The sequence below is a fragment of the Zoogloea sp. genome, from assembly GCF_023150065.1.
Classification (GTDB): Bacteria; Pseudomonadota; Gammaproteobacteria; order Burkholderiales; family Rhodocyclaceae; genus Zoogloea.
Map to the genome: position 1 here is coordinate 598464 of NZ_JAKLLN010000001.1, position 57364 is coordinate 655827.

A 57364-nucleotide genomic window follows, 5' to 3' on the forward strand; every position below is an offset into this window, starting at 1 on the left:
CGCGCAGCTGCGCCAGCACGGGGGCCGTGTCGGGGCGCACCCCGCGCCACAGCAGGAAGCTCTCGGCGGCCTGCTCCACCAGCATGCCCAGGCCGTCGCAGAGGCGGGCCGCGCCTTGCTCCCGGGCGGCACGCATGAAGGGGGTGTCACCCTTGCCGTACATCATGTCGTAGGCCAGGCTGCCCGGCGCGTAGAGGCCGTCGGGGAGGTCGGGGGCGGCGTCGGAAAGGCTGGCGCTGGTGGCGTTGATGACCACGTCGAAATGCTGCCCGGCGAGCCCGGCAAAGCCGCAGCCCAGGGGCTTGAAGGGGCCGCTACGGGCAAACTCGTCGGCCAGCTCGGCGGCCTTGCTGGCGGTGCGGTTGGCGATCACCAGGCTGGCCGGGGCGGCCTCCAGGAGCGGCAGCACGGTGCCCCGGGCCGCGCCGCCGGCGCCGAGGAGGAGGACCCGCCGGCCGGCGACGGGGCAGCCGTGGTTGACGGTGATGTCCCGCAGGATGCCGGCCCCGTCGGTGTTGTCACCAAGGATGCCGTCCGCGCCGAAGGCCAGGGTGTTCACGGCGCCGGCGGCCTGGGCTCGCGGGGTGTGGCGGTCGGCCAGTTCAAAGGCCTCGAGCTTGAAGGGTACGGTCACGTTGAGCCCGCGGCCACCCTCGGCGCGGAAGGCCGCCACGGTGGCGGCAAAGGCGTCGATGGGGCCGAGCAGGGCGTCGTAGACCAGCGTCTGGCCGGTCTGGGCGGCGAACAGGCTGTGGATGCGGGGCGACTTGCTGTGGGCGATCGGGTTGCCGATGACGGCGTAGCGGTCCATGGTGTGCTCGCTGGAGGGTTACTCGGAGTTTTCCGTCTTGACCATGTCGGCGTTGGTGAACTTCCACGTCCGGGTGATCACGATCTCGTCGGTGTCCTTGCGGATGTTTTCCGGGAAGGCCGGGAAGGGGGAGGCCAGCTGGACGATGCGGACGGCCGCGTCATCGAGGATCTTGTTGCCGGAAGAGCGCTGGATCTCCACGTGGCGCACGGCGCCGTTGGCGCCGATGCTGATGGACAGCAGCAGGCTGCCATACATCTTGCCGCGGGCTGCGGGCGGGTAGTTGAGGGTGCCGACGCGCTCGATCTTCTGGCGCCAGTCTTCCACGTACTGGGCAAAACGGTATTCGCCGGCGCGGGCGCCGATGAACTTCTTGCGCGGCCGGGCGGCGTAATCCACCAGGTCCTTGTCGATCTGGGCCTCGATGCGGGCCACGGCGGCCGAGCTGTCGAGAAGGTCGTAACCCGAGACGGGGCTGGGGCTTTCCGTGGGGCTGACCTGCTGGGCGTCCACCTGCGTCGGTTTGCCCTTGGCGCCGGTCATCACCTGCATCTGCGGGGCCTGCTGCTGCTCACTGCGGCGCTGGGCTTCGACCAGCCCGTCGCCGACCCGGGAGCTCTCCTGGGGGGGCAGGGGCGTGGCCATGCGGCCGGATTTGTCGCCGGTTCCGCCTGCATCCAGGTTGCTCTGGGCCAGTACGTCCACCTTGTCGGGGCGTTGGGCGTGGCGGGAGTTGACCAGCACCACCTGCAGTCCCTTGTCCTGGCGGCTGAGCTTGTCCAGGTCCGGCAGCACGAAATGGATGGACAGGAGGATGGCGTGGAGGGTCAGGGACAGGCCCACCCCCCATTCCAGGGCGTAACGTGCCGTGCTGCCCGCGAAGACCGGCATGGGGGCAGGCTGCGGGGTGGCAGTGGCGGCGGGGGTGTTGCGCCGGTCGGGGAGGCGGCGGAGAGCCTGCAGCATCAGGGGTCAGGCGGGTTGGGCCGGGGGCGTGTCGGTGGTGGAGGCTGGCGCGGGGGCTGCCACTTCATCGTTGGCCGCAGCGAGGTCTGCGGGTATCTCTTCCTCATCCACTTCGATGGGCTCACCGCTGGATGCCGCCAGGGTTTCAAGATAGGTGGCGCGCACGTCCACGTCGATCAGGTCGGTGCTGTCGATGGCCAGGCGGACCCGGGTGCCCGGAGGCAGGGTGGGCATGGACGGCACCTTGAAGACCAGCGGAATTTCCTCCAGACGCACCAGACTCTCCCGCAGTACGCGGGCGTTCATGGCCGGGTGGCCGGCCTGGCGCAGCCAGCGCAGGCACCAGTAGCGCTCCATGCCGCGCTGGAATTCGGCGTAGGCGGCGTAGGTGAGCTCGAAGTCGCGCATGGCGGCGATCAGGTCGGGGGACTTGGGCGGGAACACCGGCGCACTGCCCTGCAGCCAGGCGATGAGCTGCCACTGGTTCACCAGGTCCACGTAACGGCGCAGGGGTGAGCTGGACCAGGCGTAACAGTCAACGCCCAGCCCTTCATGGGGGGCGGCAGCCGTGGTCATGCGCACCTTGCCGCCGGTCTGGGCCCGGTACAGGGCCGGGATGCCGGCCTCGGCCAGGGCTTTGCCCCAGGTGCTGTTGGCGGCAATCATCAGCTCGGCAACCAGCTTGTCGAGGGGCGAGCCGCGGGGGCGTCGGCCGATCTCGATGCGGCCGGGGCCATCGGCGGTGGTGTCGGCCCAGTCCACGCTGAAGTTGTAATCCACCAGGTTCTGGTTGGCGGCGGGCTTGCCCCGGCCGGCCTCCAGGACGGTGGCGAGCTCCCACAGCAGGGTCAGCTCGGCCTTCCAGGGGAAGTCCGGCCCGCCTTCGGTGAGGGTGGTGTCGTTGAACACCGGCTCGATGTCGTGGTGGCGCAGGTTGGCCACCACCGGCACGCGCTCGATGCAGGAGTGGTTGCCGGTGACGATGAGATCGCGGCTCACCTCCAGGTACAGGGACAAGGCCGGGCAGTCGCGGCCCTCACCCAGGGTGAAGCGCCCGACGATGCTGTCCGGCAGCATGGTGATCTTGTTGCCCGGCATATACACCGTGGACAGGCGCTGGCGGGCGATGCCGTCGAGGCCGGATTCCCGGCCGAAGCCGAGGCCGGGCGCCGCGATGTGGATGCCGATGCGCCAGCCGGCGTCGGTGGGCGTTACGGAGAAGGCGTCATCGATCTCGGTGGTGGCCGCGTCGTCGATGGAGAAGGCGCGCACTGCGGCCACGGGCAGATCGCCGGGCTCGACCGGGTCGTCCACCGCGGGGAAATCGGTGCCGGTGGGGAAGTACTCGAACAGGAAGCGATCAAAGTGCAGCTCGTGGGATGACGCCAGGGCGCCACAGTCGAGCAGCAGGCGGGCCGGTGACTGGCCGTTCTCTGCGCAGGCGGCTTCCAGGGCTTTGGTTTCGAGGCGGTTGCGGTCGGGCTTGTAGAGCAGTTGCCGCACCAGGGGCTTGAGCTCCTCGGGCAGGCGGTGGGCGAGGAGCTCGTCACGCATGCGTTCCACGGCGGCAGCCTGGAGACGCTTCTTCTCGAGGCCGGCCAGGGCGGCCTGAAGGATCTCGGCGGGCGCCTTGCGGAACCGGCCGCGACCCTTGCGGTGGAAGTAGATCGGGGCGGCGTGGAGGCGCAGCAGGATGGCCGTGGATTCCACCGGGGTGGGGACGTGGCCGAAGTATTCCTTGGCGAAGTCGGTGAACACGAACTCGTCGTCACCACAGACCTCCCACAGGAACTCGGTATCGAAGCCTTCGGCCTCCGCTTCCGCACGCTCCAGCAGCTCGCCCGCAGACGGCTGGGCGAAGCGCATCAGTACGTCCTTGCTCTTCAGTTTGAGGCGCTTGCCGTAGGGTGTTTCCACCTGCAGGGAGGCGTCGTTGTCGGTCAGGATGGTGCCGGTCTTGAAGGCACCATCCTCTTCGAAGAGCAGATTCATGGGACGGTCGGGCTGGAAAACACCCGATTATAGCCAAGCCGGCCCCCGCCCCGGACGAAAGCGCGGTTTTCCCCGGCTCAGGACTCCGAAACGGGGGCAAAACCCCGGATCAGATCCAGCAGCACGTCCTCGTCGTAGGGCTTGCCCAGGTAGTGGTTGACGCCGATCTCTTCGGCGTAGCGCTTGTGCTTTTCGGCCGTACGCGAGGTGATCATGATGATCGGCACGACCTTCAGCTTCACATCGGCGCGGATGTTGCGCGTCAGGTCGAAGCCGTCCATGCGCGGCATTTCGATGTCGGCGATGATCACGTCGGGGCGGATGGTGAGCAGCTGCTCAAGGGCGTCCACGCCGTCCTTGGCGGTGATCACCCGGTAGCCTTCCCGTTCGAGCAGGCGGCCGGTGATCTTGCGGACGGTGAGGGAGTCATCCACCACCATTACCGTGGGCTGGCTGGGGGCCGTGACCGCCGCTTGCAGGATGGTGCCATCGTCGGCACCCGCCGGGCTGCGGGCCGCCAGGGCGACCGGGTTGAGGATCAGCACGATCTCTCCGTCGCCGAGCACCGTGGCGCCGGAGTAGCCGACCATGCGGGCGTACTGGGGTCCGGCGTTCTTGACCACGACTTCCTGGTTGCCGCGCAGGGCATCCACGTGGAGGGCCACGGTCTCGCTGCCGGCACGCAGCAGGAGCACCCAGTTGAAGCGTTCGATCTGCGGCCGGGATTCGAAATCACCGAGCAGGCGGGGCAGGTAGCGGTAGCCGAAGTGTTCGCCGAGCCAGTCGGTGCCCTGCTCGTCCCGCAGTTTTTCGAGGGCGCCGGCCTTGAGCTCGAGCACCTGGGCCACCATCGACGAGGGAATGGCGAAGGTGCGATTGCCGGAACGCACCAGCAGCGCCTGGGTGACGGCGAGGGTGAGGGGCAGGTGGATGCGGAAGCAGGTGCCCTGGCCGGGCGTGGTCTCGACGCTGATGCGCCCGCCCACGGCGGCCGTCTCGCTCTTCACCACGTCCATGCCCACGCCCCGGCCGGCCAGGCTGGACAGGCTGGCGGTGGTGAAGCCGGGAACGAAGATCAGGTTGGTGAGGCGCTTGTCGTCGGCGTCTTCGTCGAGGGCCAGCAGGCCGGTTTCGATGGCCTGGGCACGGATGCGCTGGAAGTCCAGGCCCGCGCCGTCGTCCCGGAACTCCATGACGACTTCATTGCCCTCGTGGGAGACCCGCAGGTTGATCTGGCCGATCTCGGGCTTGCCCGCGGCGCGGCGTTGCTCCGGCGATTCGATGCCGTGGGCCACGGCATTGCGCACCAGATGGCCGAGGGGGCCCGTCATGGCGTCGAGCACGCTGCGGTCGATTTCAATCTGCCCGCCGATGATGTCCAGGTTGGCCCGGCGGCCGAGCTCCTTGGCGGTCTGGCGCACCAGGCGGTAGAGCCGCTCGGCCAGGCTGTCGAAGGGCACCATGCGCACGTGCATCAGCGACTGCTGCAGCTCCCGCGCCATGCGGGACTGGGCGTGCAGGGCGACTTCGGCGCCATCGAGGTTGCGCAGCAGGTTTTGCTGCACGGTGGTCACGTCGCCCACGCTCTCCGCCATCATCCGGGTGAGTTCCTGGAGGCGGGTGTAGCGGTCCATTTCCAGGGGGTCGAACTCGGTGTGCTGGGTCTCGACCTGGGAGAGTCGTGACTGCATCTGGGTATCGGCCTGGATTTCCACTTCGCGCAGCTGGTTGCGCAGGCGGATGACGTTTTCGGTGAGGTCAAGGAGGGAGCGGCGCAGGGTGCGCAGTTCACCTTCGATACGGGTGCGAGCGATGCTGATTTCGCCGGCCTCGTTGACGAACTGGTCGATGCGGCTGGCTTCCACACGCAGCTGCACCCGGGTGCCCGGGGTGCTTGCGTCACCCGGCTGCGCTGGCGTGATGTCCTCGACGACGGCAGCTGCTTCCCCGCTGGTCATGGCGGCGGGCGTCGGCTGCTGCAGGGTTTCCAGGGCCTGGCGGGCCTGGTCGAGGGAGGCTTCGAGGTCGTCGATGATGCCCTGGTCACCGGGCTCCTGGCTGCGTGCCCGTTCGAGCCGGGTCTCCAGCTCGTGCAGGCTCTGCCCGAGGCTCATGGCGCCCACCATCCGGGCGCTGCCCTTCAGGGTGTGGAGGAGGCGGGCGACACTGCTGGCGTGGCCGGGGTCGGACGGTTCTTCGCGCCAGCTGCGCAGGGCGGTGTCGAGGTTGTCGAGGAGTTCGCTGCCTTCGTCGAGGAAGATCGGCAGCAGTTCGGGGTCGAGCTCGTCACGCAGGGGCGCGCTGACCACCGCCGGTGCTTCGGGGGCGCGCGGAGCGGCCTCGCGGCTGCCTGCGGGGGTGAGGAGTGCTTCGGGCGCGGCGGCCGGATGCAGGGCGATGACCTCGGCCAGGTGGGACACGAGGATGTCGTCGAGCGCTCCGGCAAGCTCGGGCAGGGGCTCGGGCAGCTGGCGGCTGGCCAACTGGATGAGCATGCTCTCCAGGGCCGTGGCGGCGGCGTTGAGCGTTGCCGCCTGCGGGGCGGTGGGTGCCCGGTCGTGGTCGGTGAGGCGCTGCTGGGCCAGTTCTAGGGCCTTGGCGAGCTGCTGGGGGGCAGTGAAGCGGGCGGTGCCGGAAATGCCTGCCAGGGTGTGGGCGGCACGGATGGCGCCGCCGGTGGGGATCAGGCTGGGATTGACCGAAAGCCGGGCCAGCTCGTGTCGCAGGGTGGCCACATGCTGCCGGGCCTCTGCAAGGTAGAGGTCGAAAAGCGGGCGGGACAGGGTGACGTGGCCCAGACGGACCTCGTCCGGATCGGTGTCGGCTTCCTGATCGGCCTCCTCGTCGTCCGGCAGGTCGGCGAGATCCAGCACATCGGTATTGTCATCCGGTGTCTCGTCTCCGGCGGGGCTTTCCCAGGTCTCGGGCGTGGAGTTGGCGCCGGCTTTGCTGATCTCCGGGATGACATCAGGCGCGAAGGGGGCGTCCTGCAGTACCGGTAGGTCGGCAGGCGCCGGCTGTTCGACCGGCTCGGCAAGTTCGATGGACTCCAGGGCCTCGAATGCCTCGAGAACTTCAGGCGTTTCGAGGGCTTCAGGCGCCTCAGGGGCATCGGGGGTGTCGATGAATCCGGGTAGTTCCGCCAATTCCGGCATCCCGGTATCGATCGGAGCCCCGGCTTCTTCAAAGAAGCCCTCCGCGTCGATGGCCTTGTCCAGCGTATCGGCAAGGCTCTCCTCGGTGAGGGGGGCGTCTTCCTCGACGATCTCCAGGGCCTCGATGGGCAGGAGGAAGTCCTCGTCGTCTGCGGCAGGCGATGTGGCGTCGACGGGGCGCTCGGGCAGAGAGGGCGGCTGAACGGGGGGCTCGTCTGCCTCGATGGGGAGCTCGAAGCTCAGATCGAAGGGGGGGCTCGCCAGGTCTTCCTGCAGGAGGAGTTCGTCGATGCTGGTTGCAGCGGATCCGGGGGGGGCGTCCTTGGCTGCGGGGGCCGTATCGGAGCCTGCCGGATCGACGAAGGACAGCTCGGGGAAGTTCAGATCGAAGGATTCCTCGGGTGCGTCCTCGACCATGGCCCTGGGCAGGTTCAGGGTGGTGGCTGCCAGGTCGTACTCGTTGAGCAGGAGCGTGGCCTCGAGGTCGAGCTCCTGGGGCTCGTCGATCAACGGGACGGCAAGGAGGCTGCTTTCGGTCGGCTGGTAGTCGTCAAACTCCGGGGCTTCGATGGTCAGAGCCGTGTCGAGCGGAGCCGGTGCCTCGGGTGTCAGCGGGATCTCGGATGCGGAGTCCTGCGCCGCCGGGACGGATGCTGTGGGCGGGACAGCCGGGCGTTCCGCGTCGCCGTCGCCACGCAGGCGGGCCGATTCTGCGATCAGGGCACTGACGTCACGTTGGGTGCCGGCGCCGGACTGGAGCTGCTCGATCCAGCCCGAAAACTCGGCCAGGGCTTGCCCGATCAGGTTGACGAGTTCTGGTGTGACGGCCTGTTCGATGCGGAGCCAGTGATTCAGGGTCTGCTCGATGCTCCAGGCCGCTTCGCCGAAGTCCTTGAGGCCGACCATCCGGCCACTGCCCTTGAGGGTGTGGAAACTCCGCCGGATGGTGGTGAGGACTTCGGTGTCGTCGGGTGTTTCGTCGAGGAGCACGAGATTGCGGGCGATGGTTGCCCGCACGTCGACCGCTTCCTCGATGAAGATGTCCAGCAGTTCGGCGTCGATCTCGGCGGCGCTGGCGTCGAGCAGGCGGGTGGCTTCGGCGGACAGGGCCGGGGCTTCCGGGGAGCTGGCCAGGGGGACGGCTTCGGCGAACAGTTCGCCGGCATCGAGCATGGTGAGGGCCTGGCGGGCCTGCTTTTCGAGCTCGGTGTTGGCGGTGAGGGAGGCGTCCTGGCGCAGATTCTCGAGATTGAGCTGGAGCTCGGTGCGCAGGCCAAAATCGTCGGGGTTGTCCTTGAGGGCGGCGGCCAGGGCGGCAGCGTCGCGCTTCTGCTGGTCGAGCTCGGTTTCGATGCTGGCGCCGGCGGGGGTCTCGGCAGGTTGGTCCGGGCGCAGGATGCGGTCGAGGTCGGCGGGGCCGTGCTGCAGGGCTTCGATGTAAACGCCGAGGGCCGACAGGCGGTGGGCGATTTCCTCGAAGGCGGGGGTGTCGGCTTCGCTGCCGGCGGTGGTCAGGGCCCCGATGCGGCCGGCCGCGTCCTGCAGCAGGCGTACGGCGCCGTCCTCGTTCATGACCGACAGGGCGCCCTCGATCTGCTTGAGGGGCGCGCGCACGGCATTCAGGATGTCGGTCTGGGTCGGTGCCCGGAAGAAACTGTCGAGGCTCTGCTCGACCTCACCGAGGCTGGCGAGGATCTCGTGGGCGAGTTGGCGATTGATCTGCCAGTCGTCGGATTCGGGCTTGGTGATGGCCAGCGGCGGCAGGTGCTCACCCCGTTGGTGCGCCTTCAGGCGATCGATCAGGGCCTCGATCTGCGGACTGTTGTCCGGTGTGCCCTGCCCGTGGGTGTCGAGCTGGGTATCCACCAGCAGCATCAGCGTCGCCACGTCCATGGACATGGTGTCATTGAACTGCAGCGGATCCTGGCGCAGCCACAGGGCGAGGTCTGTGAGGGAGTCGACGAGCTCGGCGATCCCCGGGTGATTGAGCGCGCGGGCCTGGGCAGCCAGCGGGGCCACGGACTCCTGGAAGCGCGGCAGGCCGATGGCGCCGCCCTTGGAAAATTGGGTCCAGGCGTCACGGGCGTCGGAAAAGCCCTCGCGCAGCTTGCGCAGCAGCGGGGCCTGGGGCGTGTCGCTGATCTGACGCTTGCCGGCCGGGATGAGCCGCTCGAGGGCGTAGGCCTCGCGTACCGCAGTGATGGTCGGTGACTGGGCCGAGCTGCTGGCCACGTGATAGAGCACGTCGCGCATCAGGCGCTCGGCGACCATGCTGGAGCCTTCCATGACCCGGCGCATCTGGGCGTCGATGCGTCCGCACAGCCGCTTGGTGGCGGGGTCGGCGGGGGCTTCGAGCTGCCCCAGTGCATCGAAGAAGGCGGTGGCGGCAAACCAGAAGGCGCGGGAGGTGGGCACGCCTTGCAGGCTCTCGATGCCCGATACGGCTTCACGCATCTCCTGCGGGCCGGCCGGGTCCAGGCCGTTGCGGAACCACTTGAGCAGCCCCCGTTCGAAACGCCCCCGCAGGGCGCGCAGGCGCTTCGGGTCTTCGCTGGTGTCGGCGGGGCCTGAAAAGACCGGGCGCTGGGACAGATCGGGGTAGAAGAGCTCGCCGGGGGTGGGGGCTTCCTGTCCCCGGGCCGCAGCGAGTTCGACGTAGAGGTCGAACAGCCGAAGGGCCTGGTCGGGCTGGCCACGGGTGAGTTCGTCCAGGTAGTTGCCGATGGCGGCGATACAGCGGGAGGCGAGGCGCGCAACTTCCGGGGTGTAGGACACCTGTCCGGCGGCCAGCTCGCCAAGGAGGCGGTCAACGTGCTCCGAGAATTGGGTCAGCCCGTCCAGGCCGACGATGGACAGGGCGCCGTGGGCCTGGTGCAGGTGGGTCTGGGCAAACTTGATCCGGCCCAGGCGGTCGGGGGCACTGCCGGCTTCGGCAAGTGCCGTCTCCGACCGTTCCAGGGCCAGGTCGATCTCGCCTTTGACCCAGGTCAGCGGACCGAGGTCGAGTTCGTGTGCGGAGCTCATCGATGGGTCTTGGTCGGTTTCCGTTCCGTGAGGGATGCGGCGTGGCTCAGACCTTGAAGCCGGAGACCGAGCCCTTCAGTTCGACAGCCAGGTCGGCCAGCTCGCCAATCGAGACGGCCGTCTGCTGGGTGCCGGTGGTGGTGCGGTCGGTGATGGCGAGAATGTTCTTCATCTTCTCGGCCACCTGGGTTGCGGCCTTGGCCTGGACTTCGGTACTGACCGAGATGCGTTCGATGAGCTCGGCGGTCTCTGCCGACACCCGTTCGATCTCGGCGAGTTCCTGGCCGGCGGTTTCGGACAGGTGGGCGCCGTCCACCACGTCGCGGGTGGCGTTTTCCATGGCCGCCACGGCGTCGCCGGTGTCGGTCTGAATGGTCTTCACGATGGCGCCGATCTGCTTGGTGGCCTCGGCCGAGCGTTCGGCCAGGCGCTGCACTTCTTCGGCCACCACCGAGAAGCCCCGGCCGGCCTCACCGGCCGAGGCGGCCTGGATGGCGGCGTTGAGGGCCAGCACGTTGGTCTGCTCGGTAATGTCGGAGATCAGCTCCACGATCTCGCCGATCTCCTGGGACGATTCGCCGAGACGCTTGATGCGCTTGGAGGTTTCCTGGATCTTTTCGCGGATGTCGTTCATGCCCTTGATGGTGTCTTCCACGGCGGCGGCACCCTTCTGGGCGGCTTCCAGGGAACGGCGGGCCACCTGGGCGGACTGCAGGGCGTCTTCGGAGGCGGCGCTCATGGAACTGGCCATGCTCTGGGCCGTCTCGCCGGCGAGGCGCAGCTCCTGGGCCTGGCGCTCGGTGGCGGCGATCAGTTCGTCGGAGGTCTGCTGGGCGGACTCGGTCGCGGAGGTCACGCGGATGGCTGCGTCGTTGATGCGGCGCACCAGCACGGAGAGCTCTTCGATGGTGTAGTTCACCGAGTCGGCGATGGCGCCGGTGATGTCTTCGGTGACGGTGGCGCGCACGGTCAGGTCACCGTCGGCCAGGTCGCCCATTTCGTTCATCAGGCGCAGGATGGCCTGCTGGGTGTTGTTGCGCTCGAACTCGGCGGCTTCCTTGAGGCGTTCGGCCGCAAGGCGGCGGCGGGCGATGTCGTCGTTGTAGGTCTTGGCCATCAGCACCAGACAGACCACGGTGGCCAGGGCGCACAGCACGATGGCCAGGCTGACCCAGGTGAAGAAGCCGGTGTAGGCGCGGGTGTAGCCTTCGGCCAGGGCGGAGGTCTTTTCGAGCAGGGGGCCGGAGTTCTGGAAGATCTGGCTGCCGGCCTGCTTGGCCTGCACCAGGCGCTGGATGCTGCCCAGGATTGCGGTGACGGAGGCGAGGTTGTCCTTGCCGACGTTCTCCAGTTCGGCCAGCTTGCCCTTGGCATCGCTGCCATCGGAGGTCATCTTCTGGAGCTGTTCGATCAGGTCGCGGAAGGTGTTGGTGTCCTTGCCGAGCAGGAAGGCGACTTCCGGGTCGATGGCGTTGGCCACCAGCAGTGCGTTGGCGTTCTTGGCGATGCGCTGGGTCAGCATCACCACCTGGTTGGCCACGGCGATCTCGCGGGCCGAAGCGCCCCCCTGCAGCTTCAGGGCGGCGACCTGCTCGGACAGCTCGAGCAGCTGTGGATTCTTGGTGTTGATGGTGCTCACGGCCTTGCCGAGACTGGCCAGGTTCTTTTCCTGCTCGATCAGGTTGGCGGCGTCCTTGTCGGTCTTCTGCCACAGCTCGGTGACCACGGCGAGTTCGTCTGCGACGGCGCTGCTGCCACCGGGAACGGCGGTGCCGTCCACGTCACCGCCATTGGTGACTGCGCCCAGCAGCGTATTGAACTGCTCGCGGCTGCCCTTGAGCTCGTTGAAGGCGGCGGCGTCGCCCTGCAGGGCCAGCTGGCTGGCCTTGGCGAGCTGCTGGGAGAGGGTGCGCATCTGCCCGGCAGCCGTGACGTAGGCCGTGCCGAAGCTGCTCACACGGATCTGGTAGAGCACGAAGCCGATGGTCAGGGCGGCGAAGATCAGGAAGGGGATGCGAAGTATGCGCAACTGATCCGCGGCACTCTTGCCGGCCAGGAAGGGCAGGGGAGCTGTGGTCTGAGCCACCTCGCCGGATTCAAGGATCGTGTCCACGTTGGTGGATGCTGGTTTGCTGCCGTCGCGCGACAGACCCGGTAACTTGAATGCCATGTTGTTCCTCTTCAGCGGGCGGGGCCCGCTGCTCCTCCCGAATGGATTTTCATGATCATGATTGTTGTGCTGCGTCCAGAAAACGCGAGTTGTTCAGCAGATCGGCCACCTTCAGGCGCGTCCAGGCGGTACCCCGGGCATCCCGGAGCTGGTCACCGATCCAGGGTTGGTCTGCGTCGGGGGACGAGGGCAGGAGCTCGAAATCCTCGAGGGAGCGCAGACCCAGGGCGCGGGTCACGAGCAGGGCACAGTTGAGGTTGTGGCGTACGCCGACCAGCAGTAGGCGGGCGTGCCCGGCCGGCGCAATGGCCTGGTCGCCGTGGAAGGCGGCAAAATCGACCACGCCGAAAAGGTTGCCACGCACACTGGCAAGGCCGCGGAACCAGTGCTCGCTGAGGGGGACGGGGGCCAGCGGAGGAACCGCCAGGATTTCGCCCGCCTCGGTCAGGTCGACCAGCCAGTGACGCTTGCCGGCTTGCACGCCCAGGAAGGCTGAGGCGCGGGTGTCCCGAGCTTCAGCGAGGCGCCGGGCCAGCCCGGCCTGGAATTCGTGGAGACTGATCCGCTTTGCCATGCTCTTCCGCCCTAGCTGAACGCCCGGATCTTCTCGAGCAGCACGGCGTGATCAAGGGGCTTGACCATGTAGTCGAAGGCGCCCTGGCGCATGCCCCAGATCTTGTCGGTCTCGAGCCCCTTGCTGGTGCAGATGATGACCGGGATGTTGCGCGTGACCTCGTCGCGGACGATGGTGCGGGTGGCCTGGTAGCCGTTGGTGCCGGGCATGACCACGTCCATCAGGATCAGGTCGGGCTGCTCCGTCTTGCTCTTGACCACGGCTTCGTCGCCGCTCTCGGCGGTGACGACCTGGTAGCCGCTCTTCACCAGCATTTCCGAGAGGGCGAGGCGTTCGGTCGGGGAGTCGTCGACGACGAGGATTTTCTTGATCGGCATGGAGACGCGTCTCTGGGAGGTCAGTCGTTGGCGGCGGCCTGGCGCGGGGCGCCGGTGTGGCAGGCCACGGAGCGCAGCAGGCTTTCCTTCGTGAAGGGCTTGGTGAGGTATTCGTCCGAACCGGCAAGGCGGCCACGCGCCCGGTCGAACAGGCCGTCCTTGGAGGACAGCATGATGACGGGAGTGGACTTGAGTCGGGCGTTCTTCTTGATCAACGCACAGGTCTGATAGCCGTCGAGGCGCGGCATCATGATGTCGACAAAGATCAGGTCGGGAGCGTGGTCGGCGATCTTGGAGAGGGCGTCGAAGCCGTCCTCCGCCAGCACCACCTGGCATCCGGCCTGGGCGAGAAAGATCTCGGCACTGCGGCGGATGGTGTTGCTGTCATCGATGACCATGACCTTGATTCCGCTGAGATTCACCTTGGTCCTCCGGGGTCCGTGCCGATGTCGTTGCGGACGTGCATTGTTGTGGTGCCTGGGCTGCGGTGTCGACGGCCGGCCTTCAGATCGCGACCATTTCGAAGTCGTCCTTGCGCGCGCCGCATTCGGGGCAGGTCCAGTTGGGGGGGATGTCCTCCCAGCGGGTGCCCGGGGCGATGCCCTCTTCAGGGGAGCCGGTTTCTTCGTCGTAGATATAACCGCAGATCAGACACATCCAGGTCCGGTATTGGGGATTTGCCATGGGGGTGCGTTGCGATGATTTCGGCTAGAATCTTCTGGATCGTGAATGGTAGCGCAGTCGCAGTTAAATTTGTGCGTCCTCGGCTTTCCTAATGACTATAAACCGCAACGATCCCAACCCCCCGCTGGTTCTTGTTTTCGCCGCAGCCGACCCCACTGGTGGCGCCGGCATCCAGGCCGACATTATGACGTTGGCAGGCATGGGTTGCCATGCCCTTACCGTCATCACCGCGCTCACCGTCCAGGATACGGCCGGCGTCGAGGACGTCCTGCCGATCGATGCCGATTTTGTCGCCGAGCAGGCCCGCGCCGTCCTCGAAGACATGCCGGTCCAGGCCTTCAAGCTCGGTGTGCTGGGCAGTGCCGACAACATCGCGGCGATCGCCGAGATCATCGCCGACTATCCGCACATCCCGGTCATCGTCGACCCGGTGGTGGCGTCGGGTCGCGGTGACGAGCTGGCCTCGGATGCGATGCTCGACCTGCTCTGCGAGCTCATCGTGCCCCAGGCGACGGTGATCACCCCGAACACCATGGAGGCCCGCCGGCTGGCCGCCTGCCGTGCGGGGGTACGGGACGATCCCGAAGGCCGCACCCAGTCGGACTGCGCGGCCGTGCTGATGGAAATGGGCTGCGAGTACGTGCTCATCACCGGCTCCCACGCCCAGACACCGCAGGTGGTCAACACCCTGTACGGTAGCGGCGGAGTGGTGCGCGCGGATACCTGGGAGCGCCTCGGCGGCAGCTACCACGGCTCCGGATGCACGCTGGCCTCGGCGGTGGCGGCGGCGCTGGCCCACGGCCTCGACATGCCCCAGGCGGTCTACGAGGCCCAGGATTTCACCTGGCACGCCCTTGCTCACGCCTTCCGGCCCGGAATGGGCCAGCATATTCCCAACCGCTTCTTCTGGGCCCGCCCGCCAACCGAAACGGACACCGACTCATGAAGCTGCGTGGTTTGTATATCGTGACGCCGGACCAGGCTGACACTGAGGCGCTGCTGGCCGCGGTGGCCCGGGTGCTGCCGGCCCGTCCGGCCATCGTCCAGTATCGCAGCAAGCTGACCGATGCCGGCCTGCGCCGCCGGCAGGCTGCCGGGTTGCTGGCCCTGTGCCGGGAGTCCGGTATCCCCCTGGTGATCAACGACGACCTGGCCCTGGCCCTGGAGATCGACGCCGACGGTGCCCACCTGGGCCGGGATGATGGGGATCTGGCCGCCGCCCGGCAGGCCCTGGGCACCGCCCGCATCCTCGGCGCGAGCTGCTACGGGGAGTGGTGGCGGGCCGCCGCCGCCGCCGCTGCGGGGGTGGATTACCTGGCCTTCGGGGCCATGTTCCCCTCGTCCACCAAGCCCCTGGCGCCCCCCGCCCCCCTTGAAATGCTGACCCGCGCCAAGGCCGAGTTCGGTTTGCCGGTGGCGGCCATCGGCGGCATCACCCTCGACAACGCCCCGTTGCTGATTGCTGCGGGTGCCGATCTGCCTGCCGTGATCAGTGACGTGTTTTCAGCGCCCGACCCGGCTGCCCGTGCGGCAGCCTATGTCGGGCTGTTCGATTGACCTCTCAGGAAGCTCCCGCATGACCAGTCGCAACGAAGAACTCTTTGCCCGCGCCCAGCGCACCATCCCCGGCGGCGTCAATTCGCCGGTCCGGGCCTTCCGCTCGGTGGGCGGCACGCCGCGCTTCCTCAAGAAGGCCCTGGGCGCCCGGGTGTGGGATGCGGATGGCAAGGAATATCTGGACTACGTGGGCTCCTGGGGGCCGGCGATCCTCGGCCATGCCGACCCGGTGGTGGTCGAGGCGGTGCGTGAGGCGGCCCTGGAGGGCTTGTCGTTTGGTGCCCCCACCGAGCGCGAGATCGACATGGCCGAGCGCCTGTGCGAGCTGCTGCCCAGCCTGGAAATGGTGCGCCTGGTGTCCAGCGGCACCGAGGCCACCATGAGCGCCATCCGCCTGGCCCGGGGTTTCACCGGCCGTGACGCCATCGTCAAGTTCGAGGGTTGCTACCACGGCCACGCAGACAGCCTGCTGGTCAAGGCCGGCTCCGGCCTGCTCACCTTCGGCAATCCTTCGTCGGCCGGGGTGCCGGAAGATTTCGCCAAGCACACCGTGGTGCTGGACTACAACAACCCGGCTCAGCTCGAGGAAACCTTCAAGGCCCGGGGGGCCGAGATTGCCTGCGTGATCATCGAACCCGTCGCCGGCAACATGAACTTGGTCAAGCCGTCGGCCGAGTTCATGCACCTGCTGCGCCGCCTGTGTACCGAGCATGGCGCCGTGCTGATCTTTGATGAGGTGATGACCGGCTTCCGGGTGGGGCCGCGGGGTGTGCAGGGTCTGTTCGGCATCACCCCCGACCTGACCACCCTGGGCAAGGTGATCGGCGGCGGCATGCCCGTCGGGGCCTTTGGTGGCCGCCGTGACATCATGCAGAAGATCGCCCCCCTCGGCGGCGTCTATCAGGCCGGCACCCTGTCCGGCAGCCCGGTGGCGGTGGCGGCAGGGCTGGCCAGCCTCAACCAGATCGCCCGTCCGGGCTTTTATGAAGTGCTCACCGCCCGTACCGAACGCCTCGTGACGGGCCTCAATGCTGCCGCAGCGAAGCACGGCGTGCGCTTTGTGGCGGATTCGGTGGGGGGCATGTTCGGGCTCTACTTTGCGGCCGGTGTGCCCGCCAGCTACGCCGACGTGATGGCCTCCGACAAGGACAGCTTCAACCGCTTCTTCCACGCCATGCTGGACGCCGGGCATTACTTTGCTCCGTCGGCCTTCGAAGCTGGCTTCGTCTCGGCGGCCCACTCCGAGGCCGACATCGACTCCACCATCGCTGCGGCGGATGCCTGGTTCGCTGCCAACCGGGGCTGATGCAAGGGGGCGGCGGCGGGCCTACATCAGGAAGATCGTCGCCAGCCCCAGAAAGATGAAGAAGCCCCCCGAGTCGGTGACGGCGGTGATGATCACGCTGGAGCCGACCGCCGGGTCCTGCCCCAGGCGGTTGCGGATCATGGGGGCCATGACCCCCACGAAAGCCGCCACCAGCAGGTTGAGGGTCATGGCGGCGGTCATCACCGCGCCGAGCTTGCCGCTGCCGTAGAGTATCCACGACAGCACCCCGAGCAGGCCGCCCCAGACGATGCCGTTGATCAGGGCCACGCCCATCTCCTTTTTCAGGAGGCGGCTGAGGGCGTCGTCCTGGACCTGGCCCATGGCGATGCCGCGCACGATCATGGTGATGGTCTGGTTGCCCGAGTTGCCGCCGATGCCGGCCACGATGGGCATCAGTGCCGCCAGGGCGACCAGCTTTTCGATGGAGCCTTCAAAGGCGCCGATCACCCGGCTGGCGATGAAGGCAGTGACCAGATTGACGGCCAGCCAGGCCCAGCGGTTCTTCACCGAGTCCCACACCGGGGCGAAGATGTCTTCCCCTTCCCGCAGACCGGCCTGATTGAGCAGCTCGTTCTCGGTTTCCTCGCGGATGAAGTCCACCACCGTGGCCACCGTCACCCGGCCGACCAGCTTGCGGTGATAGTCCACCACCGGCGCCGACACCAGGTCGTAGCGCTCGAAGGCCTGGGCGGCGGTTTCGGCTTCGTCCGAGGGCTCGAGGGTCAGGGTGTCGGTGAGCATGATCTCGCTCACCTCGGTTTCCGGGTCGTTGATGAGCAGCCGGTCGATGGGCAGCACGCCGCGCAGGTGCTCGTCCCGATCCACCACGAAGAGCTGGTCAGTGTGGTCGGGGAGGTCGTCGAAGCGGCGCAGGTAGCGCAGCACCACCTCCAGGGTCACGTCCTCGCGCACGGTGACCATCTCGAAATCCATCAGGGCGCCGACGGAGTCTTCGGGGTAGGACATGGCGGCGCGCAGCTGCTCGCGCTCTTCCGGGTCCAGACCCTGGTAAACCGCCTCCATCACCTCCCGGGGCAGGTCGGGGGCCAGGTCGGCGAGCTCGTCGGCGTCGAGCTGCTCGGCCGCGGCCCGCAGCGACGCCGGGTCCATGGACTCGATGAGGGATTCCCGCACCGCGTCGGAGACTTCCAGCAGGATCTCGCCGTCCCGCTCGGCCTTGACCAGATCCCAGACGAACAGGCGTGCGTCGAGGGGCAGGGCTTCGAGGATGTGGGCAACGTCGGCCGAGTGCAGGCTCTCGAGCTTGTGGGTCAGCTCGTGGATGTGCTGCTTGTGTACCAGGCTTTCCACCAGGTCGTGCTTGGGCATGTCCTGGCGATGGACGAGATCTTCCACCAGCTTGTGGCGGGCGAGCAGGTGCTGCACCTCGCGCAGGTGAATGTCGAGGTCGTCGTGTTGCTGGAGATCGTCGGCTTCGGCCATGGTGCTGGTCCCGTGGGCGGCGGGGCGCCGGGCGGCGCGCAGGCTGCGGATTCTACGGCGTTTGCTGCGCCGCGGCGACGGGCATTTTCACGCTGGGGCAGCGAGCCGGGTTCAGGGCCAGGCGCGGGCGCCGAACATCATGCGTTTGGCCACGAAATGGCGGGCGGGCGGCAGCAGGTCGAGGGCGAAGAGGCCCGCCCCGCGGGCATGCCGCAGCGGTGCGGCGGCCGTGCTGAAAAGACGCACCAGGCCGTCGGTGAAGCGGATCGTGCCCTGGCGGTCGAGGCGGCGCTCGCGGGCGTAGGCGGCCAGGTTGCCGGCCGCGCCGGGGTCGCCGCCGGCCCGCAGCAGGATCTGGGCGCAGGCCCATACGTCGCGCAGGGCCAGGTTGTAGCCCTGGCCGGCGACGGGGTGCAGGGTCTGGGCGGCGTTGCCCAGCCATACCGTGCGCTGGCCTGTCGGGTCGGGCCGGTAGCGCAGCAGCAGGGGGTAGCGGGCGCGGGGCCCCACGCTGGCGAAGCGCAGGCGGGTGCCGAAGTGGGCCTGCAGGCGGGCCAGGTAGGCGTCGTCGTCGAGGGCCATCAGGGCGTCGGCCTCGGCCGGGGCGGCGGTGTGGACGATGGCGCAGTCGTTTCCGCAGGGCAGTACGGCCAGGGGGCCCTGGGGGGTGAAGCGCTCCCAGGCGCGGTTGCCATGGCCTTCGGCCGGGGTGACGACGGAGATCACGGCGTGCTGGTCGTAGTCCCGCTCCACCAGGGCGCTGTCGTCGGCCCCCTGGATGCTGCCCTCGGCACAGGCGGCCAGGCGGGCCGACAGGGGCGGGGCGTCGGCAAGGCTGATGATCACGTCGTCGGTGCCGGCGGCCAGGCCGGTGACGGTGGCCTTGTCCACGATCGGAATGCCGGCGGCGGCCAGGGCGTCATCCAGGGCTGCTGCCAGATCACCGGCGCCGGCCACGTAGCCGAGGGCCGGCTGGCCGTATTCGGAAGCCTGCAGCACGGTGCGGCCGAGGCCGCCCTGATGCGATACATGGATGCTCTCGATGGGTGTGGCCGGCAGCTGCGACCAGATGCCCAGGCGCTCCAGGGTCAGGCGGGTGCCGTGGGACAGGGCCAGGATGCGCGGGTCGTGGCGCGCTGCGCCGCGGGGGCGGGCGTCCACCAGTACCAGGTCGAGGCCGGCGTCCTTGAGGGCGAGGGCGAGGGTCATGCCCACCGGGCCGGCGCCGATGATGGCGAGATCGTGGCGTTTCATGCGCTTGGGTTCCGGGCTGGGGGTCAGGCCGCCGCGGCCATCAGGGCTTCGATGTCGGCGACGCTCTTGGGGGTGTCGATGGTGAGGATGTCGCAGCCCGTGTCGGTGACCAGGGCATCGTCCTCGATGCGGATGCCGATGTTCCAGAAGGCCTCGGGCACGCCGTCGGCGGGGCGGATGTAACAGCCGGGTTCGACGGTGAGCACGTTGCCCGGCACCAGCGGCCGCCATTCGCCGGCGAGCTTGTATTCGCCCGCGTCATGCACGTCGAGGCCCAGCCAGTGGCCGGTGCGGTGCATGTAGAACTGGCGGTAGCTGCCGGATTCGAGCACGCCGTCGAGGCTGCCCTGCAGCAGCCCCAGGTCGATGAAGCCCTGGGCCAGCACCCGGGTGGCAGCGTCGTGGGGTTCGTTCCAGCCGGCGCCGGGGCGGGTGGCGGCAATGGCCGCGGCCTGGGCCGCCAGCACCAGTTCGTAGGCGGCTTTCTGGGGGCCGCTGAAGCGGCCGTTCACCGGGAAGGTCCGGGTGATGTCGGAGGCGTAGCCGTCGAGCTCGCAACCGGCGTCGATGAGCAGCAGGTCACCGTCCTTGAGCAGGCCGTCGTTTTCTACGTAATGCAGCACGCAGGCGTTGGCGCCGCCGGCCACGATGGAGCCGTAGGCCGGGGCCTGGCTGCCGTGGCGGCGGAATTCGTGGATCAGCTCGGCCTCGATCTCGTATTCGTGGGCACCGGGGCGGGTGGCCTGCATGGCGCGGCGGTGGGCGCCGCCAGAGATGCGGGCGGCCTGGCGCATGGTGGCCAACTCGCTGGCATCCTTGATCAGGCGCATCTCGTCGATCAGGCTGCGCACGTCGCGGATCTGGGCCGGGGCCACGCAGCCGGTGCGGGCCTGGGCGCGTACCCGGTTGAGGGCGTCGGTGACGCGGGTGTCCCAGGTCGGCTCGTAGCCCATGGAGTGGAAGATGGCGGGCTGGTTGGCCAGCAGGATGCCCAGCTGGGTGTCCAGCTCGGTGATGGGGTGGGCCTCGTCGAAGCCGAAGGTTTCCCGGGCGGCCTCGGGGCCGAAGCGGTAGCCGTCCCAGATCTCCCGTTCCATGTCCTTGCTGCGGCAGAACAGCAGGCTGCGCGGGGTGTCGCCAGCCACTAGCACCAGCACCGCCTCGGGCTCACGGAAGCCGCTGAGGTAGTAGAAGTAGCTGTCGAAGCGGTAGCCGTAGTGGGTGTCGCGGTTGCGTAGTTGCTCCGGCGCGGTGGGGATGATGGCGACGCCGCCGCCTGCGGCCTGCATGGTGGCGAGCAAGCGGGTGCGGCGGGCCTGGAAGGGGGCGATGTCGAGGGGCATGGAGGTGTCCGGTGGCTGTATGGGGGATGGACCGCAGCGGTGCTGGAATGTTGCCCGATCAGGGGGCGCGCAGGCTTGCGTCGAGTTCGTGCAGGCGCTCGGGGGTGCCCACGTCCACCCAGCGGCCGAACAGACGGGCGCCGGTGACCCGGTTGCGGGCCATGGCGGCGCGCAGCAGGGGCGCGAGCTTGGCCGGGGCATCGGGGGAAACGCCGGCAAACAGGGCGGGGTGGTAGGCGCCCAGGCCCGAGAAGGTCAGGCGCTCCCCTTCGTCTTCGCGGACCTGGCCGTCGGGTGTCAGGCCGAAGTCACCGTCCGGGTTGTGGGCCGGGTTGGGCACCAGCAGCAGGTGGGCGCAGCGCACCGGGTTGAGCTCGTCGGCGGCGCGGCGCAGGCCGGCGAAGTCGGCGTCGCAGAAGACGTCGCCATTGACCACCAGGAAGGGTGCGTCGCCCAGCAGGGGCAGGGCGCGGGCGATGCCGCCGGCGGTCTCGAGGGCGCTGCCTTCGGGGGAGTAACGGATGCGCACGCCGAAGCGGGCGCCGTCTCCCAGCGCGTCCTCGATCATCCGGCCCAGGTGGGCGTGGTTGATGACCAGATCGACGATGCCCGCCGCGGCCAGGCGCTCGATGTGCCACACGATCAGCGGCTTGCCGCCGGCCTCCAGCAGGGGCTTGGGGCAGGTGTCGGTGAGGGGGCGCATGCGTTCGCCGCGGCCGGCGGCAAGGATCATCGCTTTCATGGTCGCGGGCTCAGAAGGAGTAGCCGACTTCGGTGATGGTCGGGTCGGTCTGCTCGAGGATGCGCAGCAGCGGCCGCAATTCACCATAGCGCTCGCAGGCCTTGCGCAGGTAGTGCAGCACCAGCGGCATGTCCTTCAGGTAGCCGTCCTTGCCGTCCCGGTGGTAGAGGCGGGCAAAGATGCCCAGCACCTTGATGTGGCGCTGCACGCCCATCCACTCGTAGTCCCGGTGGAACTCGGCGAAGTCCTCGCGTACCGGCAGGCCGAGGGCCCGGGCGGTCTCCCAGTAGCGGGCCAGCAGGTCGAGGGTGAAGTCTTCTTCCCAGTGGATGTATGCGTCCTTCAGCAGGGAGGCCAGGTCGTAGGTCATCGGGCCGTAGACCGCGTCCTGGAAATCGAGCACGCCCGGGTTGGGGGCGGACACCATCAGGTTGCGGCTGTGGTAGTCGCGATGCACATAGACCTTGGGCTCGGCCAGGTTCACGTCGACGATGCGGTCGAAGACCTCGTAGAGCTGGGTGGTCTGCTTGTCGGTGAGGGTCACGCCCTTGTGGCGGCTCACGTACCACACCGGGAACAGCTCCAGCTCGCGCATCAGCAGCTCGCGATCGTACTCGGGCAGCACGCCGGGCTGGCTCCCCGCCTGGATGCTCATCAGCGCGCCAAGGGCTTCGGCGTAGAGGTTGTGGGCGTTGTCCTTGGTCAGGGCATCCAGATAGGTGCTGCTGCCAAGGTCGGAGAGCAGCAGGAAGCCCTGCTCCAGGTTCTGCCGGATGATTTTCGGAACATGCACGCCGGTGGCGCCGAAGAGTTCGGCCACCTTGACGTAGGGGCGGCAGTCTTCGTGGCTCGGGGGCGCGTCCATGACGATCAGGGAAACCGGATCGTCAGCAAATGTAAGCCGGAAGTAGCGCCGGAAGCTGGCGTCGGCGCTGGCCGGGGCGAGTTCGAAGGGGCGGCCGGGAAATTCGGCGGCGATCCAGGACTGGAGTTGTTGGCGTCGTTCCACGGGAGTCTGAGATGCGTTCGTGTAAAATCGCGCAGTTTATCAAACCATGCGGTCGGCTCGCCGGCTGGTTCCTGCCCCGGGATGAAACCTCACACCCAGTTGCGCTTCCTGTCGATTGCCCTGTTCGCCCTGTGGGGGCGCGCCGGCGCGGAAGATCTCCCGCCCTTCGTGGTGTCTCCGGCCCTGCTCGGCAAGCCGGCGGCAGCCCGCCCGGCCCCCCGCGCCGTCAGTGCGCCATCGGCGGCCCCCGCCGCGGCCCGCCCCGCACCGGCGCCGGCCAGGTCGGCTCCCGCCGCGGCTCCGGGGCGCAAGTCCGCCGCTGCGCCGGCCCCCTTGACCAGCCCCGGCTCCACCCGCATCAGCGCCGACCGGGTGACTGGCCACCAGGATGTCGACGCCGTGGCCGAAGGCAGCGCCACGCTGCTGCGTGATGCCACCCGGGTCGATGCCGACCGTCTGCAGTATTTCGAGCTCACCGACGAAGTGGAGGCCACCGGCAATGTGCGGGTGCTCCGCGGGACGGACGAGATGACCGGCCCCCACGCCCGCATCAAGGTGCAGGAGCAGACCGGCGTCTTCGATTCGCCCAGCTATTCCATCAGCCGGCCGGCGCGCGGGCCGCGCCCGGGGCAGGCCCCGCTGCTCCCCGGCCAGGCCCTGCCGGCCAGCCAGCAGCCCATCAGCGGCCACGGCTCGGCCGACTCCCTGGTGCTGGAGGGCGAAAACCAGTTCCGTTTCTCCAACGCCTCCTGGACCAGCTGCAAGCCCGCCCGGCCCGACTGGTACCTGCAGGCCAAGGAGCTCGACCTCGACTATGACTCCGAGGTCGGCGAGGCACGCCATGGCACGCTGTGGTTCAAGGGCCTGCCCGTGGCCTACCTGCCGTGGGCCGACTTCCCCCTCGGCGAGAGCCGCAAGTCCGGTCTGCTGTCGCCCACTTTCGGCACCTCCAACAAGGTCGGTTTCGACCTGACGCTGCCTTACTACTTCAACCTCGCGCCCAACTACGACGACACCCTGACCACCCGCCTGATGGGGCGTCGGGGCCTGCAGTTCCGCAACGAGGCGCGCTACATCAACCCCAACTTCCGCGGCATCACCTACCTGGAATACATGCCCCAGGATCAGGTGGAGGGGCGCAGCCGCTACGTGGGCTCGGTGCGTCACGACCACAATTTCGGTGGCGGCTGGACCAGCAACCTCAACGTCAACGGTGTTTCCGATCCGCGCTACTTCATCGACCTGAGCACGCGCCTGGCCCTGACCTCCCAGGTCAACCTGCTGCGCCAGGGGTCGGTGACCTATGCCGGCGGGGGCTGGTGGTCTGCCACCGGCCTGCTGCAGGGCTTCCAGACCCTGGACGATCCCAAGACCGGTGCCGCGCCGGTGAGCATTCCGTACAAGCGCCTGCCCCAGCTGACGCTCACCGCCAATCGCCCCGAGCTGCCCGGTGGCACCACCTTCCAGCTGGCCAGCGAGTTCGTTGCCTTCAGCCATCCGACCCAGGATGAAGGGCGCCGCCTGACCTTCTACCCCCAGCTGTCCCTGCCCCTGCAGACGGCCGCCTTCCACTTCACGCCGAAGATCGGCGTGCACACCACCCGCTACGAGCTGGATCGCCGCGTCAGCACCGGCGACAACTCCACCACCCGCACCCTGCCCATCCTGTCCGTGGATAGCGGCGTGACCTTCGAGCGGGAGGCCAGCTTCGGCGGGCGGGATTTCGTGCAGACCCTCGAGCCGCGCGTCTATTACCTCTACGTCCCCTACCGGGACCAGTCGAACATCCCCAACTTCGACACCGGCTTCTACGACTTCAACTTCGCGCAGATCTTCGCCGAGAACGTCTACACCGGTGGCGACCGCATCTCCAACGCCAACCAGATCACCACGGCCGTGCAGAGCCGCCTGATCGACCCGACCACCGGTGCCGAGACCGTGCGTGCCGCCCTGGGCCAGCGCTACTACCTGGTGGACCAGCGCGTCACCCTCAACAAGGACACCCCGGCCCGCACCGGCAAGCAGGCCGACCTGCTGGCTGCCTTCGGCATCAATCTGGCGCCCAAGACCACCCTCGACACCGCCTGGCAGTACAACCCCCGGGACAACTGGACCGAACGCTTCAACTTCGGCTTCCGCTTCCAGCCCGGCTACGCCCGCACCGTGGGAGTGAGCTGGCGCTACCGGCGCAACTACTCCACCGACCCGGCCAATCCCAACGGTTTCCGGGACATCGACCTGACCGGGCAATGGCCCCTGTGGGGCAACTGGTATGGTGTGGGCCGCTACAACCGCAACCTGCGTGACCACCGCCTGACCCAGGGCATCGCCGGGGTCGAGTACAACGCCGGCTGCTGGGTGTTCCGCGGCGTGGTGCAGCATCTGACCACTAGTGCCACCGACGTGACCCGCGCCTTCTTCTTCCAGCTCGAATTCAATGGCGCCGGCAGTCTCGGCTCCAGCCCGCTCAACGTCCTGCGCCGCAGCGTGCCGGGCTACAACCGCATCAACGATGGCTCCAACCCCTTCTCCAGCGACGACGACTTCTGAAAGCGCCCTCCGACCCATGAAACTCATCGTCTCCCTGCTTGCCGCCAGCCTGTTCGCCAGTACCACCTTCGCCGCCAATGGGCCGGTCGAAGTGGATCGCATCGTGGCGGTCGTGAACAGCGAAGTCATCACCCTTGCCGACCTGCGCATGCGCGTCGCCCAGGTGACCCGCCAGCTCAGCCGTCAGGGCACGCCCCTGCCCGCTGCCGACGTGCTCGAGAAGCAGGTGCTGGAGCGCCAGATCATCGAGCGCCTGCAACTGCAGCTGGCCGCCGAAACCTCCCTGCGCATCGACGACGTGACCCTCGACCGGGCCGTCGGGCGCATTGCCGACAGCAATCGCCTGTCCATGACCGAGTTTCGCAAGGCCCTCGAGAAGGACGGCCTCTCCTGGGAGCGCTTCCGCGAGGAAGTGCGCAACGAGATGCTTCTCACCCGGGTGCGCGAGCGTGAGGTGGAATCCCGCATCGTGGTATCGGATGCCGAGGTCAGCAACTTCCTGGCCCACCCGGAGAACACCGCGGGGCAGGAGGAATACAACCTCTCCCACATCCTCTTCCGGGCGCCGGAGGGGGCAACCCCCGAACAGCTGGCCCGCCTGCGCGCCAAGGCTGAAGACGTGGCGGCCCGCATCGGGCGCGGCGAACCCTTCGACAAGCTGGCCGCCAGCTACTCCGACGCCCCCGACGCCCTGACCGGCGGCAACCTGGGCTGGCGCAGCGCCGAGCGTCTGCCGGGCCTGTTTGCCGAAGCCGTCGCCAGCCTCAAGCCGGGTGAGACCACCGCCATCCTGCGCAGCGCCGCCGGTTTCCACATCGTCCGCGTGATCGACCGCAAGGGCGGCAGCCAGGCCGGGGTGCCGGCCCAGGTCCAGCAGACCCGTGCCCGCCACATCCTGATCAAGACCAGCGAAGTGCTCACCGACGCAGATGCCCGTCGCCGCCTCACCGACCTGCGCGAGCGGGTCGTCCAGGGGGGCGCCAGCTTTGCCGATCTGGCCCGCATCCACTCCGCCGACCTGTCCGCCTCGAAGGGCGGCGATCTGGGCTGGATCTACCCGGGCGATACCGTGCCCGAGTTCGAACAGGCCATGGACGCCCTCAAGCCCGGCGAGCTCAGCCAGCCCATCCAGTCGCCCTTTGGCTGGCACCTGATCCAGGTCGAAGACCGCCGCGTCCAGGATGTCTCCGACGAGCGCAAGCGCGGCGCCGCCCGCAATGCCCTGCGTGAGCGCAAGTCCGACGAGGCCTACCAGGACTGGCTGCGCCAGCTGCGTGACCGGGCCTACGTGGAATACCGCACCGAAGACCGCTGATCCGGCTGCCGGCGCAGTGGAACGCCTTCCACCGCGCCGGCCCCCGCAGCCGTCCTGTCCCTCTCCTGCCGTTCCCTTCCTGCATTTCCCCCGCCATGTCCTCCCCGCTTCCCGTCCTCGCCATTACCAGCGGTGAGCCCGCCGGCATCGGCCCCGATCTGTGCGCGGCCCTGCCGCGCTTCGAATGCCCTGCGCGCCTGGTCGTCCTGGGTGACCGCAACATGATCGCCGCCCGCATCCACGCGGTCGAACCCTCCGTCGACATCCTCGACTACGCCGCCGGCAACACGCCCCGGCCCGGCAGCCTCGAGGTCCTCCACCTGCCCCTGGCCCGCCCCGTCACACCCGGGCTGCTGGATGCGGCCAATGCCCGCTACGTGCTCGACGTGCTCGACCGGGCCATCGCCGGCTGCAAGTCCGGGGAGTTCGCCGGCATGGTCACCGCGCCGGTGCACAAGGGCATCATCTGTGATGCGGGCGTACCGTTTTCGGGGCATACCGAGTACCTGGCCGAAGCCACCGCCACGCCCCTGGTGGTGATGATGCTGGTGGGCGGGGGCATGCGCGTGGCCCTGGCCACCACCCACCTGCCCCTCAAGGATGTCTCGGCGGCCATCACCCGCCCCTTGCTCACGGACACCCTGCGCATCCTGCACACCGACCTGCGCACCCGCTTCGGCCTTGCCGCGCCGCGCATCCTGGTGGCGGGCCTCAACCCCCACGCGGGGGAGGGCGGCCACATGGGGCGGGAGGAGATTGAGGTGATCACCCCGGTGCTGGAAGCCTTGCGCACCGAGGGCATGGACCTGCGCGGCCCGCTGCCGGCCGACACCCTGTTCGTGCCGCATACCCTGGGCCAGGGCGATGCGGTGCTGGCCATGTTCCACGACCAAGGCCTGCCGGTGCTGAAGCACGCCAGCTTCGGGGGCGGCGTCAATGTCACCCTGGGGCTGCCCATCATCCGCACCTCCGTGGATCACGGCACCGCCCTCGATCTGGCCGGTACCGGCCGGGCCGATCCGGGCAGCCTGTTCGCCGCCGTCGAGCTGGCCATCGGGATGGCGCGGGCATGAACGGACGTCGTCGCCTGCTGCTCGGCAGCGCCGCGGCCCTCGGGCTCTCCGCCTGCGCCGATCTGATCCACAAGCCCGAGCCGGTGGCGCCCCGCGCTGCCCGCAAGCCGCGGGTGGCCCTGGCCCTGGGCGGCGGCGCGGCCCGGGGCTTTGCCCACATCGGCGTCATCAAGGTGCTCGAGACCCACGGCCTGGCGCCGGATCTGGTGGTCGGCACCAGCGCCGGGGCGGTGGTCGGCGCCCTCTATGCCGCCGGGCATGGGCCGTTTGAGTTGCAGAAGCTGGCCATCCAGCTGGATGAGTCCGCCGTCACCGACTGGAGCTTCTTCGACCGGGGCGTGATCAAGGGCGAAGCCCTGGAACGTTTCATCAACAGCAACGTGGGCAACAAGCCCATCGAAGGGCTGAAGCGGCGCTTTGCAGCGGTGGCCACCGACCTGCAGAGCGGCCAGCCCATCGTCTTCCAGCGCGGTAACACCGGCACCGCCGTGCGCGCTTCCTCGTCCATCCCCGGGGTGTTTCCCCCGGTGCCCATCAATGGCCGGGAATACGTCGATGGCGGGCTGGTGGCGCCGATTCCGGTGCGCGAAGCCCGGGGCCTCGGCGCCGACATCATCATCGCTGTGGATATCTCCGGCCGTCCCAGCGGCAAGAAAAACCAGGGCAGCCTCGACGTGTTGCTCGATACCATCGCCATCATGGGCGGCGCCCTGGGGCGCGATGAGCTGGCCGGGGCCGACGTGGTCATCCGACCCGAGCTGAAGGGCCTGCCCGCCACCAACTTCCAGCAGCGCCATGAAGCCATCCTGGAGGGGGAACGGGTCGGTTTTGCCGCCGTCGCCCGGGTCCGGGAGGCGATTGCGGCCTGGGAAAAGAAGAACGCCTGAGGAACAAACGGATGAGCGAACCCCATCTCGCGCGCAAGCGCTTCGGCCAGAACTTCCTGTCCGACCCCAACATCATCCGCAAGATCATCGAGGCCATCCGCCCGGCCGAGGGTGATCGCATGGTCGAGATCGGCCCCGGCCTGGGGGCCATGACCGAGCCCCTGATGGCCCGCCTGCCCCATCTGCACGTGGTCGAGATCGACCGGGATCTGATCGCCCGCCTGAAGGAGGCCCATTCTCCCGACAAGCTGACCATCCATGAAGGCGATGCGCTGAAGTTCGATTTCGGCAGCCTGGTGGCCGACGGCGCACCCCTGCGGGTGGTGGGCAACCTGCCTTACAACATCTCCACCCCCATCCTGTTTCACTTGGCCGACTACGCCGAAAAGGTGAAGGACATGACCTTCATGCTGCAGAAGGAGGTGGTGATGCGCATGGTGGCCGAGCCCGGTACCGAGGAGTACGGGCGCCTGTCGGTGATGCTCCAGTACCGCTTCAACATGGGGCGGGTCTTCGATGTACCGCCGGGGGCCTTCCGCCCTGCGCCCAAGGTGATGTCGAGCATCGTGCGCATGGTGCCGCGCCCGGTGGCCGAGTGCACCGCCACCGACTATGCCCTGCTCGGGCGCATCGTCACGGCCGCCTTCGGCCAGCGCCGCAAGACCCTGCGCAACACCCTGCGGGATTTTCTCGACGAGTCCGATTTTGCTGCCCTCGAACTGGACCCGGGCCTGCGGGGCGAGAAGCTCGGTGTGGACACTTTTGTGCGTATCGCCAATCACGTTGCCGGGCGGGCTTCTCCGGCCGCCTAGGTAGGACGGGGGGTGTGGAGTGAGGCAAAAATGGACGATTTTGATAAAAACAATAAAAATAAGTAAAAATGTTTTTCGCAGCCATTTGCGATGTTGTATTTCACGAATTTAAGGCTTCTTTAAGGTTATAGTGATTTCGCTGCCTGCTTACCCATTCCGGGTTTCGGGTGGCGCGACATCAAAATAAATTCACTTACTCTCAAGAGGTTTCAAAATGGCTATTCGTGAGCTCTCCTCCCAAGAAGTCCAGAACGTTTCCGGCGGCACCTTCGGCCTTCTGTCCGGCCTGCTGTCGTTCAAGCTGAACCTGCTGGGCAGCCTGTTTGGCCGTGGCTCCTGCTACACCCCGGCTCCGGCCCCCACCCCCTGTCAGCCGGCTCCCACCCCGAGCCCCTGCCAGACCTGCCAGCCGGCTCCCAAGCCCTCCTACGGCTGCTGATTCACGCTTGGCGTGAATGCGGGATGACTGCCGCCTGCGGGTGAGCGGTTGACCACGACGGGCCACCCAGGGGTGGCCCGTTGCCATTTGATGATCAAGTCGCCGGGACATTCCTCACGCTGCAGGTGCCGATGCGCCGGAACTGCGGGAATAGTTCAGCGCGTGCCGCCGGGCGGGCATGCGACCCTGCGGCCAGCGACTTTGCCCGGCCTGCCACCGTTTCCTCCGTGAAAGACGACTCCCTGTTCCGCTCCGAGGCCCTCGATGCCCAGCGCACCAACTGGCTCGGGCCGGTGGCGCTGAGCCAGCCCCTCTCCTTCTCCGCCTTCGCTTTGATTGCTGCCGTGGCAGCCCTGGCGCTGATGGCCTTTTTTGCTTTTGGCAGTTACACCAAGCGCACCACCGTGGCCGGTCAGCTGTTGCCGGCAGGGGGGTGGTCCAAGGTCTATCCGGGCCAGTCCGGCGTGGTGGTGGAAAAGCGTGTCAAGGAGGGCCAGGCCGTGCGCGAGGGGGATGTGCTGTATGTGCTGTCCCTGGAGCGCAAGAGCGACGCCGCGCCCGGTGGCCTGGCCAGCATCACCGAGCAGGTCGAGGCGCGCCGCGACAGTCTGCGCAGCGAGCTGGGCAGGACCGAGTCCCTGCAGCAGGAGCAGCGCGCCGCCCTGATCCGCAAGCAGGCCGCCTACGAGGCCGAGTTGCGGGTGATCGAGCAGTCCCTGGAGGGCCAGCGCAGCCGCGTGGCCCTGGCCCAGGACACCCTGCAACGCTACCGGGGCCTGCTGGAGAAGGACTACATCGCCGGCGAGCAGGTGCAGTTGCGTGAGGCCGACCTGATCGACCAGCGTTCCCGCCTCCAGGCTCTGGAGCGTGAGCGCCTCAATGGCCAGCGCGAGCTCACCCTGCTGCGTGGCGAGCTGTCGCGCATGCCCCTGGAACAGTCCCGGCAGATCGCCGAGATCCGCCGCAACATTTCCAGCTCCAACCAGGAGCTCACCGAGAGTGAGCTGCGCCGGCGCATCTACGTGCTGGCGCCCCGTGACGGGGTGGCAACGGCGGTGACGGCCGAGGTCGGCCACACCGTGGATGGCAGCCGCCCGGTGGTGTCCATCGTGCCGCCCGGCGCCCGCCTGCAGGCCTACCTGTTTGCGCCGAGCAAGGCGGTGGGCTTCGTTCGCGAGGGGGAGGCGGTGATGGTGCGTTTCGATGCCTACCCCTACCAGAAGTTCGGCCACACCGCCGGGCGCGTGGCCCAGGTGGCCCGGGTCGCCCTGTCGAGCCAGGATCTGTCGGCCCTCGGCCTGTCCGGGCTGGACAGCACCGGCAGCGGCGAGCCGGTGTACCGCATCACCGTGGACCTGGCCGCCCAGTCCATCATGGCCTACGGCGAGGCACGCCCCCTGCAGGTCGGCATGCAGCTCGAGGCCGACATCATGCAGGAGCGCCGCAAGCTCTACGAATGGGTCCTGGAACCCCTCATCAGCATCACCGGGAAGCTCTGAGCCCATGTCCCTGATCGCCAGCCTGCCCGCCGCCTTCGGGCGCACGCTCCCCGTCATCCTGCAGACCGAGGCCACCGAATGCGGCCTTGCCTGTCTGGGCATGGTGTCCGGCTACCACGGGCGCCGCACCGACCTGGCCCAGCTGCGTCGCCAGTTCTCCATCTCCCAGCACGGCGCCACCCTGGGCCAGCTGATCGGCATTGCCAACGCCCTCGGCCTGGCCAGCCGGCCCCTGCGCCTGGACCTGGAAGATCTCGGGCAACTGCGCACGCCGTGCATCCTGCACTGGAACCTCAACCACTTCGTGGTGCTCAAGAAGGTTGCACGCCGCGGCATCCTCATCCATGACCCGGCCAGCGGTGCCCGCTGGGTGGCCCAGGACGAAATCTCCCGCAGCTTTACCGGCGTGGCGCTGGAGCTGTGGCCGAGTGCCGAGTTCCGGCCGTCGGCGCCACCGCCGGCGATCCGCTTCCGCGACCTGATCGGCCGCGTGGACGGGTTGTTCTCCGCCGCCACCCAGGTGCTCATCCTGGCGGCAGCGCTGGAGGTCTTCGCCCTGGCCAGCCCCTTCTACCTGCAGTGGGTGATCGACCACGTGCTGGTGTCCGCCGACCGGGACCTGCTCACCACCCTGGCCCTGGGTTTCGGCCTGCTGCTGATCGTCCAGCAGCTCTTCTCCGCCCTGCGCTCGTGGATCCTGCTGCACATCGGCACCAACCTCAGCCTGCAGTGGCGCACCAACGTCTTCGCCCACCTGCTGCGTCTGCCGGTGCAGTACTTCGAGAAGCGTCACCTGGGCGACGTCGTGTCGCGCTTCGGGGCGGTGGACGAGATCCAGAGCAAGCTCACCGCGTCCTTCTTCTCGGTGCTCATCGATGGGGTGATGTCGGCCGTGACCCTGGCCATGATGTTCCTCTACAGCCCGGCGCTGGCCTGGATGGCGGTCGCCGCGATGCTCACCTACGCGCTGATCCGCGCGCTGTGGTTCCGCCCCCTGCGTCTCGCCACCGAGCAGGAGATCGTCCATCACGCCAGCCAGCAGTCCCACTTTCTCGAGACCGTGCGGGGCATCAAGGCGGTCAAGCTGTTCCAGCGCCAGAACGAGCGCCGCTCCGGCTGGGTGAGCCTGGTGGCCGAGCAGGTCAATGCCGGGGTGCGCACCCAGCGCCTGTTCATCGCCTTCGAGTCGGTCAACGGCCTGCTGTTCGGCCTGGTGGGCATCGCCATCCTGTGGCTGGGGGCCAAACAGACCCTCGACGGCCTGATGACCGTAGGCGTGCTGATGGCCTTCAAGGCTTACAAGGACCAGTTCGACGGCCGCGTGGCGGGCTTGATCGAAAAGTTCTTCGAGCTGCGCATGCTCCGCCTGCAGGGCGAGCGCCTGGCCGACATCGTGCTGACCCAGCCCGAGCAGGATGCCCCTCCCGGCCCTGGCCGGGACGCCGCCACCCGGGGCACGCCGGCGGTGCGCCTGCAGGGCCTGCGCTTCCGTTACGCCGAGACCGACCCCTGGGTGGTGGATGGCATCGACCTGGAGATCCCGCCCGGCCAGTCGGTGGCTTTCGTTGGCCCCTCGGGCTGCGGCAAGACCACCCTCATCAACCTGATCCTCGGGGTGTTTCCGCCCGTGGAGGGAGACATCCTGATCGGCGAGGCCAGCCTGCGCCGCAGCGGTGGCGAAGCACCCCGGGCGCTGATCGGCACGGTGATGCAGGACGACACCCTGTTCGCCGGCTCCATCGCCGACAACATCTGCTTCTTCGACCCGGCGCCTGACCGGGCCCGCATCGAAGAGTGCGCCCGCCTGGCCCAGATCCACGAGGAGATCGCCGCCATGGCCATGGGCTATCACACCCTGGTGGGGGACATGGGCACGGTGCTCTCCGGCGGGCAGAAGCAGCGCCTGTTCCTGGCCCGGGCCCTTTACAAGCAGCCGCGCATCCTGGTGCTCGACGAAGCCACCAGCCACCTGGATGTGGCCTGCGAGCAGGCCGTGAACCAGGCCATCCAGTCCCTCGACCTGACTCGCATCATCATCGCCCATCGCCCCGAGACCATCCTGAGCGCCGAACGGGTGGTGATGCTGCACGGGGGCAAGGTGGTGGAGGACATGCCGGTGAGCGAGCTGGTCGCGCGCCAGGCTGCGGCGGCCACGGCCCAGACCGCGGAGGCGGGCTGATGCGGCGCCTGCTCGCAGCGGCCGCCCTGCTGGCGGTGTGCGGCCCGGCCGCAGCCTTCGATCCCCTGGGCAGTCGGGCCGACCTGCTTGATCTCACGCCCCCTGGCCAGCTACCCCTGGATGCGGAGCTGGGCGGCGGGGTGCGCTGCCCCGAGCCCTTCGCCGGCGGCGACATCAGCCTGTCGGAGGTGGTGCGCCGGGCCCTGTGCCGGGACCCGCGCACGCGCCAGGCCTGGGCCACCGCCTCCCTGGCCGCAGCGCGTCTGGGGGCGGCCCGCGCCGCCTATCTGCCCACCCTGAACGGCAGCCTGACGCGCAGCCGGATTGGCCAGACCCTGGACCAGGGCGGCAGCACTGCCCGCTCCGACAGCCGCAGCCGGGGCAGCCAGCTGGATCTGGCGTGGAACCTGTTCGACTTCGGCCAGCGTGAGGCCAACGTGGATAGCGCCCGCCAGACCCTGCTGGCCGCAGCCGCCAGCCAGAACCTGAGCATCCAGACCATCTTCCTCGATGCGGCCAATGCCTACTTCGGCCTGCTCAACGCCCAGGGCGAGCTGGCGGTGGCGCAGGAGGTGGAGCGCATCAACCTGCAGAGTTTCCTGGCTGCCGAGGCCAGGCACGCGGCCGGCGTGGGGGATCTGACCTCCAAGCTGCAGACCCAGACCGCCTTTGCCCAGGCCATCCTGGCCCGCGTGCGGGCCGAGGGCAATCTCCGCAACGCCCAGGGGCAACTGGCGGTCAGCATCGGCGAGCCGCCCCTGCGGCCGGTGAAGGTGGATGCCGATGACGCCCATCTGCCCGATACGAGCTTTGTGAAGGGTGTGGACGAACTGCTGGAACTGGCCCAGAAGGCCCATCCGGAGCTGGCCTCGGCTCGCGCCCGGCTGGCGTCGGCGAAGGCCCGCATCGCCGTGGCCGACCGGGCCTACCTGCCCTCGGTGAGCTTCAATGCCGCCCGCTCCACCAACGACCGGCGCTATGACAACGCCACGCCGGCCCTCGACCAGAGCGACCGCAGCGTCAGCGTGCAGCTCAATGTGCCGATCTTCGACGGCTTCTCCCGCCACTACCAGGGGGTGGCGGCCCGTGCCGAGTTCGAGCAGGCCGATGCCGAGCTGCGCGGGGTGGAGCAGAAGGTGGCGCTGGAGGTGTGGCAGGCCTACCAGACCCTGCAGACCCAGACCCAGACTTTGGACAGCACCCAGAAGCTGCTCGGCTATGCCACCAAATCCCTGGAGGTGGCCCAGGGGCGCTACAAGGCCGGGGTCGGCAGCACCCTGGAGCTGCTGGAGGCCCAGCGCGCCATGGCCGATGCCGCCCAGCAGCGCATCAACGCCCTGGCCACCTGGCGCGCCACCCGCCTGCGCCTGGCGGCAAGCCTGGGCAAGCTGGGTTTCTGGAGCGTGGAGGGGAGCTAACCCATAAAACCAAGCCGCCGCGGGGCAGGGCCCGGCGGCGGCTTTGGGGTACTGCGACGGCGAAGCTTACTGGGCGCCGAACTTCACGTTCACACCGGCCAGGAACAGGGTGTCGTTCTGCTTGGCGGGCGACTGGGCCAGGCTGTCGTAGCGGTTCTGGAAGCCCACGGTCAGGTTCATGGTCTTGTTCATGGCCACCGACAGGCCAGCGTCGAAGATGGCGCGGAATTCGCCGGTATCACGCAGGTTGGGATAGACCACCAGGCGCTGCTTGAAGCTGGTGGTGTCGGTCAGCTTGTGGGTGGACTCCTCGCCGAGGATCATTTCCGGCGTGGTGTAGGTGCGACGCAGGTCGTTGTCGATGAGCACGCCGGGGGAGGCATAGCGATCGACCTTGTAGCCCAGACCGCCGAACACATCCCAGGTGGTTTCGGGCGTCTTGATCAGGTGGTAACCGAGGCCGCCGTTGACTCCGGCGCGCAGGTTGAGGTGCTTGAGCTGATCGCGCTCCAGGTCCAACCCACCGAAGGCGAACACGTTGGCGTTCAGATTGTGGTCGTAACGGGTCCCCGCGCGCCACAGGTTGGCGGTGGTGTTGGTGTTGTCGTCCTTGTCCTTGGATTGGGCGAAGAGGGCTTGGCCGTACGCTGACCATTTGTCGGTGGCGGTGATACGCGCGGCATCCAGATTGATGTTCACGGTGCTGTTGCGAGCATTGCCGGAGGAGAACGAAGCGGCTGCGCCACCCACGCCACGCCACTGGCCGTCCGCCTTGATGTCATCGGCAGCAGCCTGGCCGCAGGCCAGCAGGGCGGAGACCGCCAGCAGGGAGAGCTTCTTCATGGAACTTCCTTTCTTGCGCATTGGGCCCTCGCGGGCACGGAAAGCGCAGAGGATAAGAAGTCGGCTGTCACAAAGGTATCTAATATTTCCCATGGCACAACTGTTTGCGCGTGTGGAATTGTGTATCTCGATCGCATGCTCAGGCGCCCCCGCGCCCGTCGTTGCGCTGCTCGCGGCGGCCCGGCAATGAAAAAGGCCCGGCACCTTGCAGGGGCCGGGCCGGGAGGTGTCCGGGAAGGATCGCGGAGATCAGTCCTTCTTCATCGGACAGGTGCTCATGCCGAGCAGGGGATAGACCGGGCAGAAGCCGGTCAGGCCGGTGGCCAGGGGCACCACGCCGATCCACGCCCAGGTGGGGCCGCCCAGCAGGGCTGCCCAGGCCACCAGGGCCACGCCGCCGCCAATCCGCAACACCTTGTCGATACCGCCCACGTTCGCTTTCATGATCGCCTCCTTGGCACATTGGTTCAGGTGGGCGTATTGGAGCATCCGCTGCCAGGGGGCGTCTGTAACCTTGGTTACAGAGCTGGCGGCGGTGTCAGGCGCCGGCCAGGCGGCGCAGGCCGGCGGGGTCGAGGATCTCCACCTGCTCCCGGGACAGGGCTACCAGGCCTTGTTCGGCCAGGCCCTTGAGCAGGCGGCTGACGATCTCGCGCACGCTGCCGAGCTCGTCGGCGAGCTGCTGGTGGGTGATGTGCAGGCGCTGGCCCTTGCCCAGCAGCAGGGCGGCGAGGCGCTGGTCGAGCTTGCGGAAGGCCACCTCCTCGATCAGCTGCATCAGGTCGGCAATGCGCTCGGAGAACAGCTGGAAGACGAAATCGCGAAAGGCCTGCTCACCCAGCAGGGCCTGAAAATCGTCAGTGGGCACCACCAGCAGGGTGGTGTCGGCCTCGGTGACGCCCCGGGCGTTGTAGGGCGCCTGGCCGAGCAGGCAGGCCGAGGAGATGATGCAGGTCTCTCCCGGTGTCACCCGGTACAGGGGCAGTTCGCGGCCGTTGGGGGCGGCCTTGACCACCCGGATGCTGCCGGCGATCACGAAGGGAAAGCCCTGGCAGGCCTGACGTTCGTCGAAGACGGTGGTGCCGGCCGGCACCTGCACGAGCTGGGCCCGGGCCTGCAGGCGCTGGCGCGCCCGGGCGGTCAGCTCGGTCAGGATGGGGTACAGGGCGAGCAGCGCGTCGCCGGCCGGGGCGCTGCTCATGTCAGCTCGACGACGACCGGAGTGTGATCGGAGGGGCGCTCCAGCTTGCGCGGTGCCTTGTCGGTGTAACAGGCCGAACACTTCTCCACCAGCGGGGCCGACAGCAGCAGGTGATCGATGCGCAGGCCGAAGTTGCGGCGGAAGGCGCCCATCCGGTAGTCCCACCAGGAGAAGCTGCGCTCCTCCTGCTCGAAGAGGCGGAAGGCGTCACTCAGGCCAAGGCCGATCAGGGCCTGGAAGGCGGCCCGCTCGGGGGCCGACACGTGGATCTCGTCCTTCCAGTCCGGGTGGGCGTCGCGGTCTTCCGGGGCAACGTTGTAGTCGCCGGCCAGCACCAGCCGGGGCGTGGCCTGCAGCTCGGCCTTGAGCCAGGCAGTGAGGGCCTCGAGCCAGGCCATCTTGTAGGCGAACTTGTCGGACCCGACAGCCTGTCCGTTGGGGAAGTAGCCGCACACGATGCGCACGCCGTCCAGGGTGCCGGCGATGATGCGTTTCTGCTCGTCGGCAAAGCCGGGGATGTCGAGGGTGACGTCTTCCAGCGGCTTGCGGGTGAGGATGGCGACGCCGTTGTAGGTTTTCTGGCCGTTGAACACGGCCTGGTAGCCGGCGGCCTCGATCTCGGCCAGGGGAAAGGCCTTGTTCTCGCACTTGAGCTCCTGCAGGCACAGGGCATCAGGTTGATTGGCCGCCAGCCAGTCGATGACATGGGGCAGGCGGACCTTGAGGGAATTGACGTTCCAGGTGGCAAGTTTCATTGTTTTTATAACCTATTGATATAGTTTGTGTTTTTTAGATGATCCTGCTTATTCTTGGCTCTAGCTACAGATCTAGCTACAAAGTTGAGGCGAGATGGAATGACATGCAGGGACACGACCGTAGCGTCCATCACTTTTGTAGCTAGCCACTGGCTTTGGGTGATTGTCGTGGATTGAGGTCCGCCGTGAGACTTCGCGCAGCGCAAGCGTTCTTGGCTTCGTGCGTTGGCAGATGACCTGGGCTGCCCGTCGGTCAAGGCGCGGGAACGCGATGCGCCAAGGATGGCGTACCCGAACGGGCTGCGTGGATGGGACGAGGGGAGGATATTCATCTGAGCGCTGGCACTGAATGCCGAGCATTTATCCATGATTTTTCATATTGCGCAACAAAGTGCCCTGAAGTGCAAAAGTGCAATGGCTGTTGGTGTCGACGGTTCGTTGATGATCGAGCAGAGTTGACTGAGCGTGGCGCTTCAGTGGTCGCATCAGAGTCGGGCACTTTGCGCTTGGAGACTTGTTCCCCTCGACGCCGCTGCGGTTGCAGATTGATCAGCTGCGGATAAGCTGACATCAGGAGGTAGTCGATATGAGAAAGTGCTTCTTTTTGTTGATCCTGTCGATGGGGCCGGCGGTCGGTCTGCTTGTCTCCATTGCGTCCAACGATAAGTGGGGAGTCGCTGTATTGATGATGGGACTCGGCCTCATGATTTCCGCCCCGCTCGCAGCGGCGCTGACCGGTGTTGGTCGAAGTGGATGTAGGTCGAGACAAGGCTGGGGTAGCGGAGGCTCAGGTGCCTCCGGTTCCTTGTTTAAGGGAGATTCGCCGCTGCGTCGCTGGGATCGTTAGGGTTCCCGTTTCGACTTGATCAGCTTCTCCACGAGTTCTTTGGTGTTGTCGAGTGTCGCTTCCACGTCGCTGTAGACCTGCTTTGTGGACCGTCTTAACAATGACTTCTTGGACTCCAACGTCCCGTCGTCCGTCTTGACGATCTCGGCCTTCCTGTCGAACTCGTTACTTCTTCCGGTGGTGTCTCCGCGAAGCTGGTCCGCTCGTTGTCGAACTTCCTCTCTGACGGGTGAAGGCGGTTGCGTTCTCTGCGGCAGCGGACGGCTTGGGTCAGCTCCATGGCCAGCCGTCGCGCGAAGGTGGGCACGGTGCGCTGCGGAGATGTTGGGAGTGAGCGCGGTGTCCCTCAGTTGCTCTTGATGAAGTTCACGCACTTCGCCGAATGAGGTGGGTAGGCTGCTCCCATCGTGAAGTGTGCGGTTCGGGCGCAGAGATTGCCGAGCCAGTTCCGCCGACATCAAGGCATGGGCCGCAGCGCTGTTGCCACCGTAGGTTTGGGCATAGCGCAGGAACATCTCCATGTTGTGCGGATCCTGGGCGATGTCGATGGAAATGGTCTCGCCTTTCTCATGGGCAACCGAGAGGCGTTCGGCGAAGCTCGTGCGATCAGCAAGAGTAGCGTCTGCGCGCTCGGAGCGCGCTGTCGTCGAGCTGAGCCTTGCCGACATTTCACGGGCTTCTCTGGCATCGCTCGACACTGCCTGGATGACGCTGGAGTCTCTGGACACACGGTCGCCAAACTGCTTGAAGGCAACCAACTGTTCGCCTGTCAAGCTACTGAGTGCCTTCTGCTCTTGGGCAGAAAGACTGGATTGGTAGGTCTTGTCGCCGCTTGCGCGGATCTGACCACCAATGATCTTTCCATCCAGACCCGCATGGGCCGCAGCGCCGAATGCCAGGCGTGCAACCTGGGCTTGGCTGAGCCCGGTACTTTGCGCCACGGTCTGAACGACCTGATCCATTTTGTTCAACGTGTCGCCGAGTTGTTCGAAGCTGCTCGATGTTGAGCCTTGGCTGTTGCGCGTCGAGCGTAACTTGCTCAGCCCTCGCGAGAACACTTCCGACAACGCCGCCGACCTCTCGGTAGTTGCCGTCACGGCTTCGCCGCGTGCGGCATCGACCTGCCGGCCAGCTTGCTGCACATCCTGCTCGGACACCCGCATCGACACGACCCGCGACGCGAACCCCTGGTTGCGCAACAGGCTGACGGCGGTTCGGCCGGTCAGGGCGTTCGACGAGAAGGTGTCGCCGGAGAGGTCATTCTGCCAACTGCCCATGAAAGCCGAGGTGCGGTTCGGGGCCAGGCGCATCTGGTCCATCGACACGTTGCCCAGGCTGGTGTTGCCGAGAGCCGCCGACCCTGTCGACGATCCCAGTACCGCTTGCAGTCCGGAAAGCCCGCCGACCATGGCCGTGCCGAAGTTCTCCATGCGCTTCAATGCTGCCCAGGCGATGACGGGAATGCTGATCGACAAGTAGCCGACCACCGCCTCACCGGAGATCGTGCGCGAGTAGATGCTGGACGCGGTCTGCAGCGTGAGCCCCTTCATGCCCGTCCCGAGATCGGCCGCTGCCGCAATGTCGTAGGCCGCGTAGATCGAGGCCATGTAGTTCAGCACCGCATAAAGGGGAGGCCAGAGCTGAATCCAGATCAGGATCGCCGCGTAGCCTTTGAAGGCCATCAGGGTCTCCCGCCCGCTGGTCAGCAGGAGCAGGAGAACAAAGAGCGGGAAGAGCGCATAGGTCACTGCTTCGATCACGTTGCGGAACACCGGCAGCGCCTGCTCGGCCATCTTGCCGGCATTGATCCAGGCAGCGTTCTGCTGAGCGGTTCCCTGGGCACGTCCCACGGCCAGCACCATGGCCGCCGGGTCGTTCACCTTCTGTCCGACGATCTGGCCGGTATCGGCGATGGCGTTGAGCATCGCATTCTGGCGAATGATGTCCGCCGCAGTGGCGGATGCCGAGGCGATGCTGTTCTTGATGTAAGCCTGCTGGACCTGACCGGCGATCACGCTGGCGGCGGCAGTACTGGGCAAGGTGGGATTCAGCCGGAAGGCGAGTTGCCCCTGGATGCGGCTGATCTGGGCCGGGACGCGGCCACTCAGATTCACGTAGGCGTTGGTGCAGGTGTCGACCGTCGTTCCGGTTGCATTGGTGAGCGGCGTGAAGCGCGCTGGATTGGGGGGCGCCATCAGGGACCAGACATCGTCCGAGGTGGAGAACGTGGCTGGCGAAATCGTTCCGTCGAGAAGATCGTAGGTGGTGCAGTTGTGGATGAAGTTGATCAGGTCGGTGCGGAAGTTCGGATCCTGGAACACGACCCCACCGGTTTCTCGGATCAGCCGGTTACCGAACATCAGCCCATTGCGTTCGTAGCTGAGTTCGCTGGGCAGCGCGCCGGCGCCGGGGATGACCTGGAAGGCGGTCTCGAACAGGCCCGTCAGCGTATGGCCAATGGTGCTGGTGAGGCTGCCGAGCACGGCCGCCCCGAAGGGCACGTTGTCGACGACCTGAACCGGGGCGCTGCCCGTCTTGTCCACGATGCCGACCGTCACCTTGGGAACGATCAGCAGCGAGAAGACCAGCACGACGGTGGCGAGCCACTTCCAGCCCTGGAGCTTCTCGGGTGCAAATGCATAGGCGATGAGGGCGGCAATGAAGCCGCAGAAGGCCACTGCGGAAACGGCGGACGCATAGTCGCCCGAAGCATGGATAGCGGCTGCTGCATTGAAGACCCCGAACAGGCTGGCCGAGTTCTGGTAGGCGTAAATCTCCCACATGGCTGTTCTCCCCGATCAACCGAGACTCAGCGCGCCATGAAGGCAGCTTGCTGCCCGAGCATGTCCATGACGTGCTGGGGCATGCTGGAGCGCAGTTGGCGTTCCAGCTCTTCCAGATGGCCGGAGACGGCCCGCACGGAGCCGACCTTCTGGTAGAGGGTGTTCTTTTCCTGGGCGATCTGGGAAAGCATGGTCAGCGCCCGTTGGCGAATGTCGCGTGCTTGCTCGCGCTGGGTCTGCTGCAGCGTGTAGTCCTTGTCGAGGGCGGCCAGGCCCAAGCGCAGATTGCGCTCCAGGAACACGTAGGCGTAGTCCGCGGCGATCAGGTCGCGGTACTGCCCGATCAAGCTGTCGGCCAGGCCCGAGCCGGGGATGCTCGTGCCGATCGAGAGCATCTTGTAGACCGGCTCCGTGGTCTGGTTGACGAAGCCGACCTCGGCCGAGTTGTTCGGGATCGCGGTGCGGGTAGCGATCTTCTCGGCGATCGAGCGCATCAGCGCTTCGACCTTCGCGGTGAAAGGTGTGTGGTTGTAGCCCGTGTTCACGGTCACCACGTCGCACGAGGAGTAGTCGTTGCAACGCAGCAGGTGCTGGACGACATCGCTGCCGCTGCCCGCTGCCTGGCCGTAGAGCAACTGGCTGATCGAGGTCAGCGTGGGCGCGATGGTCTCGGGATCGCGCCCCGACTCTTCGGGGTAGTAGATCACTGTGCCGACGATGCTCATGATCAGCTCGCGCTCGTTGTCGTCGAGGTAGGTTCCCGTCTTCTGCAAAGCCTTCCAGGTGAGGTTGCCAACGAACGGTGCCTTGTTGCGGATGTTGGCGTCGCCGGAGCTGCGCGCGGAAGCCAGGATGCTGGGCCGGTCGCTGGCGCAGCGGCGCCGCGCTGCGTCGCGGTCGCTTTCCATGCCCAGATCGACCGCCAGATCGGCGCAGGCCTCCTGCGAGCTGTAGCCCACGGATTCGGCCGCGGTGCTGACGATGGCCTTGGCGGTTTCGCAGGAGTTGATGCGGGCGTTGTTGATCCAGGTCTCCAAGCCCTTGGCCCACTTGGTGAGGCCCCCCAGCAAGGGCGACACGGCTTCGAGCGCCAGCTGGAACGCGATCCCGGGCAACGCAGCCGTGATGTTCCTGAGCATGTTCTTGAACTCTTCAGCCGAGATGTGGCTGAAGCTGCCCCCGAAGACGTCGATCCCGCCGCAGCCAGCCTTCGCACTGGGGAACTGGATCGCCGCGAGCTGGTAGACCTTGTTGGGCGAGCGCATCATGAAATTGCCGCCCGTGTAGGTGTTGTAGGCCTGTCCCCTGAAGGCGCCGGGCGCGGTGTAGTTGCCGATGGCCCCCAGGTTGTTGAACATGTTGTTGACCTCGGCGTTGAGATCGCCGGCGCGCAGCGTCGGTGAGGTCGCTACCAGGCTGGCGGCGACGGAAGCCGCCAGCACACGGCGCAGTGGGGTGGTTGTGCTCATGCTCATGGAGTTCTCCTATGGCAGCGCCAGGCGGCGCGTCGCGCTGGGCAACATCGCCACGCCTTCCGGGCTGCTGACGATGGCAATGCGCTCAAGCAACTGGGCCTCGGAAAGAATCCCGAAGCCGATGGGCGTGATCTGGCCGCTGAAGGGCTGAGCGAGAAAGACGGCGGGCACCTGCGACACCTGCAGGGCGGTCGCGATTCCGTTGTCGCGGCGGGCCGATGGGAAGCCCGGCATGGGGCCGCCGTCGATGCTGATGGCGACGACCTGGATGCCGTGTCGGCCCTGGAAGGCTTCCAGCACGGGGGCGAAGGCGTGGCAGTACGGGCAGTCGGAGCGGTAGAAGAAGAACAGGACGTGGTCCTTGCCCAACTGGGCCACCGTGCGCGAGCGGTCGGTGCGCTGCGTCTCCTCGAAGACCTCCAATGCTTTCGCGTTGACCGGGCGGCCTTGCAGCGTCGGGTCGAGTTCCGGGGTGGCCCAGGCCACGCGACGCGCCACGTCGGCGAAGGTGGACGCCTGGTTCACCACCTTCGCTTCGAGTTCCATGTAGCGCCGAACGTTGGCTTCGGTCGGCCGCATGATCGCGACGTTGCGGTATTCCTCCAACGTCTTCTGCAGGCGTTCGAAGTCTTCAAGTTCCGGGGCGCGGGCCGCCTTTGCCTTTTCCGCGGGTTGCGGTGGCGCAGCGGAGGCAGCCGGTGCCGGGGGCGTGGCCGGCTTCTCGTCGGGTGAGGGATCCTCATAGAAATGCCAGCCTCGCCAGGCGTCGCGCCAATAGGTCGCGCTACCGTCATGAGCCGAGGAGACGGCCAGAACTGTCGACATGCCGAATGCGAGGAGCAGGCGAAGCAGGGTGCGGCGTTGCATGGCGGCTCCTATTGCAGCGAGCGGGGCGGCAAGCCGTCCAGGCAGTAGTTGATGCCGACGTCCACCGTCTGGCGGCGCGGCGCGGCGGCGCCGGGAAGCAGCACGCCGTCCTGCCAGAAGCTCACCTTCAAGCGTGCGCAGCCAGGCTGGGCGTACCGCCGTTCGGTCGACACGTCGATGTAGATCGGTGAGGTCGCCTTGAAGCGCTGCGTGATCGCGTCGGCGATCTCGCCGGTGAGCACGCCGTAGGCCTTGCCGTCTGTTGCGCGCAGCGCGGCGAACATCACCGGGCGGGCGTCGGGGGCCGGTGTGCGGACCGGCGCGTCGGCATGAACGAGAAGCGGCAGGCACAGCGCGCCGAGCGCCAGGAAGGTGGAGGTTTTCATTGGCAGCGCCCCTGTCCGTAGTAGCAGTTGGTGGATCGGGTGGCGTTGCCCGACTGGAGCGCGCCCACGTTGGGAAGGGTGGGCACGATGGAGGCGTAGAACTCGGTGAGGTCCATCGCCGAAAAGTCGAGGGCCTGCAGCTGGTCAATCGTGAAGCCCGAGCAGTCCGGGTTCTCCCCACTGCCCCAGCCCTTGCCGATCTGCATGCGTCCCTGCTCGTTGACGATTCGCGCGAGCACGCTGTTGAAGCAGCACTTGCCCGTCGTGTGCTCGATGCACGAGACGCAGCTCCCGAAAATGCGGATGCACGAGGAGCAATAGGTGCCCACGGTGTGGCACAGCCGTGCGCCTTCCTGCATGGCGATGCGGCCCTCGCTTTCGTTGCAGGACATCATCGACATCACGATGTAGATGACCACGGCGATGGCGAGCGACCACGGATCGAAGGCGACCACCAGGCTGTCTCCGGCGTAAAGCACCGAAGAGCCCGCAGGCAGCGCCGCGCCATTCACGGCGAAGGTGACGCCGTAGGTCGTGAACGTGCCGGAGAAGCCACCGCTCATCAGCAGTGCCTGCATACCCTGGTAAAGGAACTGGCGGTTCTCCGAGTTCATGAGCACGTCGAAGACCAGGCGCGAGCCGACGCCGAACATGCTTTGGTTGCTCATGCCGGAGCCGGCGGAATCGGACTGGCAGCAGTTCTTCAGCAGGCGGTCGCGGCACGAGCCGGCCTCGCCGGAGAAGACGCGCAGGTTGTCGGGGTCGAGATAGACGCCCGCCTCGCGCGCCGCTTCCATGAACGACATGGAACGCGCGAAATCCGCGTCGTTGGTGTAGGTCGTGTTGAAGCAGGAGCTGCCCAGGCAGAACACGTTCGCAGGGCAGTTCGACACCGAGGTCGTGGTCTGCGCCGGGGCCGGGCAGGTGTAGGTGTCCTGGTAGACCTCGCAGGCGCCGGTCTCGGCGTTGGTCTGCTTGCAGGTGCTCGCGGCCGGCGTGCACCCGCTGCTGGCGAGCGCCGCGCATTCGTTCGTTTCCGCGCCCGAGCTGCAGCTCAGCGTGCGCTCGTAGGACCAGCAGGCGCGCGTCACGGTGCGGCCGTCGATGATCTTGCTGCCCGGGCCATCGACACAGCGATCGGCCGTGGCGACGCTGCAGCGGCCGCCGGCCGGCAGGGTGGCGCTGCGATCCACCCAGGTGTCCGTCTCATGCTGATCCATGGTCGGCTGACGGAAGGACAGAGGCAGCGTCCATCCCGCGGCGCCGGTCAGCGTGGCCGATCCTCCCGGCATCGCGCAGCGCATGCCGACGTCGAGGTAGACCGCCGAGCCGCCGGCCGTGCAGCCGTTGTCCGGATCCGGCTGGCTGATGACGAAGCACTCGTCGGCGCCGCCCAGTGTGCCGCCCCCATCGCCGAGCGACAAGGTGTTCCCCGGCACGCTGCCGGCGGGGCACGCATAGACGGGCGTGCCGTACTGGAAGGTGTAGGCGCAGTTGCCGTCGATGCACCCGGAGCCAGGCATCATCACGACCTGGAAGGGGCTCCAGCAGTAGCCCTGCCAGTGCGGCGACAGGTTCGTGACGAACGCGGCCTGCGATGAGGGCGTGGTTGGCAGGTCGAGCACCTGCCAGCCAATGCATGCGCCCTGGCCGCCCGCGGCGTAGAAGCGGAAGTGCTGCAGGCCATCGGCGCGGATGCGGCACTGCGCTTCGGCCACCATGTAGTCGGCGCCGTTGCGATTGGCCTGTGCATGCGCGAACCAGGCGCCATCGCTGCAGCTCGGTGTCAGTTCGACCTCGACCGTCAGATCGCGGCGGGTCGAGTAGTTGCCGATGCCGGTGTAGCGCTGGCAGATCTTGGAGGTGGTGCCCGCCAGCGTCGTGAGATCCGAGGTCGTGCACCCGGAGTAGTAGCTGGCGAGGCTGCCCAGCACGCTGTTGGGATTGGCGGCGATGCTCCGTGCGGCGGCCACCGAAGGGTCGTAGGCCGAGACCGGCGTCCTCGGCGTGTTCGCAGAGGTCATGGCGCCGGTTTGCGCCTGGCAACTGGGGTCGTTGGGCGTGGCGGCGCACGCTGCCAGGCGGCTGTTCGCTGCACCGGAGAGGCTGGGCTGGCCGTAGTAGGCGGACTCAGGCGGCGTGGTCGTGTAGCCGGGCACGACGCTGGTGGCGCTGGTCGAATTGACTGAGGGGCGCGCGGCGGCGTTGGCGGCCTGGCCGGCTGCAGTGCCTTCTGCACTGGACTGGGCGAGCGCGGAGGTCTGCGTCGAGACGAAGCAGAACAGGGTGAACCAGATGATGAGGCGGCGCATGGCAATCCTCCCTATCGCTTCAGGCGGGCGAGAAACACGCCGGCCTCGCGTTGGAAGGCCGGCGCCGCGCGACGCATGTGTTCGAGCGCGTAGTCCAGGGTCACGTCGCCCGCCGTGCTGACGAAGTCGGTCGGCGGCGGGCAGGTGCCGCTGGCGCAGGCCTGTGGCTGTTCGCCGTTGCGGGCGAGGACGAAGGCAGGCACGCGCTTGATCGCGTAGCGGTCGAAGGCCTGCGGATCGATCTGGACCGAGACCTGCCGGGGGCCGATGAGCTTTTGCACCCTGGCCACCGTGTCGCGTAGCGAGCCGCCAGCCAGACCGCGCAGGACGATGGCGGCGCGGGCCTGCGCTGCTTGATCGACGAGGCGTGTCAGCGTCGCTTCGGGCATGCCCAGGCTGGCGAAGACGAGCAGACCGGGGCCTGAGCCGATCCCTTCGGCCGGTGGCGGGTCCGCGGCGTAGCCGCCCGCGATCGCCGACAGATCGGGCAGCGCTTGCGTCAGCGGCTTGGACAAGGCGTCGATGCGTGGCGCGGCGTTCGGCGTCGGAAGCGGCGGCAGAGTCGCGTGTTGCCGCTGTGCGCGGCGGACGTCTTCCTCGGTGACGGTGGGCGTGTCGCGGCGTGCGCGTTCGATGTCCGCTTCGGTGACCGTCGGTGTGGGCTGGGCCTTTGCGGCCGCGACCCACACGAACGCCGCCAGAAGTGCGGCCATGGGGGTGCCCAATCCGGAAAGCCGGCGGACCATGAGAAGTTCAGTAGCCCACACAGCAGTTCCTTTTGCGAAACAGCATGAAAGCGAAGTCTTCGCCGCGAACCGGGTATTCCTTGCCCGCTCCCCAAGTGATCGTGGTGCGCCCGAAGGGCTGGCAGCAGCGGCCGCCTTCCTTGTCCGTGTTCGGGATCGGGTAGGTGAGCTGGGTCTTGTAGGCGGTCTTGTCCATGACCGGCAGGAAGTAGGGACCGCACAGCCCAGGCGTGCCATGCCAGCCCCAGGCGATCAGCTCGCGGTGCATCTTGGCGGTCAGGCGCTGGGCCAGCAGCGCGGCGGTGCGCACGCCACCCAGGTGGTAGGGCACATGGCCATCCAGCGGATAGATGCCCCCTTGGCATCCGGCGCACCAGAACATCTCGCGGATGCCGAAACCCACGGTGGCCGCCACGCAGTCTGCAGCGCAGGCCGCCACGGCAACCGGATTGGCGAACAACACGGCGTCCGGGTTGAGGATCAGCGTGAGTTCATCGTCCGCCCAGAGCGGATCGACCTCGGTCATGTAGGCGAGATCGAAGGAGCCTTTCTCCAGGCAGGGGAAGTCGGTGACGACCTCCAGCCAGTACATCACCGGGTTGATGTAGAAGTGCGCCTGGTAGAAGCTGCCGCCGTCGCCATCGCCTTCGGGGCGTGTGAAGCGAGCGGCTTCGGGTGCAGGCAATCCCGGGTCGAGGTCGACGCCGCCGAGAGAGACCAGGCAGAAAGGCTTCCTGACCGCTTCGACGTGCCGCGCCGGCTCCCAGAATCCGATCGACAAACCGATGGTCGGATTGACGCCGCAACTGCACAGCGGGCTCGAAGGATTGGGAATGTCCTCCTGGCTGCCGATGTTGCCGAGCGTCACGCTGCCGATGGACAGGGGCAGGATGCACGACCAGCAGATGTCCGTGATGGGGTTCGGAAAGCGGCCGACGCAGGTGGCCGCGCCGGCGGCCTGGGTCGGCAGCGCGGCGAGTGCCCCAAGGAGCGCGAGAAGAAGGCGAAGCCACGTCATCGTGTCACCTCCAACTCGTCGATGCGCAGTCGCTTGCCTTCCTGCGAGACCAGCGCGGGCACCTGCCGGATGCCCAGGCGCCTGGTCAGCATGCCGAGCTGGTCGTAATAGACCGGCAACTGCCAGGCCTGCATCAGGTCGAGGTAGGAGCCGCCCGTCAGGATCGGTTTCACGTGGCCGTCGTACTGGACGATCAGTCGGCGGGCCTGGGCGACCTGGCGCGGATCGCGGGCATCGAAGAACAGCAGGCGCCGAGGCAGCGAGACGATGTCCAGCGGATTGGCGCGGGTGCCTGCCGCGAACATCAAGCGGCCCTGGCTGTCCTGCACGTTGCGCTCGAGCGTGTAGGTCGGGTCGTAATAGAAGCTGCGCTTGGCCTGCGTCGTGGACAGGCCCGCGACTGGCTCGGGATGGCGCACGGCGTCGATGCCGCGATGGCGGGCTTCCTCCTGCAGCCGGCGCAACTCGCCGCTGGCCTCTTTTTGGCGCAGCCGTTGCTCGATGAACTTGAGCAGGTGCGGCTCGGCAATGTCGTACGTGGGGCCGATCACGCCGGCGTCGAACGCGCGTGCGGACGACATGGCCAGGAGCAGCGCAGCCCCCGCTGCGCGGGCCGAGAAGCGCACAGTGATGCGTCTCATCGCACACCTCCGGCCGGGCAGCGGATCTGGCGCACGAGCTGGGTGCGCGCGGCCAGGTCTTGCTGTTGGGTCGCGCGGATCAAGCCCATCAGCACCGGATCGCCGCCTTCGCGGGCCAGGGCGTGGCGCAGCTCGGCGGTGCTCAAGGTGCGGCCGCATTGCAGGCGGTAGGCGCCGAGATAGACCTTGGCGCCCTCGGCGGCGGCCGGCGCGATCTGCTGCAGCAGCGCCAGGAAGTCGGCCATGGGCATGTCGCCCTCGGCGGTGATGGCGCCGCGGGCCGGGCTGGTCTGGGCGTGAGCGCTCGAGAAAGCCAGCAGCGCGATGAGCGCCGAGAGCACGGCGATCGCCACGAGCAGCGCGAAGCGGATCAGTCGAGTGGTGCGGGAGCGGTGGACCATGGCTGCTCCCGTCAATAGAGCGGATCGACCACGCCGATCACCTGTTCGGTCTTCACGAGGCCGGACTGGCGGTAGCGGGAATCGAACGAATCGAGGCTCAGGCCCTGCACGTAGAACCACCCCGGGGGAATGACGCCGGCGGCGATGGGTTCCAGCGGCCGCCGGTCGAAGGCATGGGTCTTGGCGATGCCGACCGGCTCGCCGTTGATCCGCACTTCGCGTCCGACCACGGTGATCGTGTCGCCCGGCAGGCCGCGCACGATCTTGAAGAAGGGCTGGCCGGCGAGGCCCGGGTAGTCGCGTGCGCCGTCACCGGCGAACGCGAAGACGACGAAGTCGCCACGGCGCAGGGCGTGCTGACCGGGATGCAGGAGCGCGACCTTGTAGGGCAGGCTCGGCGTCCAGTTGAACAGCAACGGCACCCGGGGCGTCGCGTCGAAGAACAGGCGCAGATAGGCCAGCGCCCAGATGGCGAAGACCGGCAGGTAGAGGTACCAGCGCCGGCGCATGTGGCGCAGGAAATCCGCTGCGGCATCGCGCAGCCGAGCCATGCCACGCGGGCGTGGCGCGGGCTGATGCAGGTCGAGCTGATGCAGGTCGGGCTGATGCAGGTCGGGCTGATGCAGTTCGGGAAGGGGCAGGATGGTCATGGCGTCTCCACCTTCTGGCGCAGGCGCGCCGTGAGATCGACCGTGTAAGGGGAGGGGCCGGCGACGGAGGTCTTGAGGACCACCAGGCAGCCGCACTCGGCGGGCAGGCTTTCCAGTGCCACGGGCAGCCGCTGGGCGAAGGTGCGGGCCATCTGCAGCGTGGCCTGGCGTTCTTCTTCCGAGCGGGCGGTCGTGAGGCGGCGTGTGAACTCGTCTTCCCGGGCGCGGTACACCTCGGCGAGATCGACGACGCCGATGGTTCGTGCGGGTCGGATCACCTGGCGGTCGTAGGCGAGCAGTGCGCCAGCCACGACGATCAGGCTGATCAGCGCATTGGCGATGAAGAGGGTGCGCGCGGGCACTGGACGCCCCGCGTGTCGCTGCGCGACATCCTCTCCAGGAGCAGCAGAGCCCCTTTCTTCGGGCGGTTGGGCGGACGTGCTCATAGGGCGTGCCCCCGCTGGCGCAGCAACGTGGCGATCGCCTCGTCGATGGAATAGCCCTGGGCGCGCAGTTCGTCGATCGGCGCGTTGTCCTCGAGCTTGTTCGAGAAGAGCAGGTGGGTTGCCGGGTCGAGGATGTTGCGCGCCACGCCCTCGCCCACGGGCGACGAGATGTAGAGCTCCGAGAAAGCACCGGCTTCCGTGCGCAGCGAGTTCAGAAGCCGCTTCTTCGGCTCGTCCATCGTGAGCCGGCCCTTGCGGTCCAGCATCTCGATGGACTCGGGCTTTTGCCGCAACAGGAAGACCCAATCGGAGCAGTTGAACGCCGCTTCCATCTGCGCCGAGCCGTAGTAGTCGTCGGCCGATTGCGTCGCAGTGCCCAGCGCTCCGCCGTACTTGCGAGCGCGGCGCGCGGCTTCCTCGACCACGGCGGCCTTCACCGGATCGTCGGCGCCGATGTCGCCCAATTGCTGCTTCAACTCGTCAATAAAAAGTACCTTCCTGCGATTGCGCGTCAGGTACATCTCGCCGGTGATTTGATGCAGCAGCAGGATGTTCACGACCGCGTGCAGGTCGGGGCGGCGCTTCAACTCCTCGTTCTCAATGACAATGAAATCGTTGCTGAAATCGACGTTGGCGCGGCCCTCGAAGAAGCGTTCGTACTGCCCCCCTTTTGCATAGGGGTTGAGCATGATCGCGAGATCCTTGATGCGCTGGTCGTTGATCGCGCCGAGTTCTTCGAGCGTGCCGGTGCGAAAGGCATCGCGCAGGCCGGTGATGGTCAGATCCTGGCCGTACTGGCGCCACAGCTTGAGCACCATCGCAGAGATCGCCTTGTACTGGACCTCCTCCAGCGAGTGCTGCATCGAGGCCATCTTCGAGATGCCCGGCACGAGCATGTCGATGTCCTCGTTGATGTCCTGGACGATGGAGAAGGGGTTGAGGCAGATGTCCACATCGGGCTTGAACTCGATGTAGGTGCCGCGCGCCTTGCGGCAGAGCTTCTCGAAGGAGCGACCGAGGTCGAGCATCCAGACCTTGGCCCCGATGGCGCGGTAGGACCACGCCATTTCGTTCATCAGGACCGACTTGCCCGAACCGGGGGCGCCGATGATGGCGAAGTTGTAGTTGCCCAGGTCGTTGTCGAACAGGTCCAGCGTCATCAACTGCCCGCGCCGGCCGCCGAAGACCAGCGCGGGTGTGCGCGTGCCGCGCCACTCGGCGATCAGCGGCGCAAGGTGGATGGCGTTGGCCATCGTCTTGCGCGTGACCCGGCGCATCTTGGCCAGATCCTTGTGGAAGCGCTCGGTCAGGGTCATCGGCAGGCTGGCGAGCAGCGCCTGCCGGTGCATGTACGCATCGGCGTTCAAGGTGAAACCGCGGCCGCGCCAGATCGCGTTGGCCGCTTCATGGGCCGCGGCAGCCTTCTCCGGCCTGGAGAAGATGGCGAGCTGGTGGTACATGCTGACCAGGTTCCCGCCGGTGTCGATCGCATCGGCAGCGGCCGTCCAGTCGTCGAGCTTCTTCTTGACGTCCGGCATGACGTCGGCCATCTTCGATTTGGCGTTCTGGGTTGCGCGGACATGGTTCGCCGTCACGACCTGCTTGGTCGCGTTTGGGTCGAGGACGTGAACGCCCAGCGTGAGCAGGAACGGTGCGCTGTACTGCAGCGCCGGCTGCATCAGGTCGCCGATCAGCGAGCCCATCTGCCACAACGCAAAGCGCTCGGGGAAGGACTTGATCGAATAGAAGCGCGCTTCGAGGACTTCGGGACTGGATTCCTTCCAGAAGTTGATGCCGCTCGGGTGTGGATCCTGGATGGTGTCGAAATCAACGATCTGGTCGCGCAACTCGCGCCCGTCGTCGTAGTTGAGGTCGGGTGCGTCGGTGCTGGACAGCCGATCCGGGTTGGTGAAGATCGCGCACCAGTTGATCAGGTCGGCCGCGTCGCACACGCGATTGGGCAGCGAGGCCGAGCGCAGCGTGGAGGCCATCGAGTCGCGCAGCGCCAACAACTCGTCACGCTTGCTCAGGTTCTCCGGGTCGCTCGGCAGCGTCACCGAGAGCATCAGGCGGAAGTCGCGGATCGTGTAGTGAAAGCCGGCGGTGAGCGACTTCTGGGCGCCGGCCAGCAGGTGGCCGACCCGCTGGCGGGCAAGCGCCCGGAACAGGTTCTCGTTGCGCGCCGGGCGGCCCCAGTGCTGGGCCTTGTCGAGCTGATCCTCGTCTTCGACGCGCAGGTTGGCGTAGCGGCGAAGCTGCGGCCGGATGTGCGGCGACGCAAACAGATGGACCTGCACGCCCGTGCCCGCGGGGCAGTTGGCATAAAGCGAGACGAGCACTTCGGCCATGCGGTCATCGGCGCCCGACTGCGGCATCAGCTCCAACATGAAGCCCATGCCATCGCGATTGGCGAAGATGCACTCGGCGTCGAGGTAGCCCATGTAGGGCAGCCAGGCAGCGAACTGCTCAGCCGGGCTGTCGGGCGAGACGCCCAGCCCGAAAGGCAGTTGCAGAGGGCGCCATCCGGCGTGATGGCTTTTCATCGCGGCACCTCCGGGGTGTTGTCTGTTCCCAGTCCGGGCAGCAAGGCCGAGGGCCGCGCGATGGCGGGCACTGCGTCGCTGCGGGCTGCGTTGTCGTTTGTGGTCGGGGCGCTGCTCGCCGCCGGCGGCGGGCGCAAGGGGGTGTAGGCCTCGCGGATGCGCTGTTGCACGTGGTCGATCAGCCAGCGGCCCTGGTCGATCTGGACGTAGACGTGGGCCTGGTCGTACAGGTCGCCGTCGATGTCTTCCCAGGGCTTCACCCACAGGCGCAGGTAGCGGGCCTGCGCGCGCAGCGCCGAACCTTGTTCCTGAGACGAAGATCCACCGGCAGCCGGCAGGCCGTCGCGTGGCACCGCGGGCGCCGGCACCTGACGTTCAACCGGAGTGGCGCTGCGGGCGGTCTGGCGCTTGCGCAGGCTCGGCAGGTTGTTTGCCACCGCGTTGGCGTAGGTGCCTGAAACCGAATCGCAGGTCACGCCGTCCGGTGCCTTGCAGGCGTACTTGGAGTCGCCACCCAGCCCCGACATGGACATGCAGCCGCTCAGGGCGAGCACGGCGACGAGCGGGAGCAGGCGAGCGCCGATCTGTAGACGCGAGTTCATGGCCGGCCCCCCGTCGTTGCCGTTGTCGTGGCGAGGCGTGCCTCGATCGCGGCGCGGTCGATGAAGCCTTCGGTGCGCTCGCCGTTGGCCCAGATCAGCGTCGGCGTGCCCTGCATGCCGAAGCCGCGGGCGAGCGCGAGGTTGCGCGCGATCGGGTGCGCGCAGGGCGCGCCGGTGTGCTGCAGGCTGGCATCGCCCTTGGCCATCCAGTCGCGCCAGGCGGTCTCGCGGTTTGCGGCGCACCAGATGGCGATCGGACGGGCTTCGCCCAGGTAGGGGACGAGGAAGGTGTAGATCGTGACGTTGTCGATGCCGGCGAGCTCCGCTTCGAGCTGCTTGCAGTACGGGCAGGCCGGATCGCTGACGACGGCGAGCTTGCGGGCGCCGGTGCCGCGCACGGTACGGATGGCGTCCTGCAGCGGCAGGCGGTCGAAGGCGATCGGTTGCGGTGCCGCAGCGGCGGCATTGGCCGGATCCGACTGAGCACGCTGCGCGAGCTTCGGCCCGGTCAGGTCGCGCATCGTTTGCGTGTCGAACAGCCGGCCGAAGACTAAGTAGCGCGGCTCGCTCGCGAACACGTAGGCGACGTTGCCGTCCATCCATACCTCGTACAGGCCCTTGACCGGCGCCGGTGCGATGTCGGTGAATCGTGTGCCCGGGTGGGCCTTCTCAAGCGCGCTGCGCAGGCGGGCGCTCTCGTCCGGTGCGGCCTGGGCCTGCGTCGCAAGGCCTGGGGCGACCAGCAGTGCGAGCAGCGCGCCGGTGACAACGAGGCGCCTGGGCGTGGTTGGGGATACGGGTTGGGATTGGCGCGTGGACGGCGCTGCGTGCCCGCCCTCAGTAGTCGGGATCATGAGCGACCTCCAGGTAGCGATTGGCGGGGGATGTGTTGGCGCGGCTGGTGGTCGCCGTCGTCATCGGCGTGTCGATACGCACGCCCTTGGTGATCACCACGTCGACTTCACGCGCGGCGTCCACCTCGATGACCGGGAAGGTGTTCTCGGCCAACTTGATGTAGTACTGGGCGAGGCGGTCCAGCGCTTTGCCGACGCCGGTACCAAGCCCGGCGCGGTAGGCTTCGGCGCCGGAGGCGCTGGCCACGGTGCCGAGGGCCGAGGTGCTGTACTCGGTGGATGAGGTGGCCAGGCCCTGGCCGATGCCGCTGACCACGCCGGCGAGCAGTGCGTTGGCGAGCATCTGGCCTTGCTTGGTCACCAACCTGCCGCGCAGGCCGACCTTGCCGTCCTCGCCGTAGACCGTGCCCTGGATGCGCACCTCGAGCGCGGCGCCGTCGGCACGCACGCAGGACAGGGATTCGGTGCGCAGGTAGGCGCGTTCGCTGCTGATGTCGCCGTAGCCGGCGGCGATCACGAAGCACTCGCGGTACTCGCCGCGCATGCGGTTGGGCAGGATCGAGTTGTCGGAAAGGCGAATGAGGACCGGGTGCGGATTGCTCTGCGATTGTCCGCCGGTGGGTGCATCCAGTCCGCCGAGCAGCGTGCCTCGGGTCAAGCTGACCGGCAGGAAGGTCGAGACTGTGCGGGCCTCGTTCGCCTTGGCGGTATCGGCAGTGCCAGCGGTCGCCTGGGGGCCGGTGGGCGCAGGTTGACCGTTGTCCGTGGCACGTTCGCGCGGCGCGATGGAGACGCGGGAAATGCGAGGCGCTTCCGGTACGGTGGGTCGCGCGGGCGAGGTGCCCGGGTCCGGTGTTCCCGGCGGCATCGTCGTCGGCGACGGTTGCGGGCTCGGCTGCGGCGCGGGTTGGGGTGCGCTTTGTGGGGCAGGGGTTGGCGCTTGGGGCGTGGGCGTCGCCGCGGCCTGGTTCGCCGAGGTGAGCTTCTGCTCCAGCTCCGAGAAGCGCTGCATGGTGCGCTGTTCGAAGGCCGAGCGTTCCTTGTTGAGGCGGCTCTGCTCATCGCGCTCCGACTCGTACTGCGCCAGCCGGCGGCCCGCGGTGCCGACCCACTGATCGACCGGGTTGACCTGGGTTCCCGGCGGCATGACGCCGATGTTGGTGACGCTGCCAGGCTGATCCTGCCGCTTGGCGTCGGTCGCATGGGGCGGGGACGAGGTGAGCGAGAGGATCAGCCACAGCAGGCCGACGCCACCGACGAGGATCAGGCCGAGCAACCCGTACTGGCGCTGGCGCGGCGAGAGCCTGTCAACCACGCCGCGCAGCGCGTTGCCGGCGCGTTCGCGCACCGGAGGGATGTGCCCGCTCATGGCTGCACCTCCCGGCGGATCACGAAGACCAGCGTGCGTTCGCCCGGCCGCAGGTTGTGGTGCTCGATGGCAACGCCGACGACGCTGCCGGCCTCATCGTCCTCGCGGTCGAACTCCTGCTCAGTCAGCACCATGGGCGCCTCGCTCACGTTCTGGAGCACATAGCGCTCGCCGACCAGGCCGCGGCCGCGGTAGGTGCGCTCCAGCGTGAAGCGCGCTTCGCGCCACAGCGTGATGGGCTGGCCGATGTCCTCGACCTGGATGTCGGTGGGTGCGCGCTCGGAGGCCATCGCCACGAGCAGCGCTTTGAGGCTGCGCACGTGGCTCGCGGCGCTGCCCGGCGCGGGGCGCGGCGCGCTGGCGTCGGCGCGCCGCTGCAGCGCCGCCTTGTCCCGGATGACGATGGTGTCGGCCGGCGTGTCGGCGCGGCGTAGCAGCAGCGTGTAGGTGCCGCGGGCCGACGAGACGAAAAGGTTGATCGGCTTCTTGCCGTCGCCGACCGGGCGGACGTAGATCTCGCCCTTGTCGCGGTCGCACTCGATGACGATCTCGCCGGCCGGGTTGATCGCCGGTGTGATCGGCGAGGCGGCTTGGGGGCCTGTGCCTGCCGAGGGCGCCATGCCGGCGGGCAGGGCCGTCGTCGCCTGCGCCGCTGTGCAGCCGCTGCTGTAGATGTTGCCGAAGACGTCCGTGATGGGCGCGCCTTCGATGCGGATGCGGGTCGGCTCCTGGATCGACAGGATGGCCTCGATGGACGCGCCGTCGCGGGTGTCGATCACCTGCAGCGCGTTCGCGCTGCCCAGTCCGAAGGCAAGGGCGAGGGCCACCGCGACGCGGAGCGCCCCGGTGCGGGGGTCAGTGGGTCGCATACGGGATCTCCTTGAAGGTCTTTAGGTGCATGCGCGCGCCACCGAAGCTGAACTCGACCAGGTAGGCCTTCGGTTCGTTGGCGGTCTCGACGCCGTTGACGAGGGTGCGCAGGCGTCCGCGGATGACGACGCTCTGGCCGTTGCTGTCGGGCACGAGCTGCTCGAGCGCGAGCGCGGTGGTGGCGTTGATGCGCTTCAGGCGCTCGGCCTCGACTTCCTGGCGCGACTTGAGCTCGTTGTGCTGCGACGGCTCGATGTAGGTCAGCAGGACGTCCTTCTTCCAGTCGATCGTTGCCGGCGTGACGTCGAGGACCAGCCAGGCGATGAAGGTGCCCATCTGTTCCAGATAGGTGCCGCTGGCTTTCTCGTCGGTGACCCAGAAGGACTTATTGAGGGTGGGCGGCACGATCACCGTGCGCTCACTCCCCAGCACGTTGAGGAGGGCGATCAGCGTCAGAATCTGGCCGATAGCGAGGGCGCCGACCGCCAGGCCCAGGCCGCGGTTGCGGCGCTGGAGTTCCTTGCGGTCGGCATTGAGCCGTTCGAAGTCCATGGCGTCCTCCCGGCTCAGCCGACCATGCGGCGGATGTGGGAGGGTGGGGTGGCCGCGAGCGCCGTCATCGGCGTGCTCGGCAGGTTCCACCACAGCCAGTGCACGGCGAAGGCCGGGTGCTTGTCCGCCTTCAGCTTCGAGACCCAGCGCGACACCGCGATGCCCACCGCCATGCTGATGGCGAAGGACAGCTTGGTGCCGGAGACGTAGCCGATGAAGAAGGCGAACAAGACGGGCGCCGCGACATCGACGTCCCAGAAGCCGATCTTCCAGGCGTCGTCGAGACGACGCGGGATGTAGGTGTCGGTGCGCATGCCGGACTCCCTGGACCCGAGCCCGGCTTAGATGACCGCGCCCATGATCGCGCCGGCGATCACGAGGCCCACGGCACCGAAGATGGCCAGCCCGACGTAGAACAAGACGGGACCGAAGTTGCGCAGCGCAGCCAGCGAGATCAGCGCGACGACGAAACCGACGAAGCCGACCAGAGCCTTGATGCCGGGCCCGAGGGCCGAGATCTGCGTCAGCGCTGACGTGAGGGGGCCGGTGATGCCGGTGAAACCCACCAGGTCGAGGGCATAACTCGGGAAAGCCGCGAACAGC

At 67.5% G+C, this 57364-nt stretch carries 49 protein-coding genes (2 of these 49 only partly in view); 12 read left to right on the forward strand and 37 right to left on the reverse strand.

Annotated elements, in window-relative coordinates:
* From aroE to L6Q67_RS02895, 9 genes are all read right to left on the reverse strand, one after another.
* Positions 1-811, reverse strand: the 5' portion of a protein-coding gene (gene aroE, locus L6Q67_RS02855; RefSeq protein WP_296564965.1) for a shikimate dehydrogenase. The gene continues 11 nt to the left of window position 1, outside the view; the window shows 811 of its 822 coding nt (coding positions 1-811); its start codon is at positions 809-811; its stop codon lies beyond the left edge, outside the window.
* Between the two features lie 18 nt (positions 812-829).
* Entirely contained in the window at positions 830-1777 is a 948-nt protein-coding gene (locus tag L6Q67_RS02860) for an energy transducer TonB (protein ID WP_296564968.1), read from the reverse strand.
* A 6-nt stretch (positions 1778-1783) separates the two neighbouring features.
* Complete coding sequence (locus L6Q67_RS02865; protein ID WP_296564971.1) at positions 1784-3769, reverse strand: RNB domain-containing ribonuclease; 1986 nt, start codon at positions 3767-3769, stop codon at positions 1784-1786.
* Positions 3770-3846: 77 nt separating this feature from the next.
* The gene (locus L6Q67_RS02870) at positions 3847-9948 is read right to left on the reverse strand and encodes an Hpt domain-containing protein (protein ID WP_296564974.1); all 6102 of its coding nucleotides are present in this window, start codon (positions 9946-9948) and stop codon (positions 3847-3849) included.
* Between the two features lie 46 nt (positions 9949-9994).
* Positions 9995-12118, reverse strand: coding sequence for a methyl-accepting chemotaxis protein (locus tag L6Q67_RS02875; protein ID WP_296564976.1), 2124 nt, complete (start codon positions 12116-12118; stop codon positions 9995-9997).
* Between the two features lie 55 nt (positions 12119-12173).
* Positions 12174-12692, reverse strand: coding sequence for a chemotaxis protein CheW (locus L6Q67_RS02880; protein WP_296564979.1), 519 nt, complete (start codon positions 12690-12692; stop codon positions 12174-12176).
* An 11-nt stretch (positions 12693-12703) separates the two neighbouring features.
* A complete protein-coding gene (locus L6Q67_RS02885; RefSeq protein WP_296564980.1) occupies positions 12704-13069 on the reverse strand; it encodes a response regulator in 366 nt (121 codons plus the stop codon).
* Between the two features lie 20 nt (positions 13070-13089).
* Entirely contained in the window at positions 13090-13491 is a 402-nt protein-coding gene (gene pilG / locus L6Q67_RS02890; protein ID WP_296564983.1) for a twitching motility response regulator PilG, read from the reverse strand.
* 82 nt (positions 13492-13573) lie between these two features.
* Positions 13574-13726: a rubredoxin gene (locus tag L6Q67_RS02895; RefSeq protein WP_296565200.1), complete on the reverse strand. Its 153-nt coding sequence runs from the start codon at positions 13724-13726 to the stop codon at positions 13574-13576.
* Positions 13727-13844: 118 nt separating this feature from the next.
* On the opposite strand from L6Q67_RS02895, the gene thiD reads away from it, so the two are divergent.
* The 3 genes from thiD to hemL are packed head-to-tail and all read left to right on the forward strand — an operon-like array spanning position 13845 to position 16616.
* Positions 13845-14699 carry a bifunctional hydroxymethylpyrimidine kinase/phosphomethylpyrimidine kinase gene (thiD, locus tag L6Q67_RS02900; RefSeq protein WP_296564986.1) on the forward strand — a complete coding sequence of 285 codons (855 nt, stop codon included), beginning with the start codon at positions 13845-13847 and terminating at the stop codon, positions 14697-14699.
* Positions 14696-15310, forward strand: a complete 615-nt coding sequence (gene thiE, locus L6Q67_RS02905) for a thiamine phosphate synthase (protein WP_296564989.1) — start codon at positions 14696-14698, stop codon at positions 15308-15310. Before thiD ends, thiE begins: the two co-directional genes overlap by 4 nt.
* A gap of 19 nt (positions 15311-15329) precedes the next feature.
* Positions 15330-16616 (forward strand): glutamate-1-semialdehyde 2,1-aminomutase, encoded by a 1287-nt coding sequence (gene hemL / locus L6Q67_RS02910; protein WP_296564992.1) that lies wholly within the window; start codon positions 15330-15332, stop codon positions 16614-16616.
* 21 nt (positions 16617-16637) lie between these two features.
* On the opposite strand, the gene mgtE is transcribed toward hemL, so the two are convergent.
* From mgtE to L6Q67_RS02935, 5 genes are all read right to left on the reverse strand, one after another.
* A complete protein-coding gene (mgtE, locus tag L6Q67_RS02915) occupies positions 16638-18080 on the reverse strand; it encodes a magnesium transporter (RefSeq protein WP_296564995.1) in 1443 nt (480 codons plus the stop codon).
* Between the two features lie 111 nt (positions 18081-18191).
* Entirely contained in the window at positions 18192-19334 is a 1143-nt protein-coding gene (locus L6Q67_RS02920) for an FAD-dependent monooxygenase (RefSeq protein WP_296564998.1), read from the reverse strand.
* 23 nt (positions 19335-19357) lie between these two features.
* Positions 19358-20677 carry a Xaa-Pro aminopeptidase gene (gene pepP, locus L6Q67_RS02925; protein ID WP_296565002.1) on the reverse strand — a complete coding sequence of 440 codons (1320 nt, stop codon included), beginning with the start codon at positions 20675-20677 and terminating at the stop codon, positions 19358-19360.
* A 58-nt stretch (positions 20678-20735) separates the two neighbouring features.
* Complete coding sequence (murU, locus tag L6Q67_RS02930; RefSeq protein WP_296565202.1) at positions 20736-21410, reverse strand: N-acetylmuramate alpha-1-phosphate uridylyltransferase MurU; 675 nt, start codon at positions 21408-21410, stop codon at positions 20736-20738.
* Between the two features lie 19 nt (positions 21411-21429).
* Positions 21430-22428 (reverse strand): phosphotransferase, encoded by a 999-nt coding sequence (locus tag L6Q67_RS02935; RefSeq protein ID WP_296565004.1) that lies wholly within the window; start codon positions 22426-22428, stop codon positions 21430-21432.
* A gap of 81 nt (positions 22429-22509) precedes the next feature.
* Here L6Q67_RS02935 and L6Q67_RS02940 point away from each other — a divergent pair, with 81 nt between their 5' ends.
* The 9 genes from L6Q67_RS02940 to L6Q67_RS02980 all read left to right on the forward strand — a co-directional run bounded on the left by L6Q67_RS02940 (position 22510) and on the right by L6Q67_RS02980 (position 34600).
* Positions 22510-24978: an LPS-assembly protein LptD gene (locus L6Q67_RS02940; protein WP_296565007.1), complete on the forward strand. Its 2469-nt coding sequence runs from the start codon at positions 22510-22512 to the stop codon at positions 24976-24978.
* A 16-nt stretch (positions 24979-24994) separates the two neighbouring features.
* A complete protein-coding gene (locus tag L6Q67_RS02945; RefSeq protein WP_296565009.1) occupies positions 24995-26293 on the forward strand; it encodes a peptidylprolyl isomerase in 1299 nt (432 codons plus the stop codon).
* 95 nt (positions 26294-26388) lie between these two features.
* Positions 26389-27366 (forward strand): 4-hydroxythreonine-4-phosphate dehydrogenase PdxA, encoded by a 978-nt coding sequence (gene pdxA / locus L6Q67_RS02950; protein WP_296565012.1) that lies wholly within the window; start codon positions 26389-26391, stop codon positions 27364-27366.
* Positions 27363-28253 (forward strand): patatin-like phospholipase family protein, encoded by an 891-nt coding sequence (locus tag L6Q67_RS02955; protein ID WP_296565016.1) that lies wholly within the window; start codon positions 27363-27365, stop codon positions 28251-28253. The genes pdxA and L6Q67_RS02955 overlap by 4 nt, the downstream gene beginning before the upstream one ends.
* 11 nt (positions 28254-28264) lie before the next feature.
* A complete protein-coding gene (gene rsmA, locus L6Q67_RS02960; protein ID WP_296565022.1) occupies positions 28265-29065 on the forward strand; it encodes a 16S rRNA (adenine(1518)-N(6)/adenine(1519)-N(6))-dimethyltransferase RsmA in 801 nt (266 codons plus the stop codon).
* A 214-nt stretch (positions 29066-29279) separates the two neighbouring features.
* Positions 29280-29504: a hypothetical protein gene (locus tag L6Q67_RS02965; protein ID WP_296565030.1), complete on the forward strand. Its 225-nt coding sequence runs from the start codon at positions 29280-29282 to the stop codon at positions 29502-29504.
* A gap of 227 nt (positions 29505-29731) precedes the next feature.
* On the forward strand, positions 29732-31003 hold the full coding sequence (locus L6Q67_RS02970; RefSeq protein ID WP_296565033.1) for an HlyD family efflux transporter periplasmic adaptor subunit: 1272 nt from the start codon (positions 29732-29734) through the stop codon (positions 31001-31003).
* Positions 31004-31007: 4 nt separating this feature from the next.
* Positions 31008-33182, forward strand: a complete 2175-nt coding sequence (locus L6Q67_RS02975) for a peptidase domain-containing ABC transporter (protein ID WP_296565035.1) — start codon at positions 31008-31010, stop codon at positions 33180-33182.
* Positions 33182-34600 carry a TolC family protein gene (locus L6Q67_RS02980; RefSeq protein WP_296565038.1) on the forward strand — a complete coding sequence of 473 codons (1419 nt, stop codon included), beginning with the start codon at positions 33182-33184 and terminating at the stop codon, positions 34598-34600. The genes L6Q67_RS02975 and L6Q67_RS02980 overlap by 1 nt, the downstream gene beginning before the upstream one ends.
* A gap of 66 nt (positions 34601-34666) precedes the next feature.
* On the opposite strand, the gene L6Q67_RS02985 is transcribed toward L6Q67_RS02980, so the two are convergent.
* The 23 genes from L6Q67_RS02985 to L6Q67_RS03095 all read right to left on the reverse strand — a co-directional run.
* Positions 34667-35443 carry a DUF481 domain-containing protein gene (locus tag L6Q67_RS02985; RefSeq protein WP_296565040.1) on the reverse strand — a complete coding sequence of 259 codons (777 nt, stop codon included), beginning with the start codon at positions 35441-35443 and terminating at the stop codon, positions 34667-34669.
* Between the two features lie 249 nt (positions 35444-35692).
* Complete coding sequence (locus L6Q67_RS02990) at positions 35693-35887, reverse strand: DUF2892 domain-containing protein (protein ID WP_296565043.1); 195 nt, start codon at positions 35885-35887, stop codon at positions 35693-35695.
* A 94-nt stretch (positions 35888-35981) separates the two neighbouring features.
* Positions 35982-36644 (reverse strand): Crp/Fnr family transcriptional regulator, encoded by a 663-nt coding sequence (locus L6Q67_RS02995; RefSeq protein ID WP_296565046.1) that lies wholly within the window; start codon positions 36642-36644, stop codon positions 35982-35984.
* Complete coding sequence (xth, locus tag L6Q67_RS03000; RefSeq protein ID WP_296565049.1) at positions 36641-37399, reverse strand: exodeoxyribonuclease III; 759 nt, start codon at positions 37397-37399, stop codon at positions 36641-36643. The genes L6Q67_RS02995 and xth overlap by 4 nt, the downstream gene beginning before the upstream one ends.
* Before the next feature lie 843 nt (positions 37400-38242).
* Complete coding sequence (locus L6Q67_RS03005; RefSeq protein WP_166300336.1) at positions 38243-41029, reverse strand: conjugal transfer protein TraG N-terminal domain-containing protein; 2787 nt, start codon at positions 41027-41029, stop codon at positions 38243-38245.
* 26 nt (positions 41030-41055) lie between these two features.
* Positions 41056-42504, reverse strand: coding sequence for a conjugal transfer protein TraH (locus tag L6Q67_RS03010; protein WP_296565057.1), 1449 nt, complete (start codon positions 42502-42504; stop codon positions 41056-41058).
* Between the two features lie 9 nt (positions 42505-42513).
* Positions 42514-43371, reverse strand: a complete 858-nt coding sequence (gene traF / locus L6Q67_RS03015; protein WP_166300340.1) for a conjugal transfer protein TraF — start codon at positions 43369-43371, stop codon at positions 42514-42516.
* 8 nt (positions 43372-43379) lie between these two features.
* Positions 43380-43757, reverse strand: a complete 378-nt coding sequence (locus tag L6Q67_RS03020; RefSeq protein ID WP_166300342.1) for a hypothetical protein — start codon at positions 43755-43757, stop codon at positions 43380-43382.
* Entirely contained in the window at positions 43754-46069 is a 2316-nt protein-coding gene (gene traN, locus L6Q67_RS03025) for a type-F conjugative transfer system mating-pair stabilization protein TraN (protein ID WP_166300344.1), read from the reverse strand. Before traN ends, L6Q67_RS03020 begins: the two co-directional genes overlap by 4 nt.
* 11 nt (positions 46070-46080) lie before the next feature.
* Positions 46081-46782 (reverse strand): type-F conjugative transfer system pilin assembly protein TrbC, encoded by a 702-nt coding sequence (gene trbC / locus L6Q67_RS03030; protein WP_166300346.1) that lies wholly within the window; start codon positions 46780-46782, stop codon positions 46081-46083.
* A 40-nt stretch (positions 46783-46822) separates the two neighbouring features.
* Complete coding sequence (traU, locus tag L6Q67_RS03035) at positions 46823-47833, reverse strand: conjugal transfer pilus assembly protein TraU (protein WP_166300348.1); 1011 nt, start codon at positions 47831-47833, stop codon at positions 46823-46825.
* Positions 47830-48474, reverse strand: a complete 645-nt coding sequence (gene traW, locus L6Q67_RS03040; protein ID WP_166300350.1) for a type-F conjugative transfer system protein TraW — start codon at positions 48472-48474, stop codon at positions 47830-47832. The genes traU and traW overlap by 4 nt, the downstream gene beginning before the upstream one ends.
* On the reverse strand, positions 48471-48875 hold the full coding sequence (locus L6Q67_RS03045) for a hypothetical protein (protein WP_166300352.1): 405 nt from the start codon (positions 48873-48875) through the stop codon (positions 48471-48473). The genes traW and L6Q67_RS03045 overlap by 4 nt, the downstream gene beginning before the upstream one ends.
* An 11-nt stretch (positions 48876-48886) precedes the next feature.
* Positions 48887-49525: a conjugative transfer signal peptidase TraF gene (traF, locus tag L6Q67_RS03050; RefSeq protein WP_240939345.1), complete on the reverse strand. Its 639-nt coding sequence runs from the start codon at positions 49523-49525 to the stop codon at positions 48887-48889.
* A complete protein-coding gene (locus L6Q67_RS03055) occupies positions 49522-49887 on the reverse strand; it encodes a hypothetical protein (protein WP_166300354.1) in 366 nt (121 codons plus the stop codon). The genes traF (L6Q67_RS03050) and L6Q67_RS03055 overlap by 4 nt, the downstream gene beginning before the upstream one ends.
* Positions 49888-49967: 80 nt before the next feature.
* Positions 49968-52514 carry a type IV secretion system protein TraC gene (traC, locus tag L6Q67_RS03060; RefSeq protein ID WP_166300357.1) on the reverse strand — a complete coding sequence of 849 codons (2547 nt, stop codon included), beginning with the start codon at positions 52512-52514 and terminating at the stop codon, positions 49968-49970.
* Entirely contained in the window at positions 52511-53116 is a 606-nt protein-coding gene (locus L6Q67_RS03065) for a TraV family lipoprotein (RefSeq protein WP_166300359.1), read from the reverse strand. The genes traC and L6Q67_RS03065 overlap by 4 nt, the downstream gene beginning before the upstream one ends.
* Positions 53113-53970, reverse strand: coding sequence for a DsbC family protein (locus tag L6Q67_RS03070; protein ID WP_166300361.1), 858 nt, complete (start codon positions 53968-53970; stop codon positions 53113-53115). The genes L6Q67_RS03065 and L6Q67_RS03070 overlap by 4 nt, the downstream gene beginning before the upstream one ends.
* The gene (locus L6Q67_RS03075) at positions 53954-55339 is read right to left on the reverse strand and encodes a TraB/VirB10 family protein (protein WP_166300363.1); all 1386 of its coding nucleotides are present in this window, start codon (positions 55337-55339) and stop codon (positions 53954-53956) included. Before L6Q67_RS03075 ends, L6Q67_RS03070 begins: the two co-directional genes overlap by 17 nt.
* Positions 55336-56208 carry a type-F conjugative transfer system secretin TraK gene (locus L6Q67_RS03080; protein ID WP_166300365.1) on the reverse strand — a complete coding sequence of 291 codons (873 nt, stop codon included), beginning with the start codon at positions 56206-56208 and terminating at the stop codon, positions 55336-55338. Before L6Q67_RS03080 ends, L6Q67_RS03075 begins: the two co-directional genes overlap by 4 nt.
* Positions 56195-56761, reverse strand: a complete 567-nt coding sequence (gene traE, locus L6Q67_RS03085) for a type IV conjugative transfer system protein TraE (protein ID WP_166300368.1) — start codon at positions 56759-56761, stop codon at positions 56195-56197. The genes L6Q67_RS03080 and traE overlap by 14 nt, the downstream gene beginning before the upstream one ends.
* Positions 56762-56775: 14 nt before the next feature.
* Positions 56776-57075: a type IV conjugative transfer system protein TraL gene (traL, locus tag L6Q67_RS03090; protein ID WP_166300370.1), complete on the reverse strand. Its 300-nt coding sequence runs from the start codon at positions 57073-57075 to the stop codon at positions 56776-56778.
* A gap of 27 nt (positions 57076-57102) precedes the next feature.
* A protein-coding gene (locus L6Q67_RS03095) for a hypothetical protein (protein WP_166300372.1) crosses the window boundary here: on the reverse strand, positions 57103-57364 show its 3' portion. Its footprint extends 86 nt past the window's final position; the window shows 262 of its 348 coding nt (coding positions 87-348); its start codon lies beyond the right edge, outside the window; the stop codon is at positions 57103-57105.

Coding starts and splice junctions, on each gene's coding strand:
- L6Q67_RS02860 (WP_296564968.1), bottom strand. CDS start 1,777: ATGCTGCAGGCTCTCCGCCGCCTCCCCGACCGGCGCAACACCCCCGCC.
- L6Q67_RS02865 (WP_296564971.1), bottom strand. CDS start 3,769: ATGAATCTGCTCTTCGAAGAGGATGGTGCCTTCAAGACCGGCACCATC.
- L6Q67_RS02870 (WP_296564974.1), bottom strand. CDS start 9,948: ATGAGCTCCGCACACGAACTCGACCTCGGTCCGCTGACCTGGGTCAAA.
- L6Q67_RS02875 (WP_296564976.1), bottom strand. CDS start 12,118: ATGGCATTCAAGTTACCGGGTCTGTCGCGCGACGGCAGCAAACCAGCA.
- L6Q67_RS02880 (WP_296564979.1), bottom strand. CDS start 12,692: ATGGCAAAGCGGATCAGTCTCCACGAATTCCAGGCCGGGCTGGCCCGG.
- L6Q67_RS02885 (WP_296564980.1), bottom strand. CDS start 13,069: ATGCCGATCAAGAAAATCCTCGTCGTCGACGACTCCCCGACCGAACGC.
- L6Q67_RS02895 (WP_296565200.1), bottom strand. CDS start 13,726: ATGTGTCTGATCTGCGGTTATATCTACGACGAAGAAACCGGCTCCCCT.
- thiD (WP_296564986.1), top strand. CDS start 13,845: ATGACTATAAACCGCAACGATCCCAACCCCCCGCTGGTTCTTGTTTTC.
- thiE (WP_296564989.1), top strand. CDS start 14,696: ATGAAGCTGCGTGGTTTGTATATCGTGACGCCGGACCAGGCTGACACT.
- hemL (WP_296564992.1), top strand. CDS start 15,330: ATGACCAGTCGCAACGAAGAACTCTTTGCCCGCGCCCAGCGCACCATC.
- mgtE (WP_296564995.1), bottom strand. CDS start 18,080: ATGGCCGAAGCCGACGATCTCCAGCAACACGACGACCTCGACATTCAC.
- L6Q67_RS02920 (WP_296564998.1), bottom strand. CDS start 19,334: ATGAAACGCCACGATCTCGCCATCATCGGCGCCGGCCCGGTGGGCATG.
- pepP (WP_296565002.1), bottom strand. CDS start 20,677: ATGCCCCTCGACATCGCCCCCTTCCAGGCCCGCCGCACCCGCTTGCTC.
- murU (WP_296565202.1), bottom strand. CDS start 21,410: ATGATCCTTGCCGCCGGCCGCGGCGAACGCATGCGCCCCCTCACCGAC.
- L6Q67_RS02940 (WP_296565007.1), top strand. CDS start 22,510: ATGAAACCTCACACCCAGTTGCGCTTCCTGTCGATTGCCCTGTTCGCC.
- L6Q67_RS02945 (WP_296565009.1), top strand. CDS start 24,995: ATGAAACTCATCGTCTCCCTGCTTGCCGCCAGCCTGTTCGCCAGTACC.
- pdxA (WP_296565012.1), top strand. CDS start 26,389: ATGTCCTCCCCGCTTCCCGTCCTCGCCATTACCAGCGGTGAGCCCGCC.
- L6Q67_RS02955 (WP_296565016.1), top strand. CDS start 27,363: ATGAACGGACGTCGTCGCCTGCTGCTCGGCAGCGCCGCGGCCCTCGGG.
- rsmA (WP_296565022.1), top strand. CDS start 28,265: ATGAGCGAACCCCATCTCGCGCGCAAGCGCTTCGGCCAGAACTTCCTG.
- L6Q67_RS02965 (WP_296565030.1), top strand. CDS start 29,280: ATGGCTATTCGTGAGCTCTCCTCCCAAGAAGTCCAGAACGTTTCCGGC.
- L6Q67_RS02975 (WP_296565035.1), top strand. CDS start 31,008: ATGTCCCTGATCGCCAGCCTGCCCGCCGCCTTCGGGCGCACGCTCCCC.
- L6Q67_RS02980 (WP_296565038.1), top strand. CDS start 33,182: ATGCGGCGCCTGCTCGCAGCGGCCGCCCTGCTGGCGGTGTGCGGCCCG.
- L6Q67_RS02985 (WP_296565040.1), bottom strand. CDS start 35,443: ATGAAGAAGCTCTCCCTGCTGGCGGTCTCCGCCCTGCTGGCCTGCGGC.
- L6Q67_RS02990 (WP_296565043.1), bottom strand. CDS start 35,887: ATGAAAGCGAACGTGGGCGGTATCGACAAGGTGTTGCGGATTGGCGGC.
- L6Q67_RS02995 (WP_296565046.1), bottom strand. CDS start 36,644: ATGAGCAGCGCCCCGGCCGGCGACGCGCTGCTCGCCCTGTACCCCATC.
- xth (WP_296565049.1), bottom strand. CDS start 37,399: ATGAAACTTGCCACCTGGAACGTCAATTCCCTCAAGGTCCGCCTGCCC.
- L6Q67_RS03005 (WP_166300336.1), bottom strand. CDS start 41,029: ATGTGGGAGATTTACGCCTACCAGAACTCGGCCAGCCTGTTCGGGGTC.
- L6Q67_RS03010 (WP_296565057.1), bottom strand. CDS start 42,504: ATGAGCATGAGCACAACCACCCCACTGCGCCGTGTGCTGGCGGCTTCC.
- traF (WP_166300340.1), bottom strand. CDS start 43,371: ATGCAACGCCGCACCCTGCTTCGCCTGCTCCTCGCATTCGGCATGTCG.
- L6Q67_RS03020 (WP_166300342.1), bottom strand. CDS start 43,757: ATGAAAACCTCCACCTTCCTGGCGCTCGGCGCGCTGTGCCTGCCGCTT.
- traN (WP_166300344.1), bottom strand. CDS start 46,069: ATGCGCCGCCTCATCATCTGGTTCACCCTGTTCTGCTTCGTCTCGACG.
- trbC (WP_166300346.1), bottom strand. CDS start 46,782: ATGGCCGCACTTCTGGCGGCGTTCGTGTGGGTCGCGGCCGCAAAGGCC.
- traU (WP_166300348.1), bottom strand. CDS start 47,833: ATGACGTGGCTTCGCCTTCTTCTCGCGCTCCTTGGGGCACTCGCCGCG.
- traW (WP_166300350.1), bottom strand. CDS start 48,474: ATGAGACGCATCACTGTGCGCTTCTCGGCCCGCGCAGCGGGGGCTGCG.
- L6Q67_RS03045 (WP_166300352.1), bottom strand. CDS start 48,875: ATGGTCCACCGCTCCCGCACCACTCGACTGATCCGCTTCGCGCTGCTC.
- traF (WP_240939345.1), bottom strand. CDS start 49,525: ATGACCATCCTGCCCCTTCCCGAACTGCATCAGCCCGACCTGCATCAG.
- traC (WP_166300357.1), bottom strand. CDS start 52,514: ATGAAAAGCCATCACGCCGGATGGCGCCCTCTGCAACTGCCTTTCGGG.
- L6Q67_RS03065 (WP_166300359.1), bottom strand. CDS start 53,116: ATGAACTCGCGTCTACAGATCGGCGCTCGCCTGCTCCCGCTCGTCGCC.
- L6Q67_RS03070 (WP_166300361.1), bottom strand. CDS start 53,970: ATGATCCCGACTACTGAGGGCGGGCACGCAGCGCCGTCCACGCGCCAA.
- L6Q67_RS03075 (WP_166300363.1), bottom strand. CDS start 55,339: ATGAGCGGGCACATCCCTCCGGTGCGCGAACGCGCCGGCAACGCGCTG.
- L6Q67_RS03080 (WP_166300365.1), bottom strand. CDS start 56,208: ATGCGACCCACTGACCCCCGCACCGGGGCGCTCCGCGTCGCGGTGGCC.
- traE (WP_166300368.1), bottom strand. CDS start 56,761: ATGGACTTCGAACGGCTCAATGCCGACCGCAAGGAACTCCAGCGCCGC.
- traL (WP_166300370.1), bottom strand. CDS start 57,075: ATGCGCACCGACACCTACATCCCGCGTCGTCTCGACGACGCCTGGAAG.